At 63.9% G+C, this 55,806-nt stretch carries 50 protein-coding genes, 1 tRNA gene, 1 pseudogene and 2 CRISPR repeat arrays (1 of these 54 only partly in view); of the genes and pseudogenes, 30 read left to right on the top strand and 22 right to left on the bottom strand.

The features are described 5' to 3' along the window. Positions 1–344, bottom strand: the beginning of a protein-coding gene (locus ACFMBG_RS17250) for a trypsin-like peptidase domain-containing protein (RefSeq protein WP_421055938.1). Its footprint begins 1,429 nt before the window's first position; the window shows 344 of its 1,773 coding nt (coding positions 1–344); its start codon is at positions 342–344; its stop codon lies off the left edge, out of view. Positions 345–617: 273 nt separating this feature from the next. Here ACFMBG_RS17250 and ACFMBG_RS17245 point away from each other — a divergent pair, with 273 nt between their 5' ends. The 9 genes from ACFMBG_RS17245 (at position 618) to glmM (ending at position 12,182) form a co-directional block, all read left to right on the top strand. Then, positions 618–1,547: a glycine--tRNA ligase subunit alpha gene (locus ACFMBG_RS17245; protein ID WP_421055937.1), complete on the top strand. Its 930-nt coding sequence runs from the start codon at positions 618–620 to the stop codon at positions 1,545–1,547. Beyond that, entirely contained in the window at positions 1,544–2,248 is a 705-nt protein-coding gene (locus ACFMBG_RS17240) for an FkbM family methyltransferase (protein ID WP_421055936.1), read from the top strand. The genes ACFMBG_RS17245 and ACFMBG_RS17240 overlap by 4 nt, the downstream gene beginning before the upstream one ends. A gap of 3 nt (positions 2,249–2,251) precedes the next feature. Beyond that, the gene (locus tag ACFMBG_RS17235; protein ID WP_421055935.1) at positions 2,252–2,827 is read left to right on the top strand and encodes a DUF6446 family protein; all 576 of its coding nucleotides are present in this window, start codon (positions 2,252–2,254) and stop codon (positions 2,825–2,827) included. Between the two features lie 73 nt (positions 2,828–2,900). Next, entirely contained in the window at positions 2,901–5,138 is a 2,238-nt protein-coding gene (gene glyS, locus ACFMBG_RS17230) for a glycine--tRNA ligase subunit beta (RefSeq protein ID WP_421055934.1), read from the top strand. Between the two features lie 235 nt (positions 5,139–5,373). Beyond that, positions 5,374–7,950 carry a putative PEP-binding protein gene (locus ACFMBG_RS17225; protein WP_421055933.1) on the top strand — a complete coding sequence of 859 codons (2,577 nt, stop codon included), beginning with the start codon at positions 5,374–5,376 and terminating at the stop codon, positions 7,948–7,950. A 170-nt stretch (positions 7,951–8,120) separates the two neighbouring features. Further along, positions 8,121–8,774 (top strand): cell wall hydrolase, encoded by a 654-nt coding sequence (locus ACFMBG_RS17220; RefSeq protein WP_421055932.1) that lies wholly within the window; start codon positions 8,121–8,123, stop codon positions 8,772–8,774. A 128-nt stretch (positions 8,775–8,902) separates the two neighbouring features. Then, the gene (locus ACFMBG_RS17215; RefSeq protein WP_421055931.1) at positions 8,903–9,823 is read left to right on the top strand and encodes a dihydroneopterin aldolase; all 921 of its coding nucleotides are present in this window, start codon (positions 8,903–8,905) and stop codon (positions 9,821–9,823) included. Continuing rightward, a complete protein-coding gene (gene folP / locus ACFMBG_RS17210) occupies positions 9,820–10,815 on the top strand; it encodes a dihydropteroate synthase (protein WP_421055930.1) in 996 nt (331 codons plus the stop codon). Before ACFMBG_RS17215 ends, folP begins: the two co-directional genes overlap by 4 nt. Positions 10,816–10,838: 23 nt before the next feature. After that, entirely contained in the window at positions 10,839–12,182 is a 1,344-nt protein-coding gene (gene glmM / locus ACFMBG_RS17205; RefSeq protein WP_421055929.1) for a phosphoglucosamine mutase, read from the top strand. Positions 12,183–12,200: 18 nt separating this feature from the next. On the opposite strand, the gene ACFMBG_RS17200 is transcribed toward glmM, so the two are convergent. The 3 genes from ACFMBG_RS17200 to ilvC form a co-directional block, all read right to left on the bottom strand. Beyond that, positions 12,201–13,106: a DMT family transporter gene (locus ACFMBG_RS17200; RefSeq protein WP_421055928.1), complete on the bottom strand. Its 906-nt coding sequence runs from the start codon at positions 13,104–13,106 to the stop codon at positions 12,201–12,203. Positions 13,107–13,199: 93 nt separating this feature from the next. Continuing rightward, positions 13,200–14,108 carry a DMT family transporter gene (locus ACFMBG_RS17195; RefSeq protein ID WP_421055927.1) on the bottom strand — a complete coding sequence of 303 codons (909 nt, stop codon included), beginning with the start codon at positions 14,106–14,108 and terminating at the stop codon, positions 13,200–13,202. Between the two features lie 230 nt (positions 14,109–14,338). After that, on the bottom strand, positions 14,339–15,361 hold the full coding sequence (ilvC, locus tag ACFMBG_RS17190; RefSeq protein WP_421055926.1) for a ketol-acid reductoisomerase: 1,023 nt from the start codon (positions 15,359–15,361) through the stop codon (positions 14,339–14,341). Positions 15,362–15,493: 132 nt separating this feature from the next. Here ilvC and ACFMBG_RS17185 point away from each other — a divergent pair, with 132 nt between their 5' ends. The 3 genes from ACFMBG_RS17185 (at position 15,494) to ACFMBG_RS17175 (ending at position 17,727) form a co-directional block, all read left to right on the top strand. Beyond that, a complete protein-coding gene (locus ACFMBG_RS17185; RefSeq protein ID WP_421055925.1) occupies positions 15,494–15,949 on the top strand; it encodes an Lrp/AsnC family transcriptional regulator in 456 nt (151 codons plus the stop codon). Beyond that, entirely contained in the window at positions 15,946–16,404 is a 459-nt protein-coding gene (locus ACFMBG_RS17180) for an Lrp/AsnC family transcriptional regulator (protein WP_421055924.1), read from the top strand. The genes ACFMBG_RS17185 and ACFMBG_RS17180 overlap by 4 nt, the downstream gene beginning before the upstream one ends. 198 nt (positions 16,405–16,602) lie before the next feature. Next, positions 16,603–17,727: an aminotransferase class V-fold PLP-dependent enzyme gene (locus tag ACFMBG_RS17175; RefSeq protein ID WP_421055923.1), complete on the top strand. Its 1,125-nt coding sequence runs from the start codon at positions 16,603–16,605 to the stop codon at positions 17,725–17,727. 75 nt (positions 17,728–17,802) lie between these two features. Here ACFMBG_RS17175 and ACFMBG_RS17170 read toward each other — a convergent pair whose 3' ends face one another. From ACFMBG_RS17170 to ACFMBG_RS17160, 3 genes are all read right to left on the bottom strand, one after another. Further along, positions 17,803–18,999 carry a UbiH/UbiF family hydroxylase gene (locus ACFMBG_RS17170; RefSeq protein ID WP_421055922.1) on the bottom strand — a complete coding sequence of 399 codons (1,197 nt, stop codon included), beginning with the start codon at positions 18,997–18,999 and terminating at the stop codon, positions 17,803–17,805. Positions 19,000–19,078: 79 nt separating this feature from the next. Beyond that, on the bottom strand, positions 19,079–19,327 hold the full coding sequence (locus ACFMBG_RS17165; RefSeq protein ID WP_421055921.1) for a hypothetical protein: 249 nt from the start codon (positions 19,325–19,327) through the stop codon (positions 19,079–19,081). A 162-nt stretch (positions 19,328–19,489) separates the two neighbouring features. Next, complete coding sequence (locus tag ACFMBG_RS17160; RefSeq protein ID WP_421055920.1) at positions 19,490–20,134, bottom strand: pyrimidine 5'-nucleotidase; 645 nt, start codon at positions 20,132–20,134, stop codon at positions 19,490–19,492. 142 nt (positions 20,135–20,276) lie between these two features. On the opposite strand from ACFMBG_RS17160, the gene ACFMBG_RS17155 reads away from it, so the two are divergent. Next, positions 20,277–20,921: a GntR family transcriptional regulator gene (locus ACFMBG_RS17155; RefSeq protein ID WP_421055919.1), complete on the top strand. Its 645-nt coding sequence runs from the start codon at positions 20,277–20,279 to the stop codon at positions 20,919–20,921. Here ACFMBG_RS17155 and ACFMBG_RS17150 read toward each other — a convergent pair. Further along, positions 20,881–22,827, bottom strand: coding sequence for a glycosyltransferase (locus tag ACFMBG_RS17150; protein WP_421055918.1), 1,947 nt, complete (start codon positions 22,825–22,827; stop codon positions 20,881–20,883). The two genes, ACFMBG_RS17155 and ACFMBG_RS17150, sit on opposite strands and share 41 nt — an antisense overlap. A gap of 108 nt (positions 22,828–22,935) precedes the next feature. Then, positions 22,936–24,096 (bottom strand): glutamine-hydrolyzing carbamoyl-phosphate synthase small subunit, encoded by a 1,161-nt coding sequence (gene carA / locus ACFMBG_RS17145; RefSeq protein WP_421055917.1) that lies wholly within the window; start codon positions 24,094–24,096, stop codon positions 22,936–22,938. 182 nt (positions 24,097–24,278) lie between these two features. Here carA and ACFMBG_RS17140 point away from each other — a divergent pair, with 182 nt between their 5' ends. After that, positions 24,279–24,752, top strand: a complete 474-nt coding sequence (locus ACFMBG_RS17140; protein ID WP_421055916.1) for a GatB/YqeY domain-containing protein — start codon at positions 24,279–24,281, stop codon at positions 24,750–24,752. A gap of 96 nt (positions 24,753–24,848) precedes the next feature. Here ACFMBG_RS17140 and ACFMBG_RS17135 read toward each other — a convergent pair whose 3' ends face one another. Together ACFMBG_RS17135 and ctaD are read right to left on the bottom strand one after the other, a co-directional pair. Next, positions 24,849–25,331: a DUF2244 domain-containing protein gene (locus ACFMBG_RS17135; protein ID WP_421055915.1), complete on the bottom strand. Its 483-nt coding sequence runs from the start codon at positions 25,329–25,331 to the stop codon at positions 24,849–24,851. Positions 25,332–25,482: 151 nt separating this feature from the next. Beyond that, a complete protein-coding gene (gene ctaD / locus ACFMBG_RS17130; protein ID WP_421055914.1) occupies positions 25,483–27,156 on the bottom strand; it encodes a cytochrome c oxidase subunit I in 1,674 nt (557 codons plus the stop codon). A gap of 239 nt (positions 27,157–27,395) precedes the next feature. On the opposite strand from ctaD, the gene ACFMBG_RS17125 reads away from it, so the two are divergent. Together ACFMBG_RS17125 and ACFMBG_RS17120 are read left to right on the top strand one after the other, a co-directional pair. Then, the gene (locus ACFMBG_RS17125) at positions 27,396–27,821 is read left to right on the top strand and encodes an HIT family protein (RefSeq protein ID WP_421055913.1); all 426 of its coding nucleotides are present in this window, start codon (positions 27,396–27,398) and stop codon (positions 27,819–27,821) included. A gap of 354 nt (positions 27,822–28,175) precedes the next feature. Beyond that, entirely contained in the window at positions 28,176–29,861 is a 1,686-nt protein-coding gene (locus ACFMBG_RS17120) for an alpha/beta hydrolase (protein WP_421055912.1), read from the top strand. On the opposite strand, the gene lipB is transcribed toward ACFMBG_RS17120, so the two are convergent. Continuing rightward, positions 29,858–30,508 (bottom strand): lipoyl(octanoyl) transferase LipB, encoded by a 651-nt coding sequence (lipB, locus tag ACFMBG_RS17115; protein ID WP_421055911.1) that lies wholly within the window; start codon positions 30,506–30,508, stop codon positions 29,858–29,860. The genes ACFMBG_RS17120 and lipB overlap by 4 nt on opposite strands. 129 nt (positions 30,509–30,637) lie before the next feature. On the opposite strand from lipB, the gene ACFMBG_RS17110 reads away from it, so the two are divergent. From ACFMBG_RS17110 to ACFMBG_RS17100, 3 genes are all read left to right on the top strand, one after another. Then, on the top strand, positions 30,638–32,254 hold the full coding sequence (locus ACFMBG_RS17110) for a peptidoglycan-binding domain-containing protein (RefSeq protein WP_421055910.1): 1,617 nt from the start codon (positions 30,638–30,640) through the stop codon (positions 32,252–32,254). 209 nt (positions 32,255–32,463) lie between these two features. Then, positions 32,464–34,053, top strand: a complete 1,590-nt coding sequence (locus tag ACFMBG_RS17105) for a caspase family protein (RefSeq protein ID WP_421055909.1) — start codon at positions 32,464–32,466, stop codon at positions 34,051–34,053. Positions 34,054–34,223: 170 nt separating this feature from the next. Continuing rightward, positions 34,224–34,310: transfer RNA gene (locus ACFMBG_RS17100), tRNA-Leu, on the top strand. A gap of 54 nt (positions 34,311–34,364) precedes the next feature. On the opposite strand, the gene ACFMBG_RS17095 is transcribed toward ACFMBG_RS17100, so the two are convergent. The 7 genes from ACFMBG_RS17095 to ACFMBG_RS17065 form a co-directional block, all read right to left on the bottom strand. Continuing rightward, positions 34,365–34,568, bottom strand: coding sequence for a hypothetical protein (locus ACFMBG_RS17095; RefSeq protein WP_421055908.1), 204 nt, complete (start codon positions 34,566–34,568; stop codon positions 34,365–34,367). A gap of 203 nt (positions 34,569–34,771) precedes the next feature. Beyond that, a complete protein-coding gene (locus tag ACFMBG_RS17090; RefSeq protein ID WP_421055907.1) occupies positions 34,772–34,984 on the bottom strand; it encodes a hypothetical protein in 213 nt (70 codons plus the stop codon). 412 nt (positions 34,985–35,396) lie between these two features. Continuing rightward, positions 35,397–35,747, bottom strand: coding sequence for a helix-turn-helix domain-containing protein (locus ACFMBG_RS17085; RefSeq protein ID WP_421055906.1), 351 nt, complete (start codon positions 35,745–35,747; stop codon positions 35,397–35,399). 105 nt (positions 35,748–35,852) lie between these two features. Continuing rightward, positions 35,853–36,320: a hypothetical protein gene (locus ACFMBG_RS17080; protein WP_421055905.1), complete on the bottom strand. Its 468-nt coding sequence runs from the start codon at positions 36,318–36,320 to the stop codon at positions 35,853–35,855. Positions 36,321–36,377: 57 nt separating this feature from the next. Next, the gene (locus ACFMBG_RS17075; RefSeq protein WP_421055904.1) at positions 36,378–37,985 is read right to left on the bottom strand and encodes a phage/plasmid primase, P4 family; all 1,608 of its coding nucleotides are present in this window, start codon (positions 37,983–37,985) and stop codon (positions 36,378–36,380) included. Further along, positions 37,982–38,488 carry a bifunctional DNA primase/polymerase gene (locus ACFMBG_RS17070; protein ID WP_421055903.1) on the bottom strand — a complete coding sequence of 169 codons (507 nt, stop codon included), beginning with the start codon at positions 38,486–38,488 and terminating at the stop codon, positions 37,982–37,984. Before ACFMBG_RS17070 ends, ACFMBG_RS17075 begins: the two co-directional genes overlap by 4 nt. Next, entirely contained in the window at positions 38,485–38,697 is a 213-nt protein-coding gene (locus ACFMBG_RS17065) for a helix-turn-helix domain-containing protein (RefSeq protein ID WP_421055902.1), read from the bottom strand. Before ACFMBG_RS17065 ends, ACFMBG_RS17070 begins: the two co-directional genes overlap by 4 nt. A 564-nt stretch (positions 38,698–39,261) precedes the next feature. Here ACFMBG_RS17065 and cas3 point away from each other — a divergent pair. From cas3 to ACFMBG_RS17015, 10 genes are all read left to right on the top strand, one after another. Next, a complete protein-coding gene (gene cas3 / locus ACFMBG_RS17060; RefSeq protein WP_421055901.1) occupies positions 39,262–41,724 on the top strand; it encodes a CRISPR-associated helicase Cas3' in 2,463 nt (820 codons plus the stop codon). Between the two features lie 68 nt (positions 41,725–41,792). Further along, complete coding sequence (gene casA, locus ACFMBG_RS17055) at positions 41,793–43,295, top strand: type I-E CRISPR-associated protein Cse1/CasA (protein WP_421055900.1); 1,503 nt, start codon at positions 41,793–41,795, stop codon at positions 43,293–43,295. Between the two features lie 11 nt (positions 43,296–43,306). Next, complete coding sequence (gene casB, locus ACFMBG_RS17050) at positions 43,307–43,795, top strand: type I-E CRISPR-associated protein Cse2/CasB (protein ID WP_421055899.1); 489 nt, start codon at positions 43,307–43,309, stop codon at positions 43,793–43,795. Further along, complete coding sequence (cas7e, locus tag ACFMBG_RS17045; RefSeq protein ID WP_421055898.1) at positions 43,792–44,853, top strand: type I-E CRISPR-associated protein Cas7/Cse4/CasC; 1,062 nt, start codon at positions 43,792–43,794, stop codon at positions 44,851–44,853. Before casB ends, cas7e begins: the two co-directional genes overlap by 4 nt. After that, positions 44,846–45,544, top strand: coding sequence for a type I-E CRISPR-associated protein Cas5/CasD (gene cas5e, locus ACFMBG_RS17040; RefSeq protein ID WP_421055897.1), 699 nt, complete (start codon positions 44,846–44,848; stop codon positions 45,542–45,544). Before cas7e ends, cas5e begins: the two co-directional genes overlap by 8 nt. Further along, positions 45,544–46,212: a type I-E CRISPR-associated protein Cas6/Cse3/CasE gene (gene cas6e / locus ACFMBG_RS17035; protein WP_421055896.1), complete on the top strand. Its 669-nt coding sequence runs from the start codon at positions 45,544–45,546 to the stop codon at positions 46,210–46,212. Before cas5e ends, cas6e begins: the two co-directional genes overlap by 1 nt. Before the next feature lies 1 nt (position 46,213). Continuing rightward, positions 46,214–47,155: a type I-E CRISPR-associated endonuclease Cas1e gene (gene cas1e, locus ACFMBG_RS17030; protein WP_421055895.1), complete on the top strand. Its 942-nt coding sequence runs from the start codon at positions 46,214–46,216 to the stop codon at positions 47,153–47,155. Beyond that, positions 47,139–47,423 carry a type I-E CRISPR-associated endoribonuclease Cas2e gene (gene cas2e, locus ACFMBG_RS17025; protein ID WP_421055894.1) on the top strand — a complete coding sequence of 95 codons (285 nt, stop codon included), beginning with the start codon at positions 47,139–47,141 and terminating at the stop codon, positions 47,421–47,423. The genes cas1e and cas2e overlap by 17 nt, the downstream gene beginning before the upstream one ends. A 79-nt stretch (positions 47,424–47,502) precedes the next feature. Then, positions 47,503–48,446: a CRISPR direct-repeat array (repeat unit 29 nt; unit sequence CCGTTCCCCGCCTGCGCGGGGATCACCCG). Between the two features lie 92 nt (positions 48,447–48,538). Then, a CRISPR array of direct repeats spans positions 48,539–52,411; the repeat unit is 29 nt; unit sequence CCGTTCCCCGCCTGCGCGGGGATCACCCG. Positions 52,412–52,593: 182 nt separating this feature from the next. Then, on the top strand, positions 52,594–52,722 hold the full coding sequence (locus tag ACFMBG_RS17020; protein WP_421055939.1) for a helix-turn-helix domain-containing protein: 129 nt from the start codon (positions 52,594–52,596) through the stop codon (positions 52,720–52,722). Between the two features lie 24 nt (positions 52,723–52,746). Next, positions 52,747–52,881 carry a hypothetical protein gene (locus ACFMBG_RS17015; RefSeq protein WP_421055893.1) on the top strand — a complete coding sequence of 45 codons (135 nt, stop codon included), beginning with the start codon at positions 52,747–52,749 and terminating at the stop codon, positions 52,879–52,881. A gap of 479 nt (positions 52,882–53,360) precedes the next feature. Here the strand turns inward: ACFMBG_RS17015 and ACFMBG_RS17010 are convergent. The 3 genes and pseudogenes from ACFMBG_RS17010 to ACFMBG_RS17000 form a co-directional block, all read right to left on the bottom strand. After that, a pseudogene (locus ACFMBG_RS17010) lies at positions 53,361–53,613 on the bottom strand (transposase); the annotation flags it as partial. 111 nt (positions 53,614–53,724) lie between these two features. Next, positions 53,725–54,078 (bottom strand): hypothetical protein, encoded by a 354-nt coding sequence (locus tag ACFMBG_RS17005; protein WP_421055892.1) that lies wholly within the window; start codon positions 54,076–54,078, stop codon positions 53,725–53,727. Between the two features lie 5 nt (positions 54,079–54,083). Continuing rightward, positions 54,084–55,313 carry a tyrosine-type recombinase/integrase gene (locus ACFMBG_RS17000; protein ID WP_421055891.1) on the bottom strand — a complete coding sequence of 410 codons (1,230 nt, stop codon included), beginning with the start codon at positions 55,311–55,313 and terminating at the stop codon, positions 54,084–54,086. Between the two features lie 309 nt (positions 55,314–55,622). Here ACFMBG_RS17000 and ACFMBG_RS16995 point away from each other — a divergent pair. Beyond that, on the top strand, positions 55,623–55,806 hold a 184-nt coding region (locus tag ACFMBG_RS16995; protein ID WP_421055890.1), incomplete at its 3' end, for a helix-turn-helix transcriptional regulator.

Below are 55,806 nucleotides of genomic sequence, written 5' to 3'. Positions count from 1 at the left end.
GCCGCCACCGGGTAGAACTGGCTGCGCAGGTTGCGGCGGAAGGCGATGAAGCTGTCGCGCGGGATCTGGCCCTCGGCGCGGTAGACCTGCAGCACCCGTTCGGCGTCCTCGCGGGCATAGGGGCCCAGGACCACGCCGTACCAGCCGCCGCCAAGCGCGTAGCCCGAGACGTCGGGCAGGCGCGCGGCATAGCTGCGCGCCTCGCTTTCGGCCTCGCGCAGGGAGGAGCGGGCGGCGATCTGGATCCAGACCGCATCCCGGCTGCTTTGCGCCGAAACCGGCGCAGAGAACGCAATGGCCAGCGCGATCAGCGGCAGCGCCAGAGCGGCAATCAGTTTATTCATTGTCAGGGCCTCGTATCCCGGAAGTACTCTTATTCTTTGCCGCGGAGGTTAAGCATTTTGAGCGGCCGAAGGGAACTCCTCTTGGCAGGGGGAATTCCCGGCCCGTTGCCGCATTCCCGCACTTTTGTTGCCGATCCGCTGCGTGCGGCGGGCCGCAGCAGCGGGGCAAGCGCCCGCAGGGCGTTGACCCTGCCAAAAGCCTTGCATAGGAAGATCCCCGCAATTGCTGCCCCGGCCGGCCCTGAAGGCCCGCTGCCCCAAAAGGGATGAGAGATGACCCAGACCAACGGCGCGCCGCGCTCCTTCCAAGAGATTATCCTGAGGCTTCAGAGCTACTGGGCCTCCAAAGGCTGCGCGGTGATGCAGCCCTATGACATGGAAGTCGGCGCCGGGACCTTCCACCCGGCGACCACGCTGCGCTCGCTGGGGTCCAAGGCCTGGGCCGCGGCCTATGTGCAGCCTTCGCGCCGCCCGACCGACGGGCGCTATGGCGAGAACCCGAACCGTCTGCAGCACTATTACCAGTACCAGGTGCTGATCAAGCCGAGCCCGCCGGACCTGCAGGAGCTTTACCTGGGCTCGCTGGAGGCGATCGGCATCGACATGGCGCTGCACGACATCCGCTTTGTCGAGGATGACTGGGAAAGCCCGACGCTGGGTGCCTGGGGGCTGGGCTGGGAAGTCTGGTGCGACGGCATGGAAGTCAGCCAGTTCACCTATTTCCAGCAGGTCGGCGGCCATGACTGCCACCCGGTGTCCGGCGAGCTGACCTATGGCCTGGAGCGTCTGGCGATGTATGTGCTGGGTGCCGATCACGTGATGGACATGCCCTTCAACGACCCGGACGCGCCGATTCCGCTGACCTATGGCGATGTGTTCAAGCAGACCGAGGAAGAATACGCGCGCTGGAACTTTGACGTGGCCAACACCGAGGTGCTGCTGCGCCAGTTCGAGGAGGCCGAGGCCGAATGCGCCACGATCCTGGCGCAAGAGCATCAGGACCCCAAGACCGGCAAGCGGATCGTCATGGCGCATCCGGCCTATGACCAGTGCATCAAGGCCTCGCATATCTTCAACCTGCTGGACGCCCGCGGGGTGATTTCGGTCACCGAGCGCCAGGCCTATATCGGCCGCGTCCGTGCGCTGGCCAAGCAATGCGCCGACGCCTTTGTGCAGACCGAAGCGGGAGGGCATGCGGCATGAGTGAGATGAAAACCCCGTCAGCCCTGCAAATGCTGAAGTACGGCATTCTGCAGTATCTGCCCGGCGACAAGGGCTATTACTACGCGCGCAAGTACCGGCGCGGCCGCTGGCAGGAAGTGGACGCCGAATTTGCCCGCGCGCAGGAGGCCGCGCGCGGCAAGGTGGCCATTGACCTGGGCGGCAACGTCGGCACCTTTGCCGAGCGCCTGGCGCAGACCGCCTCGCATGTCTACACCTTCGAGCCTGACCCCTGGACCGCGGAGCAGCTGCGCAAGAACACGGCGCATCTCGGCAACGTCGAGGTGATTGAGGCCGCTGCCGGCGTGTCGGCCGGCACCGCCGCCCTCTACCGCCACGAGGCCTTTGACACCGACCCGGAGAAGATCTCGCAGGTGTCCAGCCTGGTGCCGGATTTCGAGCAGGTCGATGAGGGCCAGGCCGCGGCCGAGGTGGAAGTGATCGACTTCCTCGAGTTCATCCGCAGCCGCAACCTGGATATCGGCATTCTGAAGATCGACATCGAAGGCAGCGAAGTGCCGCTTCTTGAGGCGCTGCTGGAGGATCCGCTGCGCGAGAAGATCGACTATATCTTCTGCGAAACCCATGAATACGACCTGCCGGCGATGCGGGACCGCTACAAGGCGCTGCGCCGGAAGGCGGCGTCCCTGACCCGGCCGTCCGTCAACCTGGAGTGGCTGTAACTCATGGCGGGCAAGCTGATTTCCGTATTCCTGCTGGTCTGCGCGCTGGCCGCGGGCGGGGCGATGTATTACCTGCAGGTCTATGGCTTCTACGACGACGTGGAGCTGCAGCCGGGCCGCGACGTGGTGCTGGTGCCGCTGGACGGCGGCGCGGCGCAGCCGATTGCCTATTCCGACTTCGAGGCGATTGACGCCGGCAGCTCGCCGATCCGCTACCGCGCCTGTTTCAGCACCAATGTGACGCCGGATGAGCTGGCGCAGCTCTTTGCCCTGTCCGACAAGGTCGAGCCGCGCAATGCGCCGGAGTGGTTCGAGTGTTTCGATGCTGCGGCCATCGGCGCCAAGCTGGCGGATGGCTCGGCCAAGTCGTTCCTGTCGGTCAAGAACATCTCCTATGGTGTCGACCGCATTGTCGCCGTCACCGGTGAGGGCCGCGGCTATGTCTGGCATGAGCTGAACGACTGCGGCCAGAAAGCCTATGACGGCACCGTGGTGGGCGAGGAATGCCCGCCGCGGCCCGAGGCAGGCGAGGCGCCCGAAGCCGGGCAGGCACCCGAAGCCGGGCAGGCAGACGAATGACGTTCCACGCTGATCCCGCCATTTTCCAATTTTCCGCTGCGCCCGCTTGCGCAGCCATCCGTGAGGATATCTGATGCCCGATCTGCTGATTGAACTGTTTTCCGAGGAAATCCCGGCCCGCATGCAGGCGCGTGCCGCCGAGGACCTGAAGAACCGCGTGACCGACGGCCTGGTCGAGGCGGGGCTCACCTATGCCGGCGCCGCGGCGCTGTCGACGCCGCGCCGCCTGACCCTGGCGGTTGACGGCCTGCTGGCCGAAAGCCCCACCGTCCGCGAAGAGCGCAAGGGCCCCAAGGTCGGCGCGCCGGACAAGGCCATCGAAGGCTTCCTGCGCGGCGCGGGCCTGACCCGCGGCCGGCTGGAAGAGCGTGAAACCCCCAAGGGCGCGGTCTACTTCGCGATGATCGAGAAGCCGGGCCGCCCGGCGGCGGAGATCATTGCCGAAGTGCTGGAAGACACTATCCGCAACTTCCCCTGGCCCAAGTCGATGCGCTGGGGCGCAGGCTCCTTGCGCTGGGTGCGGCCGCTGCACTCGATCCTGTGCATCCTGTCGGATGAAAACGGCACCTCCGTGGTCGATCTGGATATCGACGGCATCAAGGCTGGCAACACCACCCGCGGCCACCGCTTCATGGCGCCGGACGAGATCACTGTCAGCGGCTTTGACGACTATGCCGCCAAGCTGAAGCGCGCGCATGTGGTGCTGGACGCCCGCGAGCGGGCCGAGGCGATCTGGCAGGAGGCGACCAATCAGGCCTTTGCCAACGGTCTGGACGTCGTCGAGGACAAGGGCCTGCTGGCCGAAGTTGCCGGGCTGGTCGAATGGCCGGTGGTGCTGATGGGCGCCATCGACGAGGAGTTCCTGGAGCTGCCGCCGGAGGTTCTGCAGACCTCGATGAAGGAGCACCAGAAGTTCTTCTCGGTGAAGAACCCCAAGACCGGCCGCATCGAGAAGTTCATCACCGTTGCCAACCGCGAGACCGCGGACAATGGCGCCACCATCCTGGCGGGCAACCAGAAGGTGCTGTCGGCGCGTCTGGCGGACGCCAAGTTCTTCTGGGAGAACGACCTGCGCACGGCGAAGTCCGAGGCGGGCATGAGCGCCTGGGTGGAGAACCTCGGCAACGTGACCTTCCACAACAAGTTGGGCACCCAGGCGGCGCGGATTGACCGCATTGCCGCGCTGGCCCGCGAGATCGCGCCTGTGGTTGGGGCTGATGCCGATCTGTCAGAACAGGCGGCACGGGTGGCCAAGGCCGACCTGTCGTCTGAGATGGTCTATGAATTCCCGGAGCTTCAGGGCCTGATGGGCCGCTACTATGCCGAGGCCGCGGGCCTGCCGCAAGAAGTGGCGAACGCCTGCCAGCAGCATTATTCGCCGCTGGGGCCGTCCGATGATGTGCCGTCGGAGCCGGTGTCGGTCGCGGTGGCGCTGGCCGACAAGCTGGACACGCTGACCGGCTTCTGGGCGATTGACGAAAAGCCCACCGGCTCGAAAGACCCCTTTGCCCTGCGCCGCGCTGCATTGGGGGTGATCCGGCTGGTGCTGGAGAATGATGTGCGGATCCGGCTGGACCGGTTCTTTGATGCACAGCTGCTGCGCCATAATATCTTTATTAACACCGGCAACGCTGGAGACAGTGAACTTTCAGCACTGCGTGTCATTCTCAAGGAAATCGCTCAACACGGTGTGTTTAGTGCGGCAGTGCAAACTGTTCTGGAACAACGGGGAAATCCGGAACTTAGGCTTGTCGAGAAACTGGGTCAGGAGTTGCCGGATACCTCGCTTGACCTGCTCACCTTCTTTCACGACCGTCTCAAGGTCTTCCTGCGCGATCAGGGCATCCGCCACGACGTGATCGACGCCTGCATCGCGATGGCCGGCAACGACGACCTGACCCTGCTAGTTAAACGCGCACGCGCCCTTGAGGACTTCCTGAAGACCGAGGACGGCGAGAACCTGCTGCAGGGCTTCAAGCGCGCCAACAACATCCTCAGCCAGGCGGAGGAAAAGGACGGCGTGGAATACTCGTTCGGCGCCGACCGCAAGTTTGCTGAGGACGAAACCGAAAAGGCGCTGTTCGATGCGCTGGAGGCCGGCGGGGCGGCGATCTCTCCGGCCATTGAGGCCGAGGATTTCGCGGCAGCCATGCGGGGCATGGCCGCCCTGCGCGCACCGGTCGATGCGTTCTTTGAAGCGGTGCAGGTGAACGCGGAGAACGAGGTGCTGCGCCGCAACCGCCTCAACCTGCTGAGCCAGATCCGCCAGGTCTGCGGCCAGGTCGCCGACCTCACCAAGGTCGAGGGCTGAGCGCCACACTCCTACTTCTTCTTTGAAGAAAATACTCCCGCCGGAGGCACCGGTTTCGGGCTCCGCCCGTTCAGGCCTGAAACCGTCCCCCGGACGGTTTCCTGGACGGGCCTCACTCCGCAAGGGAAGGCCGGTTTTCTTTTCAGAACCGCCCTCCGCCGCCGGCAAACTGTTACAAGACTCTTGCGCCATCGCCGCATCCCCTTATGGTGACAGGCAAAGGAGACGCGCTGCAGTGCAGAAAGATTTCGAACAGACCCCGCCGGCCTGCCTCATCACCGCGACCGCGCCGATTGCCACCGCCACCCATGGCGGGCGGGCCAAGTGCCTGCAGCGGCTGGTGCGGCTGGACCTGCCGGTGCCGCGCACGGTGGCGCTGTCCTTTGATGCGGTGCATGCGATTGCCGAAGGGCAGATGCCGGATCTGTCGGTCGTGCTGGGCGAGTTCGACCCGGAGGCGCTGCTGTGCGTGCGGCCCTCGTCCGAGGACCCGGACTGGGGCGGCCCCGGTGCGATCCTGAACATCGGCATGAACGATGCGCGCTATGTCGACCTGTGCGACACCCTGGGACGCGAGGCGGCGGCGGCGCTGTATTTGCGCTTTGTGCAATCCTATGCGGTGCATGTGGCGCGGCTGGACCCGGATGTATTCGACGATGTCGAGGATGGCGGGCCGGATGCGCTGAGCGAGATCCTGCATGCCTATGAGGCGGAAACCGACGAGCCGTTCCCGCAGGACCCGGGCGAGCAGCTGGCGGCAGTGCTGCGCTCGATGGCGCGGGCCTGGGAAGGCACCTCGGCGCGGATCCTGCGCCAGGCCAAGGGCGCGCCGGCCGATGCCGGTCTCGGGCTGGTGGTGCAGGAAATGATCCCCGGTGTGGGGCAGGGCGAGTGCGGCTCCGGCGTGCTGCAGCTGGTGAATTCCACCACCGGCAAACCGCAGCTGACCGGGCGCTACCTGAGCCAGAGCCAGGGCCGTGATGCGCTGGGGGCGGGGGCCGGGGCGCTGTACCTGGCCAAGGACGCCCGCGGGCTGTCGCTGGAGGAGCTGGCGCCGGAGGCCTTTAACGACCTGCAGGCCCATGCCGCGCTGATGCGCCGCAAGCTGCGCGAGGAGATGCAGCTGGAGTTTGTCGTCGACAACGGCCGGGTGCATATCCTGGACGGGGTGCGGGTGGTGCGCTCGGCGCAGGCGGCGGTGCGGATTGCGGTGGCGCTGGCGGAGGATGGCATCATCCCGCAGGAAGAAGCGCTGATGCGGGTTGATGCGCATATCCTGAACGAGCTTTTGCACCGGCAGGTGGCGCCGTATGCCAAGCGCGACGTGATCGGCCGCGGCATTGCCGCCAGCCCGGGTGCGGCCACCGGCAAGCTGGTCTTTACCGCTGCCGGGGCGCAGGCCAGTGCGGCGCGCGGCGAGCCTTGCATCCTGGTGCGGCGGGAAACCTCGCCGGAGGATGTGCGCGGCATGCACGCCGCGGCCGGGGTGCTGACCGAAAAGGGCGGCATGACCAGCCACGCCGCGGTGATTGGCCGCGGTCTGGGGCTGCCCTGTATCGTGGGCGCCTCGAACATGAGGTTCCACACCAAGCGCAAGATGCTGCAGGCGGCGGACGGCCGGATGTTCAAGGCCGGCGACACCATCACCATCGACGGCAGCAGCGGCCAGGTGCTGGCGGGCCAGCCGGAGATGCTGGAAGCGGCCCAGGACGGCGCTCTGCAGACCCTGCTGACCTGGGCGGACGAGGCCCGCGACATCGGCATCCGTGCCAATGCGGACACCCCGGAAGATGCTGAAACAGCACGGAAATTCAACGCTCAGGGTATCGGGCTCTGCCGGACTGAGCACATGTTCTTTGAGCCCGGGCGGCTGACGGTGATGCGCGAGATGATCTTTGCCGATACGCCCTCGGGCCGCGCTGCGGTGCTGGAGCGGCTGCTGCCGATGCAGCGCGACGACTTCCGCGAGCTGTTCCGGATCATGGAGGGGATGCCTGTCTGCATCCGCCTGTTCGACCCGCCGCTGCATGAATTCCTGCCCGCCACCAGGACCGGCCAGCGCGAGCTGTCGGAGGCGCTGGGTATCCCGGTGAGCGATGTCACCCGCCGGGTCGAGGAGATGGGTGAATACAACCCGATGCTGGGCCTGCGCGGCGTGCGGCTGGGGGTTACGGTGCCGGAAATCTACGACATGCAGGCACGGGCGATCTTTGAAGCCACGCTGGAGGCCTCCAAATGGGGCGATCCGGTGGTGCCGGAGATCATGATCCCGCTGGTTTCGGCCAAGCGCGAGGTGGAACTGGTCAAGGCCCGGATTGATGCGGTGGCTGCCGCGGTGAAATCGGAGCGGGGCGAGGATTTCACCTACCGGCTGGGGGTGATGGTGGAAACGCCGCGCGCGGCGCTGCGCGCGGGGGAGATTTCGCCGCATACCGCGTTCCTCAGCTTCGGAACCAACGACCTGACCCAGATGACCTATGGCCTGTCGCGCGACGATGCGGGGCGGTTCATGTCGGATTACGTGAACCAGGGCGTCTTCCCGGAGGACCCGTTCCATGTGCTGGACACCGACGGGGTTGGCGAGCTGCTGAAGCTGGGCGTGCAGCGCGGCCGGGCAGAAAATGGAAATATCACCTTGTCGATCTGCGGCGAGCATGGCGGCAACCCCGAATCGATTGCATTTTGCCGCGATGCGGGCTTTGACTATGTCTCCTGCTCGCCGTTTCGCGTGCCGGTTGCGCGATTGGCCGCAGCCCAATTGGCAATTTCCAGCCAAACCGGACAGGTCGCGCCAACCTACACAAAATATTAAGAAAAAACAGGGCATCCAGCAGCAGCCGGCGTGAGACCGGCGGCTCGTGTGTTTCCCTTGTCCATCGGTAGCCCCCCGGAAGCTGGACGTTTTGGGCCGTTTCCATTAAGGGATGCGACCGCATGTGCCGGGGAGACCGGGCGCAAGCCAAAAGGACGGGGGAACCCTGAATGAAATTGTTGACTATGATTGCCGTGATGGCTGCCACCATCACGATGGGTAAAAGTGTTGCTGCCGAAACCGGTCTGGATTCGCTGATCGAGCGTGAACAGGCCAGTCTCAACGCAGTACCTGCGCGAAAGTTCAGCGGATTGTTTGGATTCCGCGCAAATCCGCTCAAGAGCCGAAAACCCCAGGCGAAAGTCGAATACAGCAAGGCGTGGCTGGACTCGCGGCCAAAGGCGACAGGCGGCGAGCAATTCGCCTGCCTGGCGGAGGCGCTGTACTTCGAGGCCCGGGGCGAGACCGTGAAAGGCCAGTTCGCCGTGGCCGAGGTGATCCTGAACCGGGTCGAAAGCGAACAGTTTCCGGACACGCTGTGCGGGGTGATCAACCAGGGGACCGGGCGCAAGTACCAGTGCCAGTTCACCTACACCTGCGACGGCTACAAGGAAGTGATCAACGAAAAGAAGGCCTATCAGCGGGTGGCCAAGGTGGCGCGGGCGGCGCTGGACGGGCTCAAGACCGAGCTGACCGATGGCGCGACCTACTATCACACCACTGCGGTGCGGCCGCGCTGGAGCCGGGTCTTCACAAACACCACGCGCATCGGCGTGCATGTGTTCTACCGCGACGATCGCTACCGGACCGCGCTGAGCAACTGAGTGCCTGAAGGCGGCATGCCCGTGCCGCTTTCAGCTACTGGCGTGGCGTTTGCGGGACTGTTATGAAGGCGCCGAAAGTCTATTGTTGGGACCCACACCCGACACAGCCAGCCAAAGGCCCATTTCCCATGCCCTCTGAAATCCGCCTTGCCTTTGCGCACCCGTCCGAGCGTTCCATGGCCACTGCCGCACCGGGTCCGCTGGACCGCATTTCCCTGCGCGACCATACCGTCGAGGTGGAGATCGGTGCGTTTCAGGCCGAGCGCGGCACCACCCAGCGGATCTGCTTCAACGTGGTGGTCGAAGTGGCGCCGCTGCCCAAGGATCTGGATGACGACGTCGACCGCATCCTGTCCTACGACAAGGTGACGGAGGCGATCGCGCATGAGCTGGCGGCGGAGCGGCTGAACCTGCTGGAAACCCTGGCCGAGCGCGTGGCCGAGCGGATCCTGCTGGAGCATCAGGCGGTGCGCGCCTTTGTCCGGATCGAGAAGCTGGACCGCGGCCCCGGCGCGCTGGGTGTCGAGGTGGTGCGCTCCAAGGATCAGATCAGCCATCTGGTGAATGAGGAAGAGCGCCCGCATCCGCGGCTGATGTATCTGTCCAACGCTGCCATCGACAGCGAAAACCTGACGGGCTGGATCGACCAGATGGAATGCCGCAAGCGGCCGCTGATCCTGTGTGTCGGCACCCACCCGCTGCAGGTGCCCGCGACGGGCCACAAGTGGACCCAGCGGCGCATCGACCTCCTGGCGATCGAACAGAACGCCTGGCGGCTGGCGGCCAAGGACGACCGCTGCGTGGTGGTTTCCACCCGGACCGAGCTGGACTGGGCAATGAAGAACGGCCAGATCTGCGTCTGGGCCCCCTCCAAGATCGTGCTGGACGCGGTCGAGGGGCCCTCGGCACCGCCCTCGAACTCGGTGGCGCTGGCGGCCTGGTTCGCGGCAACCTTCGAGGCTGGTGAAATGATTGTGCTTGGCGGGGATTTGCCTGATAATCCCGGCGTCCCCTTGCGGGCCGTCAGCGTGGAGCAAGCACAACTGTGACATATTACCGGCCGTTGGTTCGACATGGCGAGGCGCGCCCGGAGGGCGCGGTCCCGCTGGCGGGCAGTGCCCTGTGGTTCACCGAGGTTGAGATCCTGAGCCGCGAGGCGCCGCCGCGGATCGCGCCGGCCGGACTGGTGCCCGAGCTGCAACGCCGCCGCCTGAGCGCGCGGCGCGCCTCGATTGCCGGGCTGGACATGACCCAGCCGCAGATCATGGGCATCCTCAACGTGACCCCGGACAGTTTCTCCGACGGCGGCAAACATGCGGGCGTTGAGGCGGGCAAGGCCGCGGCGCTGCGGATGGTGGCCGAAGGCGCCACGATCATTGATGTGGGCGGCGAGTCCACCCGTCCCGGCGCCGAGGAAGTGACTGAGGACGACGAAATTGCCCGCACCGCACCGGTGATTGCGGCGATCCGGGCCGAAAGCTCCGTGCCAGTCTCTATCGATACCCGCAAGGCCAATGTCGGGATGGAGGCGCTGGAGGCGGGGGCAGACCTGCTGAATGACGTGTCCGGCTTTACTTTTGATCCCGCGCTGGCGCCGCTGGCGGCGCAGGCCAGCGTGCCGGTTTGCGTCATGCATGCCCAGGGCGACCCGGCCACCATGCAGGACGATCCGCAATACGCCAACGTGCTGCTGGACGTCTATGACTTCCTGGAGCAGCAGATCGACCGGCTGGAAGCCACCGGGGTGATCCGCGAGCAGATCGTGATTGACCCCGGCATCGGTTTTGGCAAGACGCTGGAACACAATCTGACGCTTCTGCGCAATCTCAGCCTGTTTCACGGGCTTGGCTGCCCGATCCTGCTGGGGGTGTCCCGCAAGGGGTTCATCGGCAAGATCGGCGAGGAGCCGCGCGCTGAAGCCCGGGCGCCGGGCTCGATTGCCGTGGGGCTTGCGGCCCTGGCGCAAGGCGTGCAATTCCTGCGGGTGCATGACGTGGCTGAGACGGTTCAGGCCCTGCGCCTTTGGCAGGCAGTCCGGTAAGGCCTTTTAGGCAGGAAAGCATAATGCGGAAACTCTTTGGTACCGATGGCGTGCGCGGCACCGCCAACACCCATCCCATGACCGCCGAGATGGCGCTGCGCATCGGCGCCGCCGTCGGGCGCTATTTCCGGCGCGATGGCACCGGGGTGCACCGGGTGGTGATCGGCAAGGATACCCGGCTGTCCGGTTACATGTTCGAGAACGCGCTGACGGCGGGGCTGACCTCGACCGGCATGAACGTGCTGCTGCTGGGGCCGGTGCCGACGCCCGCGGTGGGGCTGATGACGCGCTCGATGCGGGCGGATCTGGGGGTGATGATCTCTGCCAGCCACAACCCGTCCGAGGACAACGGCATCAAGTTCTTTGGCCCTGACGGCTTCAAGCTGTCGGACAGTGCCGAGATCGAAATCGAGGCGCTGGTCGAGGCAGGCGTCGAGCCGGCACAGGCGGCCAACATCGGCCGTGCCAAGCGGATCGACGATGCCCGCTTCCGTTATGGCGAGCGGGTCAAGAGCTCCCTGCCGCGCAATCTGGGTCTGAACGGTCTGAAGGTGGTGATCGACTGCGCCAATGGCGCGGCGCACCGGACCGCTCCTGAGGTTCTGTGGGAACTGGGTGCCGAGGTGATCCCGGTGGGGGTGTCGCCGGACGGTTTGAACATCAACCGCGGCTGCGGTTCCACCCATCCGCAGACGGCGGCCGAAGCGGTGGTGGCGCATGGCGCCCATGTCGGCATCTGCCTGGACGGGGACGCCGACCGGGTGATCCTGATCGACGAGACCGGCACGGTCGCCGATGGTGACCAGCTGATGGCGCTGCTGGCCACCCGCTGGGCCGAGCAGGACCAGCTGGCAGGCGGCGCGCTGGTGGCAACTGTGATGTCGAACCTGGGGCTCGAGCGCTATCTGAACGGCAAGGGCCTGGGGTTGGAGCGCACCGCCGTCGGCGACCGCTATGTGGTGGAGCGGATGCGCGAGGGCGGCTTCAACCTGGGCGGCGAGCAGTCGGGCCACATCGTGATGAGCGATTACGCCACCACCGGCGACGGGCTGATGGCGGGGCTGCATTTTCTGGCCGAGATGGTGCAGACGGGCAAGAAGGCCTCCGAGCTGGCGCATCAGTTCGAAACCGTGCCGCAGCGGCTGCGCAATGTGCGGTTCCAGGCCGGACAGGCGCCGCTGGAACATGAGCACGTGCAGGACGCGATTGCCGCGGCGGAGAAGATGCTGGACGGCCAGGGGCGGCTGCTGATCCGCAAGTCCGGCACAGAGCCGCTGGTGCGTGTAATGGCGGAAAGCGAGGACGCCGAGCTGATGACGCTGGCGGTCGACAGCGTGGTCGCCGCGGTGGAGGCCGCCGTCGCGTAGTGATCCGGCAGGGGGCGCTCAGCGCCCCTTGCTGAACAGGCGGCTGAGCCTGCCGAACTGGCTGAGGCCAAGGCCGCCCAGGATCATCACCATCGCCAGCAGCATCGAGGGCGGCAGCTCCTCGCCCAGGAATACCGCCCCAAGCACCACGGCCCAGACCGGCACCTGGTAGTTGGTGAGGGTCATGAAGGTCGGCCCGGCCTCGCGCACCACGATGACGCGCAGCAGGTTGGCGGCGGCGGTGGGGATCAGGCCGAGGATGGCGGCAATTACCAGAGTGCGGGTGTCCGGCATCACCGGCGGCCCTTCGGCGGCCCAGGCGGCCGGGAAGATGATGAAGCAGCCGATCACCAGCAGGACAGCCGCCAGCCCCACCGGATCCACCGGCGGCAGGCGGCGGGTCAGGATCGAGCTGACCGAATAGCAGGCCGCTGCGGACAGGCAGGCGGCGCGGCCATAGGCCTCCAGCTCGGCGCCGCTGGTCTCAAACGCCTTGCCGCCGATCAGCAGCGCAACACCGGCAAAGCCGATGGCAAAGCCGATCAGGCGGCGCAGGGTCATCTGCTCGCCGGGCACAAAGAAATGCGCCAGCGGCAGCACCATCAGCGGGATCGCCGCCATGCTGACGCCGGTAAAGCCGGAGGAGACATGCTGCTGGCCCCAGGAGATCAGCATGAAGGGCAGGGCGGTGCTGAGGATGCCGATGATCACCAGCGAGGGCCAGTTGGCCTCGCCCCGGAACAGCTTGAACCCGCGCCAGCCCCACACCGCACAGAGCAGCAGCGCGGCAAATCCGATCCGCCCGGCGGCCAGCCAGAACGGGGTGATCCCGTCCAGCGCCAGCTTGATCAGCAGAAAGGTTGCGCCCCAGACAAAGCCTAGGGTGGCAATCATCAGCCAGTAGCGCGGTGCGATATCGGGCATGGGTCCCTCGTGCCGGTTCACCGCGCGACAAGACCCCGCCGGGCAGGCGGGGTCAATGGCAATTGCTTTGTTATCTATCGAACGGTTTGCGCTTCACGCCGCGCGCGGACGGCGGCTGCGGCTGAGGAGCAGCCCACCCAGGATCAGCGCCAGCGCGGCAAACAGCTGCGGTGGCAGGGTTTCGCCAAGCAGTGCTGCGCCGAAGATCACCGACCAGACCGGCACCTGGTAGTTCACGGTGGAGAGGAACGCAGGACCTGCGCTGCGGGCGACCTGGACCAGCAGCACTTGCGCTAGCGCCGTGGGCAGCAGGCCGAGGTAGATGACGGCTCCCAGCGGCAGGGCGGCGGGCAGCTCCGGCACGCCCTCGGCCCAGAGCGCGGCAGGGGTCATCATGGCAGCGCCGCACAGGAGGGCTGCGGCGGAGAGCGACAGCATGTTCACTTGCGGGCAGAGCCGGGTGATGATCGAGCCGATGGCGTAGCACAGCGAGGCGCCGAGACAGGCGAGGCGGGCGAGCGATTCGAAGTCGGTCCCGGCGGAGCGGAAGGCATCGAGCCCGATCAGCACCACCACGCCGGCAAAGCCGATCAGGAAGCTGATGGTGCGGCGCAGGGTCATATGCTCACCCGGGACCAGCACATGCGCCAGCGGCAGCACAAACAGCGGCACCACCGCCATGCAGACCCCGGCAAAACCGCTGGCCACATAAGTCTGCCCCCAGCTGAGCAGGGTGAAGGGCAGGGCGTTGGTGAAGAACCCCATGCCGATGGCACAGGCCCAGATGATGCGGCCGTCACGCGTGCGGAGGGAGGGCAGGCCGATGCCCATCGCGTAGACGGCGGCCAGAAGGCAAACCGCGCCGATCGAGATTCTGAGCGCGGCGATGGTCATCGGCGGGAAGCCCCGCAGCGCGAGCGATACCGCCATAAAGGAGGCGCCCCAGATCACGCCGAGGAACAGGAGCTTTGCCCAATTGGCGGCGCCGGGGGTGTCTGGCATTTCTGCCTCCTTGCTCAAATATCGTGCGTCAGCAGCTTAGGGCAGCGCCTGACCTTGGGTGGGCGCGGAAGCGCCTTCGTCATGTTGAAAGCATGCCTCCGGCATGACGGGAAGGTCAGGCGCTGCCCGGCGTGCCGCCGGGCGGAAGTTGCGTAAATTGAAACGTAAAAGGGCGCTCCAAGATGGAGCGCCCTGCAGAGGTAAGGTCAGCGGAGGGTTCCGCGGGCGCCTTAGTTCTTTTCTTTGTCGACCATCTTGCCGGCCGAGATCCACGGCATCATGCCGCGCAGCTTGGCGCCGGTTTCCTCGATCAGGTGCTCGTCGTTGGCACGGCGCGAGGCTTTCAGGGTCGGCTGGCCAACCTGGTTCTCCAGCATGAAGTCGCGGACGAAACGGCCGGACTGGATGTCCTGCAGGACCTCTTTCATGCGGGCCTTGGTTTCGTCGTACTTCAGGATGCGCGGGCCGGTGACGTACTGGCCGTACTCGGCAGTGTTGGAGATCGAGTAGTCCATGTTGGCGATGCCGCCTTCATAGATCAGGTCAACGATCAGCTTCACTTCGTGCAGGCACTCGAAATAGGCCATTTCCGGGGCATAGCCGGCTTCGACCAGGGTCTCGAAACCGCAGCGGATCAGCTCAACCAGGCCGCCGCAGAGAACCGCCTGCTCGCCGAACAGGTCGGTTTCGCATTCTTCGCGGAAGTTGGTTTCGATGATGCCGGAGCGGCCGCCGCCGATGGCGGAGCAGTAGGACAGGCCGGTTTCCAGCGCTTTGCCGGTGGCGTCGGTGTGAACCGCAACCAGGCAGGGCACGCCGCCGCCCTTGGTGTATTCGCCGCGCACGGTGTGGCCCGGACCCTTGGGCGCCATCATGATGACGTCGACGCCTTCTTTCGGCTCGATCAGGCCGAAGTGCACGTTCAGGCCGTGGGCGAATGCGATGGCTGCGCCCGGCTTGATGTTGTCGTGGACGTATTTCTTGTAGGTCTCTGCCTGCAGTTCGTCGGGCATGGTGAACATGATCACGTCGCACCAGGCGGCCGCTTCTGCGATGCCCATGACCTGCAGGCCTTCGCCTTCGGCTTTCTTGGCCGAGGGGGAGCCTTCGCGCAGGGCAACGACAAGGTTCTTGGCGCCGGAGTCGCGCAGGTTCAGCGCGTGGGCGTGGCCCTGGGAGCCATAGCCCAGGATGGCCACTTTCTTGTCCTTGATCAGGTTCACATCGCAATCGCGGTCGTAATAAACGCGCATGATCCACGTCCTTTCGTTTGGTGTTTGAAGGCATCATAGGCATGTGGAGCGGGAAGGCGATTGCGGTTGCGCATGAATTCCGCAATTTATTTGCGCTAGTCATTCGTTTTTTTGCCTGATAGTGATGAAATCATGCTTGATGATCTCGACCGGCGCATTCTCCGCCACATGCAAAGCGATCCGGAGCAATCGATTCCGGACCTGGCCGACCGGCTGGGCATGACCGCCTCGCGGCTGTCGCGGCGGCTGGAGAAGCTGCGCGACAGCGGCGTGATCCTGGGCCAGCGGGCGGTGATCAACTGGCGCAGCCTGGGTTACGCGGTGGAGGTCTCCCTGCGGGTGACGCTGGACAAGACCAATCCGCGCGCCTTTGACGAGTTCATTGCCGCCGCCCGCGACATCCCGGAAGTGCTGGAGATCCAGACCTTCCTGGGCCAGGTCGACGTGCGGCTTTCGGTAATTGCGCGCGATATGCCGCACTACCAGCAGATCTACCGCACGCGCATCCTGACGCTGCCGCATATCGCCGATATCGAGGCGCTGATGCATGTGGCGCGGATCAAGTCGGATGAGGTGCTGCCGGTATGACCGCGCTGGACGATCTCGATTTTGCCCTGCTGCGGGCCTTGTCGGAGGATGCCACCCAGTCGGCGGGCGCCCTGGGGCGGCAGCTGGGGCTCAGCCAGCCAGCCACCTGGCGGCGGATCAAGCGGTTGCAGGAGGCGGGCATCATCGCGGGCCGCAAGCTGGAGCTCGACAAGGAGAAGCTGGGGTTTGGAGTTACCGTCTTTCTGGGCGTCAAGCTGGCGACCAAGGGCAGGGTCTCCTTGGAGGATTTCGAGCGCGCAGTCTCGGCCATCCCCGAGGTGCAGACGGTGGAACATGTGCTGGGCATGTATGACTACCGCCTGCGGGTGACGGCGCGGGACATCTCCGATTTTGAGCGCGTGCTGCGCCGCCGGGTGATGACCCTGCCGGGCGTCGGCAATGTGGAGGCGAATGTGCTCTTGAGCGAGGAGCGCAGGCCGGGGCCGCTGGGCTGAAGCTGCCCTTTTGTTGCCGATCAGAAACCGGCTTGGCGCAAATGCGGGGGATTTCTGTCGTGACTGGGCTGTCTTTTTGCCGGGCTGGCGTCAATATCACCCTTCGGAGAACGGCCGCTCCGGTGTATGCCAAGTCAGGGTTTGCCAAAGCCCGCAGCACCGGCTAGCCGTTTCAGGAGACATTTCAGGGAGGCCGCAATGGCATTGCTCGATACCGTCGACCCGCAGGGTCTGGATGAATTCTCGGTGGTGTTCACCGACCGTTCGCTCAATCACATGTCCAAGGCCTTCCAGGCCGTGATGCTGGACATCAACGCGATGCTCAAGGAGGTCTATAACGCCGAGGCCGTGGCCCTGGTGCCCGGCGGCGGCACCTATGCGATGGAGGCGGTGGCGCGCCAGTTCGCCCGCGGCGCCAGCGCGCTGGTGGTCAGGAATGGCTGGTTCTCCTACCGCTGGAGCCAGATTTTCGAGGCGGGCGGCTTTACCGCGTCCTCGACTGTGATGAAGGCGCGCCGCACCGGCAATGAATCGGCCTCGCCTTTTGAGCCCGCGCCGATTGGTGAGGTGGTTGCTGCGATCAAGGAGCAGAAGCCGGACATCGTCTTTGCCCCGCATGTGGAAACCGCCGCCGGGGTGATCCTGCCGGATGATTATGTGACCGCCATGGCCGCCGCCGCGCATGAGGTCGGTGCGCTGATGGTGCTGGACTGCATCGCGTCGGGCTGCGCCTGGGTGGACATGAAGGCCACCGGCGTCGATGTGCTGATCTCCGCCCCGCAGAAGGGCTGGAGCGCCTCGCCCTCGGCCGGTCTGGTGATGTTCTCGGAGAAGGCGCTGGCGCGTCTGGAGGAAACCACGTCGGACAGCTTTGCCATCAACCTGAAACAGTGGCGCACCATCATGAAGGCCTATGAGGACGGCGGCCACGCCTATCACGCCACCATGCCGACGGATGCGCTGCGCGCCTTCCGCGACACCATGCTGGAGACCAAGGAATACGGCTTTGAGCGCCTGCGCGAAGCGCAGTGGAAGCTGGGCAACGGCGTGCGCGCGATGCTGAAGGAAAAGGGCATCACCTCGGTTGCCGCGGACGGCTTTGGCGCGCCGGGCGTGGTGGTGAGCTACACCAGCGATCCGGAGGTGCAGAACGGCAAGAAGTTCCTGGCGCTGGGCACCCAGATCGCGGCAGGCGTGCCGCTGCAGTGCGACGAACCCGCCGATTTCCGCACCTTCCGCCTGGGCCTGTTCGGCCTCGACAAGCTGTATGATGTGGATGCCACCCTGGCGCGGCTGAAAACCGTGGTGGATCAGGTGCTGTAAACGCACCGGCGTTTCATCTTTCCGGAAATACTCCCGCCGGAGGCAGCGGCTTTCCATCAGGAAAGCCGCTTTTCTTTACTTAACCCCCAGCCCCATCTGCATCAGCGTCTTGCGCACCGGCGCCAGCGAATAGAGCGCGTTGAGGCCAAAAGCGCGCAGGTCGCGCAGCGGGCGCGGGGCCAGCATTGAGGTGCGGTTCAAGAGGTCGATGCCCTTCACCCGCAGCAGGATCTCATTGTGGCGGGCCTTGTGGTAGGCCGCCAGCATTGCTGCGTCGCCCAGGCCCTCGGGGCGGGCTTGGGCCAGCTCCAAGAGGCTGCGCAGGTCGCCCAAGGACATGTTGAGGCCCTGGGCGCCGATCGGCGGCACCACATGGGCGGCTTCGGCCATCAGTGCCAGCCGTTCGCCGTTCAGCCGCTCCGCCGACTGGCTGATGATCGGCCAGATGGTGCGGCGCGACGCCAGTTTCAGATCGCCGAACAGCCCGCAGCTGCGCTTCGTCATGGCGGCCTCAAAGGCGGCCGGCTCCAGGTTCAAGAGTTCCTGCGCGCGCGGGCCGCGCTCCATCCAGACAATGGCCGAGGACGGCTGGCCCTGGTAGTCGGGCAGCGGCACCAGGGTGAAAGGGCCGCCGGAGCGGTGGATCTCGGTCGAGACGTTCTCATGCGGCACCGGGTGGGTCACCGCAAAGGCCAGCGCCTTTTGCCCGTAGCGGGTGGTTTTCACCGGAATACCCGCCGCCTCGCGCATCGGCGAGTTGCGGCCGTCGCAGGCGACCACCAGCTTAGCTGTCACCTGGCTGCCGTCGCTGAGGCTGACGCGCGCCTCGTCGGTGCGGGTGAACAGGGCCGTGGTGCCGGTGCCAAAGCGCAGGTCCACGCTGGGCAGCTCCGCCAGCCGGGCGATCATCTCGCGCCGCAGCAGCCAGTTGGGCAGGTTCCACCCAAAGGGCTGGTCGGAGATATCGGCGGCGTTGAAATCCTTGACCACCCGCGGTTCGGGCCGGGCGCCGCCGGCATCGACGATACGCATGATCTGCAACGGCGCGGCGTGCTCTTCCAGCCGTGCCCAGATGCCGCAGCGTGCCAGCAGCCCTTGTGCGGGCTGCAAAAACGCGGTGGTGCGCAGGTCGGAGCCTTCGGCGTCGCGTTCTGTCACCGGCGGTGCCGGGTCGGCGCAGATCACGCTGAAGCCGCTGGACGCAAAAGCGGCGGCTGCGGTCAATCCCGCAATGCCGCCGCCGGAAATCAGGATATCGCAGGTATCGGCCATCTCGTCAGCCCTCCGTTCTGGGGCCAGAGATAGGCCCGGACGGCAGGGAATGACAAGCCGGTACCGGCAGATAGGGCGCTTAGCCGCGGGTGATGGTGATCAGCAGGGTGAACATCACCGGCACCATGCACAGCGCCGGGATGTAGAGGCCCGGAATGCCGAACAGCATGATCGAGCAGCCCCACAGGCTGACGAAGGTGGCGATGGCGTAATAGAGGTTCTCTTCCGGGCCATAGGCGACCTCCTTGATCATCCGCCCCAGCAGCGGCACGGCAAACAGGATTCGCTGCCACAGGGTCAGTTGTGCGGGAAGGGCATATGCGCTCATCGGTCGGGCTCCTACGTTACGTTTCGCGGCGCATATAAGGAGGAAAACATGCGGCAAACAGGTATATTTTGCCGCAGGTGCGAAGATTTGCCGGTATGCGATTGTGCACTTGCAGAAATGCGGCAATTGGGTCCCGAACGCGCCGCCGGCAGCGAAGCGAAATCAGATCAGCTTTGCCAGAAAACCGGCCAGGTTGTCCGAATGATGGTGAATATGCGTGGCGGCCACGGGCTTGGGCGCCACATGCACCGTGCGCATGCCCATCTCATGCGGAGCGGCGAGATTGCGTTCGTCATCCTCGAACATCGCGGCTTGCTGCGGGGCCACGCCCGCGCGGGCAAAGACGCGGTCAAAGGCGCGGCGTTCCGGTTTCGGATGGTAGTCGGCGTGCTCGACGCCAAAGATCCCGTCGAACAGCCCCGACAGCCCCCGCGCTGCCAGCACCCGTTCGGCATAGGGGGCAGAGCCGTTGGTGTAGACGATCTTCTTGCCCGGCAGGTTGCGGATGCCCGCCGCCAGCGCGGCGTCCTCTTCCAGGTGGTCCATCGAGATGTCATGCACCGCCACCAGATAGGGCTCCGGGTCCAGATCGTGCTCTCGCATGAGGCCTGCCAGGGTGGTGCCGTGCTCGCGCCAGTAGTGGCTGCGCAAGCGGTCGGCCTCGGCCCGGTCTACCTTGAGGACCTCCATCACATAGGCGGTCATCTTCACCTCGATCTGGTCGAACAGCCGCGCGGACGGGTGGTACAGGGTGTTGTCGAGGTCGAAGACCCACTGGGAGACGTGCGAAAAGGACTGTTTGGGCATGCCGCCGGATTAGGGCGGTATTGCCGCGATTGCAATCAAAAGCGCATTTTACCTGCGGGTTTTCAGCACATTGGCGCCATCAGGGTTGATTGCTGCCCCCCGGGCTGTAGAGATTGTCGGGCCGGAAAAGACAGGAAAGACAATGAGCCAGAGCCGCAGCAACCAGAAAGATGCCTATGCGCTGATCCTCGAGGCGATCGACTCGGGGATCTACAAACCGGGCGACCGGCTGGTGGAGAGCGACCTGGCCGACCGGTTCGGCGTGTCGCGCACCCCGATCCGCGAGGCGCTGCAGCGGCTGGAGACGCAATCGCTGCTGGAGCGCGACGGGCGGTCGCTGATAGTGGCCTCGCTGGATCACAACCAGATGGCGGAGCTGTATGTGGTGCGGCGCGAGCTGGAGGGGCTGGCGGCGCGGCTGGCGGCGCGCCATGCCACCGAGGAAGAGATCAAGGTGCTGAAGGAGATGGTTGAGGCGGACGACGCGCTGATCGGCAATCCGGCGGAGCTATCCAAGGCCAACCGCCGTTTCCATGAGCAGATCCACCTGGCCTCGCACAACCGGTACCTGGTGCAGCAGCTGGATCTGGTGCACCGGACCATGGCGCTGATGGCGACCACCTCGCTGGCGGCGGAGGGGCGCAGCGAGATCGCCCAGTCCGAGCACAAGGGGATTGTCGACGCGATCAGCCGCCGTGACGAGGAGGCTGCGGGCCAGGCGCTGAAGGATCACATCTCGATTGCCTTCATGACGCGGCTGAAGCAGGACGCCAGCGGGCGGGGATGAACCGCCTGAACTGGCGTCCGCGCCGGGCGGCGGCGGGTTTGACGCCATGCGCCGTCTTGTCCCAGAAAAAGGGGCGGGCCAGCAGCTCATAAGCCGCCTTGGCGGCGGCGAGGGCGCCCATCGGGAAGTAGAAGATCATCGCAGGCGCCCAGACGGCCAGCCAGGGGTGTCCCATGACCCGGGCGGCGGTGATGCTGATGAGGAGGCCCAGGAGTTCGAAGAACACCAGCGCTGCCGCCGCCAGCGTCAGCAGCAGCGGCGGTACCGCGCCTTCGCTGGGATGCGGCAGGCCCAGGGCGATGAGCCAGAAGGACCACAGGACCGGCGCTAACAGGAACTGCCCAAGGGTGCCCAGGAAGAACGCCTGAAACCCCAGGAAGCGTTTCCAGCCGAGGTCGCCCAGCAGCCGCAGCGGCTGGCGCATGTGCACCAGGTAGGTCACCATGAACCCCTTCAGCCAGCGCGAGCGCTGCTTGACCCAGGGCCAGGGGCGCCAGTTCGCCTCCTCGTAGGTGGTGCTGGGCAGCATCTCGGTGCGGTAGCCGGCGCGGTACAGGCGGACTCCCAGGTCGGCATCCTCGGTCACGTTGTGGGCGTCCCAGCCGCCCAGCTCCTCCAGCACCCGGCGGCGGACAAACATGGTGGTCCCGCCCAGCGGCACCACCAGGCCCAGCCGGGCAATGCCTTGCAGAACGATGCGGAACCAGCTGCCGTATTCCAGCGTGAAGCAGCGCGAGATCCAGTTGGTGTGCGGGTTGTAATAGTCGAGAACACCCTGGTAGCAGGCGGTCTTGCTGTCCGCCCGGGCAAAGGCCCGCGCCACTTTATCAAGCTGGTCAGCCTCGGGCGCATCTTCGGCGTCCCAGACGCCGATGACCGATCCGCGGCAGTAGTTCAGCGCATAGTTCATCGCCCGCGGCTTGGTGGTCAGCCCGCCGAAGGCCGGTACCTCTACCACCCGGATCCAGGGCGGCAGGCGGGTGTTGTTCAGCGCGCCCCGGGTGACGCTGTCGTGCTCCTCAAGCACCAGGATCACATCGGTCAAGGCCCGGGGGTAGCTGAGCTTGCGGATGCGGGTGAGCAGGGCGCGGCTGATCTCGGCCTCCTTGTAGAGCGGGACCATGACCGAAATGACTGGCCGTTCAGGCTCGCCTGCCCGGCGGGCGGCAGGTTGCGGCGGCTGGGCCGCGCGGCGCCTGCGGGCGCGGGCGGACCAGCAGGCGGCCAGCCCGCAGAGCTTCAGAGCAGAAAACAGCAGCACCGACAGGAGCGCCAGCAGGCTGAGGACGGCAAAGACCGCCGTCGGCGCGGTGCAGGACAGATACAGCGCGGGCAGGGCGCAGGCGGTTGCAACGGCGCGGCCCCTGGCGGGCTGCAGGGTGCGGCAGCTGAGCCGCGGCACCACGCTGCTGCTGGCCTGGCGCACCAGGGCCGGGCTGAAATGGGCGGTGAGCAGGGCGGTTATCTGCGCCTCACTGGCCAGCACCGGGGTGATGCCGGGGAAAGTGCCCTGCAATTCGCGCTGCAACGCCTCGAACCGGTCGGGGTGGGCGATGGCAACGGTGACGGTCTGGCCCAGCTGCAGCCAGGGCAGGGCGCAATGGCGCAGCCAGAATTGAGCGGGCTTGCGGGCCAGCAGCCGGGCGTTGGTAACCTGGCCGGTCAGATCGGCGCGCTGCATCCGGTACTGGCGGGCCAGCATGTCCTGCACCTGGTCCTCGCTGGCCAGCCCTTCGGCCACCAGCACCCGCCCCAGCGCCGCCTTCTGGTGCTGGCGCAGCGCCAGCGCCTTCATCATGCTGCGGCTGTCCAGCGGCGGCGGCACAGCTGCTGCCAGGCCCTGCTGCGGGGGCTTTCGGTGCTGCGGCGGCCGAAGCTGCCGCAGCGGCTGTGACACTATACCCATCGCCTGTCCGCACCTTGAAACCAGAGGGGTTCAGGCTGGCGGCGAGGGGTTAAGAGTTGGTAAATGAGGCGTTAACCATGCCGCCGGGCAGCATGGTTAACAGATTTTTTACGCAGATTTGCGCTCGGCCATCGCCTCGGCAAAGCGCTCGAACAGGTAGAAGCTGTCCTGCGGGCCTGGGCTGGCCTCGGGGTGGTGCTGCACCGAATAGACCGGACGGCCGGAGATCCGGATGCCGCAGTTGGAGCCGTCGAACAGCGACACATGGGTCTCCTCGACGCCCTCGGGCAGGGTCTGCGCGTCCACCGCAAAGCCGTGGTTCATCGAGGTGATCTCCACCTTGCCGGTGGAATGCTCCTTGACCGGGTGGTTGGCGCCGTGGTGGCCGTGGTTCATCTTGACGGTCTTGGCCCCCAGCGCCAGCGCCAGCATCTGGTGGCCGAGGCAGATGCCGAACACCGGCAAGTCGGCTTTCAGCACTTCCTGGATCATCGGCACCGCGTATTCGCCGGTGGCCGCCGGATCGCCCGGGCCGTTGGACAGGAACACGCCGTCCGGATTGTGCGCCAGCACCTCTTCCGCCGTTGCGGTCGCGGGCAGCACGGTGACGTCGCAGCCAGCCGAGGCCAGGCAGCGCAGGATGTTGCGCTTGGCGCCATAGTCGACAGCGACAACCTTGTGCTTGGGGGCTTCCTGGCGGCTGTAGCCGTCCGGCCAGGCCCAGCGCATCTCGTCCCAGCGGTAGCTTTGGGCGCAGGTCACGTCCTTGGCCAGGTCGAGGCCGACCAGGCCGGACCATTCCCGTGCCTTGGCGACCAGCGCCTCGATGTCGAAGTTGCCCTCCGGGTCATGCGCCAGCGCGACGTGCGGCGCGCCCTGCTGGCGGATCGCCCGGGTCAGGCGGCGGGTGTCGACGCCGCCGATGGCGATGCGGCCGGTGCGGGTGAGCCAGTCCTTCAGTTCTTCCGTCGCGCGCCAGTTCGACGCCAGCGTCGGATCCCATTTCACCACCATGCCGGCGGCGACGGGATCGGCGGTCTCGTCATCCTCCGGCGTGACGCCGGTGTTGCCGATGTGGGGGAAGGTGAAGGTGACGATCTGCCCGGCGTAGGAGGGATCGGTCATGATCTCCTGGTAGCCGGTCATCGCGGTGTTGAAGCAGAGCTCGGCCACGGTTTCGCCGGTGGCGCCGAAACCGGTGCCGTAAAAGACGGTGCCATCAGCGAGCGCCAGGCATGCGGTGGGCTTGGTCGGGGCGGAAGCGGCCATTGCGCGAGTCTCCATGCGGGTGAAATTCATGGGCTTGTAAGGGGGGCGCGGCAGCGGGTCAAGCCTGCAAGGGGCGGGCAGGCTGACGCGGGGTCCGGCAGTGAAAATTTACTGTAAACTTGCACAGCGGCACCAGAATGGATAACCATCGGTGTCCGGCAACCATGGGGATGCTTTTGAATATGGATACGCACACCCGGGTCAATCAGGCCCTGAAGCAAGCGATGAAAGACAAGGCGGCGGAGCGGCTGTGTACGCTGCGGCTGATCAATGCTGCGATCAAGGACCGGGAAATCGCCGCCCGCGCCGACGGCGAGGAGGGCGGCATCGGAGAAGAGGAAATCCTGGCCATTCTGGGCAAGATGACCAAGCAGCGCAAGGAAAGCGCCCGCGCCTATGAGGAAGGCGGGCGGCTGGATCTGGCGGAGCGGGAGCTGGGCGAGATCGCCATCATCGAGGAATTCCTGCCGCAGCAGCTGAGCGACGAGGAGGCCGCCGACGCGATCACCGCCGCGGTGGCTGAGACCGGCGCCGAATCGATTCGCGACATGGGCAAGGTGATGGCCGCGCTGAAGGCCAAATACACCGGCCAGATGGATTTCGGCAAAGCCGGGCCGATGGTCAAGGACCAGCTCTGCAGCAAGGGTGATTGCTGACGGTAAAGCGCGCTGGCGCGCGCTGCCTGCGGCGCGGGTATTTAAGACCAGAAAGAAGCGAAAGGGTCCGGTCTTCCGGGCCCCTTTTCGTTTGGGCTACCGCGAAAAGGCGGACCTGAGGTCGCCATAGAGAGCGACCCGCTCCTCCTCTGACAGGAAGGCGCCGATCTCCACCTCGCGGCCGCAGCCGTGCAGGGTGACGTAATGCGGCACCGGGCCGTCATGGTCGTGCATCTCGACGCGGGCCCAGTAGCGGTTGCAGTGCCAGCTTTGCCGCCTGCCATCCGGGTTGATCCGCTCGAGGTGGGCGTCCTGCGGGCCGATGGTGAGCACCTCCAGGATCTGGTGGTCGCGGCGGCTGCGGTCCAGCGCCCATTTCATGCCGAATAATGTGAGCAGCAGGAACGGCAGCAGCCCCCACAGCAGGACCGAGCCCAGCACCGGGATCAGCGGCACGCAGATCAGCACCGCGGTCAGTCCCAGGAACCGCGCGTAGCCGCGGGGCGGCAGCGATTGATGCGGCCAGAGGTGCAGCTCGCGCTCAGCGCCGGTTTGCGGTCGGGTCCAATTGTAGGGCATCGGATTGCGCCTGCTGAGGAAGATGAGTCTCTTTTAAAGATGTGCCGGAAAGGCAGAAATTCCACTGCGGGTTTTTACCGCGGGCAGGCGTCGGAAAAAAGGCCCCGGAGCATCAGCTCCGGGGCCTTTCGAATGTCAGTGTCTCAGCCGCTTAGTGCGAATGCGAGCGGTCCCACTCTTCCTGCTTGGGCAGGATTTCGAAGGTGTGCTCCGGCGGCGGAGAGGGCAGGGTCCACTCCAGGGTGTCCGCGTATTCGTTCCAGTAGTTGTTCTGGGTGACGCGGGCGCCGCGCAGCAGCGAATAGATCACCACGCCGAAGAACAGCAGGAACGAGGCAAAGGAGATGAACGCGCCGTAGGACGAGATCTTGTTCCAGTAGGCGAAACCTTCCGGGTAGTCGATGTACCGGCGCGGCATGCCCTGACGGCCCAGGAAGTGCTGCGGGAAGAAGGTCAGGTTGGCGCCGATGAAGAACAGCCAGAAGTGGATCTGGGCGCCCAGCTCGTTGTACTGGCGGCCGGTCATCTTGCCGAAGTAGAAGTAGACGCCTGCGAAGATCGCAAACACCGCACCCAGCGACATCACGTAGTGGAAGTGCGCAACCACGTAGTAGGTATCGTGATAGGCACGGTCCACGGAAGCCTGCGACAGCACCACGCCGGTCACACCGCCGACGGTGAACAGGAACAGGAAGCCGAAGGCGAACATCATCGGAGCCTTGAATTCGATGGAGCCGCCCCACATGGTGGCGATCCAGGAGAACACCTTCACGCCGGTCGGAACCGCGATCACCATGGTGGCGAGCATGAAGTAGGCCTGCTGGTTCAGCGACATGCCGACGGTGTACATGTGGTGCGCCCACACGACGAAGCCGAGCACGCCGATCGCGATGATCGCCCAGACCATCGGCAGGTAGCCGAAGACCGGCTTGCGCGCGAAGGTGGCGATGACGTGGGAGATGATGCCGAAGCCCGGCAGGATCACGATGTACACTTCCGGGTGGCCGAAGAACCACAGGATGTGCTGGTACAGGATCGGGTCGCCGCCGCCGGCTGCATCAAAGAAGGTGAAGCCGAAGTTGCGGTCCATCAGCAGCATGGTGATGGCGCCGGCCAGAACCGGCAGCGACAGCAGGATCAGCCAGGAGGTGACGAAGATCGACCAGGAGAACAGCGGCACCTTGAACAGGGTCATGCCCGGGGCGCGCATGTTCAGGAAGGTGGTGATCATGTTGATCGCACCAAGGATGGACGACGCGCCGGAGACGTGCACGGCAAAGATTGCCAGGTCCATCGAGTAGCCGCCTTCGTTCACGGACAGCGGCGGGTACAGAACCCAGCCCACGCCGGAGCCCAGCTGGTCATTGCCGCCCGGGGAGACAACCGAGAGAACCGCCAGCGAGGTGCCTGCGACATACATCCAGAACGACAGGTTGTTCATGCGCGGGAAGGCCATGTCCGGCGCGCCGATCTGCAGCGGCATGAAATAGTTGCCGAAACCGCCGAACAGCGCCGGGATCACCACGAAGAACATCATCAGGATGCCGTGGGCGGTGATCATCACGTTCCAGAGGTGGCCGTTCGGAGTACATTCCGCGGAGGCGTCTGCGAACATGCGCGCACCCTCCAAGCACATGTACTGAACGCCGGGGTCCATCAGCTCGAGCCGCATGTAGACGGTGAAGATGACGGAGATGAGACCTGCGATCGCCGAGACGATCAGGTAGAGAATGCCGATATCCTTATGGTTCGTGCTCATGAACCAGCGGGTGAAAAAGCCCCGCTCGTCCTCGTGGCCGTGACCATGAATGGCTGCGTCTGCCATTTAAGGTGCCTCCTGTTGCATAACGAAAGGCCCCCGGAGACGGACTCCGGGCGGCCTGGATTCCTTGGGAGTATTAGAATGGCCCGCCGGGGCCTTCAATGGCGGAGTTTGATCTGGATCAAGATTTATTGCCGCAGGGCCTTGAAACCGCAGGCTGTGCTTCGGTCCAACGGCGCTTGACCCGGGGTCCGGGCACGCGCACAACCGGAGCGAAGCCATTCATTAAGGAGGACAGGCGCATGCCCGCATATGATCCCGACAACATCTTTGCCAAGCTCCTGCGCGGCGAGATCCCCTCGACCCGTGTTTACGAGGACGATGAGACGCTGGCCTTCATGGATATCATGCCGCGTTCGGACGGGCATCTGCTGGTGATTCCGAAAACGCCTTGCCGCAACCTGCTGGATGCCAGCCCGGCGCAGATGGCGGCGGTGATGCAGACGGTGCAGAAGCTGTCCCAAGCGGTGATCAAGGCGCTGGGCGCGGATGGCGTCACTGTGCAGCAGTTCAACGAGGCGGCCGGCGGGCAGGAGGTCTTTCACCTGCACATGCATGTGCTGCCGCGCAAGGAGGGCGACCGGCTGCGGCCGCCGGGGCAGATGGGCGATATGGAGCAGATCCAGGCGCTGGCAGAAAAGATCCGCGCGGCGCTGGCAGACGGCTGACCGCCGCCGCCCGCTCCTGATCCGGGGACGCCGCCAGTGCAGCGGCGTCTTCCCGCTGAACTTTCCCTGTGAATATGTGCATTTGAATTAAATGTTGAATTTCGGTTGAATTTGATCATAGCTGTTTCTCAGATTGGTTGTAAGTCAGAGAGGGCGCACGCGCCCAAGCGTATGGGCCCCCAAGAATTGGGGTGGTCCGGCACCGATTGCCCGCTCTGTTGGGGGCGGCAAATGCCGGGTTTTTTCTTTTGACAGGCTGATGGCCTGAGGAATGCTGGCCGCTGCGCCGGCACAAGGCCGTATGCTTGCGGGGCGCGCAGTCTCTTTGGCCCAAAGCAGTATTGGAGGGGCGCAGTGACGCTCTTGTACCGCGCGCAGGCCTTGTCGCAGGATCAGGCCGTAGCCGCAATTTACGAGACGATGATCCGGCCGGAGCAATTTGACCGGTTTTTCTCCGGATCGCATGGGGCGGAGGAGCCGCTTGCGGGCGAGGGGGCACTGCCGCGCCTGCGCAGGGCGCCGGTGCTGCAGGCGCATTTTGCCCGCGCGGCGCAAATCCAGGAACAGCAATGGGAGCAGGCCGGGCGGCCGCACCCCAGCAAATATTCAGGGGCCTGCAACCGGTTCTGGCTGCTGGCCGGGACCGGGTCCGGCAGCAGGCTGCTCAATGCCTCGCAGCGGGCGGCGCGGCAATTGATGGGCTGCAGTGATCTTCCAGCGGCCATGGGGCTGACCCCGGCGGCTGCGGACCGGTGGCACAACTTCCTGGAACAGGTACGCCAGGGGGCGTTCTCGTGGCAGGATGTGCTGGTGCTGGGCACCTGCCGCCCCGGCGAGCGGTTCCTGTGCCGTCCGGTCCGGCAGGGCAATGCCGGTGGCGCCCCTGCAGCGGTGATGGCAGAGCTTCTGGACTGGGAGTGGAACGCTGAGGCCGCGGGGCCGGTTGCCGCGGCCCTTGGCCTGCACGGATCCGGTCTTGAACCGCTGAAGGCGGTGATGAGCGGCCCAGGCGGCAGGGTGGCGGAGGCGCTGCGGCAGATGGCGGCCCGGGCGGGGGCGCCGGGCACGGCGGAGCTGATCCGGCTGGCGGCCTTCCTGATGAATGAGCACGCCCGGGATCTGAAAATCGCCCGCGGCGAACTGCTGCCGCCCGCTGAGGAGTTCCAGGACAGCAGCGGGCAGCGCTGCCAGTACTTCCGCCTCGGCGCCGAGACCGGCAAGCCGGTGATCTATGTGCATGGGGTGCTGGACGGCATCGCGCCGCTGCAGCGGCTGCAGCCGCAGCTGCGCACGCTTGGGTTCCGGGTCTATGCGCCGATGCGGGCCGGCTATGGCGGCTCGGCTCCGCTGCCGCACGGCGAGGATCCGGCGGACGCCTTTGTGCGGCAGCTGGAGGCGCTGATCATCCGCGAGAACCTGCAGCGCCCGGTGCTGCTCAGCCACCGCGGCGGCGCGCTGTACGGCTGCCGCGCCGCCAACCGCCTTCACAACCGGATCAGCGGCCTGGTGGCGGTGGCATCGAACTGCGCGCTCACGCCGCCGCGGCAATTCTCCAGCCTCAGCGGTTATGCCTGGCTGGTTGCTTTCTGCTCTGCGCGGGCCAGCTGGCTGCTGCCGCTGCTGATGAAGGGCTGGCCCGGCGCCCTGCATTGGTACGGCCACAAGGCCCTGCTGCGGATCCAGACCGCCCGCGGCAGCCGGGAGCGGGCCAAGCTGGCGCAGATGGAGCTGCTGCCTCTGTTGCAGCAAAGCCAGGCGCTGTTCCTGCAGCAGGGCGGTGCCGGGTTCCTGACGGATGTGCGGATGATGCGGCAGGGCGTCAAAAACCTGCCTCTGACCCGCGATACGCGTGCGGTCTTCCTGCACGGTGGCGAGGACAACGTTGCGCCGCTGCAGACGGTGCGGGAAGCCCTGAACGGGCTTGGCGGTGCCCGGCTGTGCGTCAGCCAGGAGGCGGGGGCATTGCTGTTTTACACCTTTCCCGAGCTGGTCCTGACCGCGCTGCAGGATTTTGCCGCAGACGCAAGGGGCGGGTCCTAGTCTCCGAACACCTGCCCGAAGCTGCGTTTGAGGGCGACATCCACATCCGCCAGGGTGACCGGCAGCCCCAGGTCGACCAGGCTGGTAACCCCGTATTCGGTGATGCCGCAGGGCACGATGCCGGTGAAATGCTCCAGCTCCGGCTCGACGTTGATCGAGATGCCGTGGAAGCTCACCCATTTGCGCAGGCGGATGCCGATCGCCGCGATCTTGTCCTCTGCCATGCCGCCAGAGACAGTGCGCGGCTTGTCCGGGCGCTCGACCCAGACGCCGACCCGGCCTTCGCGGATGTGGCCCTTGATGTTGAACTCGTCGAGCGCAGCGATCACCCAGCTTTCCAGCTGCTGCACGAAACGGCGCACATCGTGGCCGCGCTGGCCCACGTTCAGCATTACATAGACCACGCGCTGGCCCGGCCCGTGATAGGTGTACTGGCCGCCGCGCTTGCTCTCATAGACCGGGAAACGGTCCGGATCGGTCAGGTCCTCGCGCCTGGCCGAGGTGCCGGCCGTGTACAGCGGCGGATGTTCGACCAGCCAGATGCATTCTTCCGCCAACCCCGCAGCAATTGCCGCGGCGCGCGCCTCCATGAAGGCAACCGCTTGATCATATTCAACAAGACCGTCTGCTGTGATCCATTCAACCATGGCCGAAGCTGTCCTTTTTCATCCTTGCGCAGGGGGTGAGCCGGTTAAGCGGCCGGAAAACCCCTAGGTGCAGGCGCTGCCTGTGGAGTATCCTGATTCCGTAACGAGTATCCATAGGGGGCGAGTATCATGTTTACCAAGCCGCTCAAGCCGGCCTTGGCCGCCGCATTCCTGGCAACCTCGGCCACAGGCCCTGCAATCGCGGACGAATTGGGCGCCGCAATTGTCGGGGGCGTCATTGGCGGCGTTATCGTCAATGAAATTCACAAGAACAAGCAGCGCCAGCGCAGCACGGCCCAGACCTACCACCGGGCGCCAACCTATTCCGCCGCCCGGGCTGAAAACCGGGAAACCCAGGTGGCGCTCAATTATTTCGGCTTCCATGCCGGTGCCGCGGACGGGGTGCTGGGCCGGCGGTCGCGCGCGGCCATTACCCAGTACCAGGCCCACATGGGATATCCCGCTACAGGCTACCTGGCGCCTTACGAGCGCAACTTCCTGGTCAGCTCCTACAACCGGGCGCAGATCGGCGGCCCGCAGGTGATCAAGGCGATGCAGGGTCCGCACGGCGTGCGCGGCCTGCTGCATACCTGGCGCGATGAGGCGGCAGGCCTGCGCACTGCCGGCAGCAGCTATGGCGGCAACACCTACGGCGGGCTGCCGCCGGAAGTCAGCCATGCAGTGGATGAAGTCGCCGCCAGCTCCGAGCCTTCGGGCGAACAGCTGCTGCAGCGCACTGGTTTCATGCAGCTGGCGGACCTGAACGGGGACGGCCGCAATGACTATGTGCTGGACACCTCGGTTTCCGGCAGCTCCTTCTGGTGCGGCGCCGCGAATTGCTCGGTGATGGTCTTTGCCTCTACCCCGCAGGGGTATCAGCGCAACGACTTCCTGGCCCGCGGCGTGACGCCGGCCAGCTTTGCCTGCCATCAGGGCGTCTGCCGCATGGTGGATGCCGGCACCGAAGCCCCGGTGCAGGCCGCGCAGCAGACCCGCAGCACGGTGACGGCTTTTGCCGGTCAGGAGAGCACGGCGCTGGGCGGCATCACCCTGTTTGACCAGCCGCAGGAGAGCGCTTCGCTCACCAGCTACTGCAGCAAGGTGAGTCTGCTGACCAGCTCCAACGGCGGTTTCATGACAGCGGATAACATGACCGACCCGGAACTGGCGCTGGGCGAGCAGTTCTGCCTGGCCCGCACCTATGCCATCAACGAGGGCGAGACCCGGGCCGGCAAGGTCAAGGGCGTGACGCAAGCGCAGATCGACAGCCAGTGCGATGCCTTCGGCCCTGCCGTGCAGCCGTTCCTGGCCAAGCTCGGCACCGCTGGCAGCGGCGAGGTGATGGGCGATGTGCAGAAATTCGTGCTGCAATCCGGCATGTCGCTGGAGCAGCTGGCCAATACCGCCGGGATCTGCCTGTTCTCCGGCTACCGCCGCGATGACATGGATGTGGCCCTGGGCGCCGCACTGATCCTGACCGGCATCGGCAAGCGCCCCTATGCGGAGCTGATCGGCCACCACCTGGCGCTGGGCTTCGGTGCCCCGAACGCTGCCGATAAAGCGCAGGACTGGTACGGCATGGCGGTGATCTCGCTGGAAAGCGGCACCGAGCCGGTCTTTGCCCCCGGCCAGCCGGGACGGGCTGAGCTGATCAAGGCGGCCTCTGCCAAGCTTGCGGGCGGACGTGTGCAGCCGGTGCAGGCCTCCGGCGGCGCGGCGGCGCTGCCCTCTTTCTCGTCTGATTGAGGCGCCGCTATTCCCCGCCTTTGTAACGGAGAGGCCGGCAGCACTGCCGGCCTTTTCATTTGCCGGGGGCGAAAATGCTTAAAATTGCCGGGCACCGCGGCTGCTTTGGCTGATTATTTACGTTTTGGTGATGGAATGCGGTATTCACCGGGTCGCGCGTCCCGGCACATTAAATGCAACCAAAAAGTGTATTCGCTTAGGGGGTATTCATGCGGTTCAATCTGCTTTCCACATTCGCCATCAGCCTGTCGCTGGCCTTGACGCCAGCCGCTCGCGTGTCTGCCGACGCGGGCGACTTTGCCGCCGGGGCCATCATCGGCGGCATCATCGGCGGCGCTTTGACCAAGAACCAGCAGCGCCGCTCCAGCAGCACGGCTCCGCGGCGGTCCCGGCTGCCCTCCACGCAGGAGGGGCGCCAGATCCAGGAGTCGCTGAACTACTTCGGCTTCCCGGCGGGTGCCGTCGACGGCCAGCTGGGCCGCAAATCGCGGGAGGCGATCTCCACCTATCAGGCGTACATGGGATATCCGGTGACCGGTCAGCTCAATGATTTTGAGAAGGACCTGCTGATCACCTCGTTCCAGCGGGCCCAGGCCAGCGGCTATATCGCGACCCAGCAGGCGATGGCGCATCCGGACGGGCCGCGCGGCCTGCTGAAGATCTACCTGGCGGAGCGGATGGCGCCGCAGCCCCAGCCCCAGCAGCCTTATGGTCTGCCCCAGACCACGATGGCCGGCAGCAGCGCGGGCGCCTATGGCGTGCCGCAGCAATACGGGCAGGCGGTGCGGCAGCCACAGTACGGCCAGCAGCAGATGGGCTTTGCCGCCGCGCCGCAGACCTATGGCGGCGCACAGCAGCCGCAATACCAGGGGCAGTTCCTGCCGCAGGGACAGGTAACGCCGCAAGGGCAGGCGCGGCAGCCGGGACAGTTCGCCCCGCAAGGTCAGGTGATGGCCGCCGCACAGGGGCAGGCCGTGTTGCAGAACGGCACGGTTATTCAGGGCACTGGCGCTGCGGCAACCCCCGTCGCGCTGCCGCAGAATGACATTGCCGCGCCGCTGATCCGCCGCCGCGCGCTGGTGATCGGCGTTGACGGCTACCAGAATCTGGCCGCGCTGCAAAAGGCGCGCAACGATGCCCAGGCCGTGAGCAACACGCTGGCGGCGCTCGGCTTTGACGTCACCACGCTCTATGACGCCAGCCGCCGCGACATCAACAGCGCGGTTTCCACCTTTGCCAATCAGATCAAGCCCGGTGACGAGGTATTGTTCTTTTTCGCAGGCCACGGGGTGGAGGTCGAGGGGCGCAACTACCTGCTGCCCTCGGACGTGCCGATGGTGAACCTCGGCGACGAAAGCTTCCTGACCGGCGAAAGCATTGCCGCTGACCGGGTGCTTGGCACCTTCCAGCGCAAGGGCGCGCGCTCGACCATCATGATCCTGGACGCCTGCCGCAACAACCCGTTCCCGCAGGACGGCCAGCGCTCGGTCGGCGGCAGCCGCGGCCTGGTGCGGATGGAGCCGCCGGAGGGGGCATTCATCCTCTATTCCGCCGGAGCGGGCCAGACCGCATTGGACCGGCTGTCGGATAGTGACGCCAATCCGAACTCGGTCTTCACCCGCGCGCTGCTGTCGCGCCTGAACGAGCCGGGCATGACCCTGCACCAGCTGGCCAAACAGGTGCGCCGCGACGTGCAGGAGCTGGCGGCAACGGTGAACCATGACCAGTTTCCGGCCTACTATGACCAGATGTCCGGCGAGATGGTGCTGCGCCGCCAGATGGCCGCGCAAGGCAACTGAGCCGGCAGCACGGTCTGAACAAACAGTGAGGCAGCCGGATTATCCGGCTGTTTTCCAGCGCTTAGGCGGAGCTGGCGGCAGCGGTGAACATTCTGCCGAAAAAAGGCGATTTTCGTCTTCACATCGCATCCGCGCTGGTCTATACGCCCCTACACCAAGCCTAAGACAGTGCGGTCGTGGCGGAATTGGTAGACGCGCAGCGTTGAGGTCGCTGTTCCTTAACCGGAGTGGAAGTTCGAGTCTTCTCGACCGCACCATCTTTGAGCAAAAAGCCCCATGTTTTCATGGGGCTTTTGCTTTTCTCCACACAGTTACCCCACAGTTTGCCCCACAGCCTGAGTGGGTAAACCCTCGATCACATTTGCGAGATCTTCTGTTCGGACGAAGGACATCCGTCCCCGTTTGAAGATTGTGATGAGGTTCTTGCGCGCCCAGATGCGGACTTGGTCGTCAGAGACACCAAAGATTTCCTGGACCTTGTTCATCCGGACGAAGAGGGGGCGGGTGAGGCTCATGCGTGGTCCCCAAAGTTGTTGCTGGCGTTTGGTGAGGGCTCTTGAGTATTGGGTCCGGCGCCGGGTGGTGTGATGGGCAGGTGTGGCTTGCTGTTTAACATGGTGGCTGGTCGTCCTCTGAAGTTAGGCTCCGATGGAGCTAGTTCAGGTATGGATACTGGCCTGGACCAAATACATCGCAGAGGGTGCTAGGTCTGTAGGAACTAGTTCAGCTTTTTCGAGCTGATGTTCAGCACATGGTCGACTACCTCAGGAACAGAAACGCCAGCGTGCCGGAGAAAGGATCTGGCCTCGCCCAGTAAGCACAGTTCCTCCGAAAACTTGTCGCGGGAGAGAGCATCATAGTTCAGGTCGAGCTGTAATGCGAAATGGCGGGCAAGTGAGGAAACCAGGTCAATAGTGGTCTTGGGAGCCATTCTAGATCTTCCTTCATGTTGAGTGTAGCTGGGATGGACGAGGGGCTAGGCCTTCGACTGTCACGACTGAGAGCTGACTGGCTGAAAGGAGATCAGTGGGTTTTTACCCGAAGTGATTCGAAAAGTGAATCCCTGTTTTGCATGGACTTGGAGATTTTCTGGTCGCCGGGAGGCCTCGCTCCACTTTATTTCCAAAAGGGATTCTGAGCCTGTCTTCTTGCCGGAGGCCCACTGGTATAATTGAAAAGAGGGTAGGGGCTAGGTCCTTTGAGCTTTCTACGCGTGACGAGGTGGACCAGCACGAGGTCCTGGAAGGTGTGCACCATTTTTTTACCGCTATTCAGAGGGTTGGTGCCAAACCGGGTAATGCAAATTCTATTTGGTAAATTTGTTTTCGCCTATTTCATCGAAATTACGCGATGATGTTCACCACCCAATCGACGTCTTCCTCGCCGCAGTCCCCTGGAGCAAGGCCCCGCGTGGCCAGCCAGGAGCGGGCGAACACCCAGGCCGGGCGGCCGGTCAACCAAGCCAGAACCTCGTCCATACGGTACAGACGGCGGTTTCCTTTCCCCCGCGGGGCAGGGCGTGAGGGCGGCCCCTGATCGCGAACTCGCCAGTTGGCAAGGACCTGAACTGATATGCCCAGCGCCTTGGAGAGTTCTCGGGAGGTAAGCGGGCGCCAGATGGGGATGCTGCTGGAAATAGCCGCGGCTTCCAACTGGCTGGCGCGGGTCTCCAGGTTTTGACGCAAGTGTCGCATAGAGAGGTCCTTTCATGGAAGTTCGGGGCAGGGCGGTGCCGCCGTCTCTACTACAGATGACTTAGCCGCAGCCTCGGCGGGGCTGCGGCTGTTGAAGCGAGGGGCTTATCCATCTGCATGCGGGCGTATGAAGACAATGGTCAGCCGGGTTTGCTGGGGGTACCACCAGCTTAGGTCATCATAGCTAGCCCACATGGCCAGGTCGGTTTGGCCAGCATCCTTGAAATCAGGCGCATGCGAGTAGGGCATGGTAACTATCCCGATGACATCGCGGCCTTTGCGGATCAGGTAGGTGTGGTCCAATTTGAGCCCCGGAAGCACTTCAAGCTGCTTCGCGAGGGCCTTAGTTCTCGGATCCGAGCAGAAGTGGGGGGCCACGGGGGCGACCTGCTCCTGGTCAATTTTTGCCCCTCCAAGGATGTCTGCCTCTATGGCTTCGCGGACCGATGAGCGGTGGCGCAGCAGGCGGGATCGGTAGTCTGCCCACTGAGTAGGGCTGCTCCCTGATGTGGGCGGGTGCGACAGCAGGTGCTCAATGGCGGAGAGGCTGTCGTGCAGATATTCGGATTTCATATAGAGTTTAGCCTTCTGGTTGCGCGCTGAGTGGCGCCATCGTGAGAGTTGAGGAAGTCAGATCACCGAGCCTTTTAGGGCGAGCCCGACCCAGAGAATTCCGGCTTTTGTCCGTTTGTTTATCAGCCCCGGACGCTTCTCCAGAGCGGCTTTGAACTGAGGACCGGACAGCCCCTTGAGGCCGTTTTGCATTGCCCAGGAGCGGTATTCTGAGAGGAGGTCGCCCGCGCCAACCGTGGCTTTGGGATCAGCTGTGGTGCACTCTCCAAGGAACTGGCCAATCATGTCGCTGTTCTCGCCGTACTGACTGGTGGCGAGAGTGATCGACGCAGGCGGGCGGATTCCTTTCATCCGGATGTAGTCAACCATGCCTTCGAGGAGGCGGTTGAAGATGCCGGAGCGTTCTGCGCGCAGCTTGCCGGGTAGGGAAGGGTCGCGCTTCTCGGGGGGGATGATGTTCTTGAAACCAAGAACTACGATGCGGCGCGTCATCGCCGGGTCACCGCCGTCGATCACTGGTAGGGCGTTGGTGACAAACAGGGGGACGGCAGTTGGGGTGAATTCGAAGTTCTCCTTGTAAAGGTAGCGAGCTGTAATCTTGTCGCCGCCGGTCAGCTTCTTCATAAGGGAGCTGTCGAGAATTTCACCCATTCCGAGCTCGCTGGATACCGCAAGTCGTGCACCATTGAGGCGGGAAAGGTCGTTGCGAACACCGGAAAACTTTTGAACCGTGAAGGTCGATGTTTCGACGTTGACTGCATAGTCTCCTAGGCAGGCTTGGATCTCGTTGACGAGAGTAGACTTTCCGTTGGCTCCGGCACCGTAGAATATGCCGAGGATTTGCTGGTCAAAAAGCCCGCTGACTGAATACCCCAGGAACCGCAAAAAGAAGGCCGCTTCTTCCTCATCGGGAAGTGCGTCAGATAAAACCTTGTCGAATGTTGGGCACCGTGCGTTTAGGTCAAAATCTACATCCGCCATCTTGGTCAGAAGGTCTTCGGCCCGGTGCTCGCGGAATGTGAAACCATCCTCATTTATCTCGATTGTGCCATTGCGGACATTCAGGAGGTCGCGGCGGGCATCGAAATCACTGCCGTCCCGCAGTATTACCGGGTCGCTGCGCATGAGTTCCATCAGCGCCTTGACCTTTGTGCGCGTCTGGATTTTCTTTACTGACTTATGCTCGTCGCCACGCGAAGGGTCTGTGTTGGCGCGAACTCCCTGAACGATGTTTTCTAGGAAACGTTTTACCGCTTCCTGAACAATGGCTTCGCCATTCTGGCACTGCCACCGGTCAACCAAGGTATAAAGCCAGCCGTGGGTAGTGGTATAGCTGACGCGGCCTGAGAGTAGGCGAGCGAGCTCGCGAGAAAGATTTATTTCGTCAAGTTCCGTGGTCGCGCCGCGTGGATACCGCGATATGCTGCGAACGATGCCAATTACTTCCTGCTCTGGCAGGGGGTGTGGCAACTCTTTGTTTAATGCCAACACCATGGTCAGGATGTGAGACTCGGAATGCCCTTTGCGGACCAGCCAGCCTATGGTCGAGGCAAAGTCGTTACTCCGGTGGCCCTCTTCATATCGGGCCAAGGGAGTAAGTTCTGGCTGGATCGGGGCGGCAGCTAAATTGAGGAGCCAATCCTCATTGTCCTCGTGTGCGGTCATTCAGTTATCCACATATACTGGTTTCCGGAGATGTGCAGGGATGGCGGCGCAATCACGTACCCGGCCTCGCCACGCACATCGATGTTTGGGCCGATCTTGCTTGCACTGCTGGGGACGGCACGGCCTTGCGTCGGGCGGTAGATGTGCAAACCGCCACTGCCGGTCTGAACCAGCATTTCCTTGTTCGCCGGGCCGTATTTTGCTTCTAGTTCTCGGAAGGCCGTCAGCCCGTTCTTTTTCGGGCCAACGTCGATGTCGATGACGAAGATGCCAGAGAGGGCGCCTGTGGCGATCCCTATGTTGACCGGTTTCTGCTGATTGAAGAGAAACTTGATTTGGACCGGGTCGGTGGTTGCGTTCTTGAAGCCGCCCGCGTGGATGGGATGTTTACCTGGGGCGGAGCAGTCTGTCTTTCCGCAGGTACAATGGCCGTTCATGATGGAGTGGGTCGGAAAGACCGCCCACCCCTTCGACGCGTAGCGCAAGGCCCATTCCAGCATCATTGCTGACCGTCCTTTAAGCCTGCGGCGCTGTTCTTTGCTTCGTGCTCTTCCAGCCACTTAATCAGCGCATCGATGCGGTAGCGCACGGTGCGGCCGACCAGCAGGCGCGGCGGGCCGATGAGGTCCTTGGTCCAGCGGACCAAGGTGCGGAGCGAAATGCCAAGGAATTCGGCGGTATCGCGGGGGGTCATCAGGGGGGATTTAGACATCTGTTCCATTTTCTGTTGGAGAGCGATGTCAAGGAGATGGTGGCGCGAACTGGCGTTGCAATTCTTTGACATTCACCGGAATGGTTCATTTTGGCGCGCAACATCTTTTCGTGTTTTCAGGGGGATAAGCAGAGGCCGCGGGGGGGCATGAGGCGGAAAACGCTGAAAGCGGAGCTGGTGTAGGCGGTGCAGGTAAATTCCAAACCTTTTCTAGAACGCTCGAAAAAGTAATCGATACAAACTTTATGCCTACACTACCTACACCGCCGCTGCCCCGTGGCCGATAGATGCTCGGGGGCACGAAGAGGTTCCTGGCGCAGTTAAGCGAGTCCTCAAACTGAACACACTCCAGAAGGCCTGCGGTCCAGTTTTCAGAGGGCAGAGCATCTGGCAGATGCAAGTGATTGTTAGGCCACTAAATTCCGCTGAAACTTCAGTGGCTGGACCGCGGTTCCACTGACGGGTGTGTAAGACGGTAGAGTGTGTTGCCGTGTTTTTGTTTGACACAGAGGCGATTTTGCCAAATTTTTTAAGGCATTGTTAAAAAGAGAATTGAAGCGAAAGATGGATTATCTGACGTGGCCTGGGAAGTCTTCCCGTGAGGGCGCAATAGAGCACCCAGCGTTTTATCACATGATCGATGTAGGCGCGGTCGCAGAGTGCCTGCTTACCCAAACTGGAACCCCAGCTCCAGAGCGGGCGGTGTACACGCTTTGTGCGGCCTTGCATGATCTTGGAAAGATAAGCAACAGCTTCCGCGACATGCTGCGGGAGGGCCAACCCCAGACTTTTGGCCGTCATTGGGAGGTGACAGAGGCTTGGTTGCGGCACTTCGATGCCCGGTTGGCTCCGCTTGCCGATGACGTATATGACCGGTTCGATCTGTACGCTGCTATTGCCGGGCACCACGGGCGGCCTCCCACTAGCGAAAACTTTGACCGGATGATCGCGGCCGCAGGGGAAGAAGCTGAACGGGATGCGGCCGCTGCGCTTGAGGTGCTCATGCATCTCTGGCCCGGGGCCAGGCTGGATTTACCGTATGAAGAACTCGTCGCACAGACATGGTGGCTCCCCGGCCTGATTGCGGTTGCGGATTGGATTGGCTCAAACCAGGCGTTTTTTCCGCCGGTCACGCCTGGACCGTCTGCTGAGGAATATCTTGCCGGGGCGCGCGAAAGGGCGCGTTTCGCAATCCACCAGGCCGGTTTGGATTTTCCGGAATTATCGAAGAAGCGGGTCGTTCCGGAAAGCTGGGAACTGCGCCCGATGCAGCTGGCCGCTCAGGATATTGCTCTGCCGCCCGGTCAGGTTTTGGCCCTGATCGAGGATGAGACAGGGTCCGGCAAGACTGAGGCTGCGTTGATCTTGGCGCAACGGATGATGAGGGCGGGCAAGGGCAGGGGGTTGTTCTTTGCCTTGCCGACGATGGCGACGGCGAACGCCATGTTCAGCCGGGCCGCCGAGCTTGTAGAACGGTTCTTTGAAACCGCGCCGAGCCTGTCCCTAGCGCACGGACGCGCGGGCTTGTCTAAGGACTTCCGAACCCTGATCGGCCCGGAGCGCAACCCGGCTTCGCCGTCTTGCACTGAGTGGCTGGCCGACGACAGGCGCCGCGCATTGCTGGCTAATGTTGGCGTCGGGACAATCGACCAGGCGCTTTTGTCGGCTCTGCCTGTACGACACGCGATGCTGCGGCACTACGCTTTAAGTCAAAAGATTCTGGTCGTGGATGAGGTCCACGAAATGGGCGATCCATACATGGCGGAGGAAGTCTGTCGCCTCCTAGAGTTGCACCGGCGCGCAGGCGGTTCCGCCATTCTGATGACCGCCACGATGCCGGTTGAGCTGCGCACGCGCCTTTGCCGGGCCTACGGTCAAGAGGCGCCAATGGACACTGCTTATCCCGCGCTGACCATAGCAGGACACGGCCAAATTACCGGCATTTGTGCTGTCAGCCAGCGCGGGCCTGTCCGAGTCCGGCGGGTACCGAAGGCCAATGCGGCAGCGGAACTGCTTGCGGAAGCAGTCGAGTTTGGCGCTGCCGCACTATGGGTGCGCAACGCTGTAGATGATGCAATAAGTGCAGTTGAGCAGCTGCGGGCGCAGGGCATTCCAGCGGATCTTCTGCATGCTCGCTTTGCCCTGCATGACCGGATGCGGCATGAACAGGTGGCCCTGCAAACTTTTGGCAAGGCGCGGGATGCGCGACCGGGTCGGGTTCTAGTGGCGACGCAGGTTGTTGAAAGCTCTCTGGATCTCGACTTTGACGTCATGGTCTCCGACCTTGCTCCAATCCCCGCTTTGGTGCAGCGGGCGGGGCGTTTGTGGCGGCACATGGACAAGCGCCCCGTGGCGACTAGGCCGTGCGCGGCACCGGTTCTGCACGTTTTGTCTCCAGATCCGGATCAGGCTGTGGATGCGCGATGGCTAAGCCGGATCCTGGAGCGCGGCGCCTTTACCTATCCAGTCGATCTCCAGTGGCGTGCAGCGAAGGCACTATTTGACGCCGGGCAGATCGACGCGCCGAGAGGTCTACGACAGCTGATCGAGGAGGGTCTTTCAGGCGGCATGCTGCCTGAACAGCTAGTGCAGGCGGAACAGGAGCGCCTAGCGCAGGGCTACGCCCAGACCGATCTCGCGCGTCAAAACCTCATTGCGCTGGACAAACCGTACAGGGATATCAAAGGGTTCTCCGAAGATGCTGATTTTCCGACCCGGCTGGGCCAGCCGCAACGGGCGCTAGTGCTGGCGCGGCAGGTGGGGCAGGCGCTTGTGCCCTTGGCTGGCGAAAGCTGGAATGCAACCACCCGCCAAATGTCCGAAGTTACAGCGTCAGCGCGCAGACTCAACCGGTTACCGTTGCCGGATCAGTCCCTTCCTGCGATCGCAGCGGTCAAACAAGAGTGGCCAGAGTGGCTGCAGGCGCAGCTTACAGTCTGCCCGTTGGCGGGCAGTGGCGAGATTTGCGAGGGCTTGTCCTATGATCCTGCCAAGGGCCTAATCTTCGTCGGAGCAAACGGAAGTTGAACACGCTTGGCTGCATGACTTGACGCAAGTATGGGCTGAGAATAGCGTCAATAGCGCAACTTAAACTTATGGTGATTATTACCTCTATGCCCCTCAATCTCATCTCAGACGCGTGGATTCCCGTCCGACTGAACGACGGACGCCGTCGGACAATTGCGCCTTACCAGATGGCAGACCCATTGATCGCCGCGCCGGATTGGCCGCGGGCGGACCTGAACCTCGCCTGCTATGAGTTGCTGATTGGCCTAGTATACATGGCTTCACCGCCGACCAACGTCCGGGATTGGGCGCGTACGCCCCCTGATGCTCCAAAGCTGAAGGCACGGTTGGGCACTTTTGCCGAAGCTTTCAACCTGCTCGGCGAAGGCCCGAGCTTCTTGCAAGACCTGCAAGAGCTGCCGGGCACGCCCTCCAGCCCAGACCTTCTATTCATCGACTCCGCTGGCGGCAATACCGCCCGTAACAACGCCGATCTGATGGTACACCGCGACCGCTATGCGGTTTTGGATCTGCCGATGGCAGCCATGGCGCTCTACGCCTTCCAACAGTTTGCGCCCTCCGGCGGAGCTGGCAACCGAACCTCGATGCGGGGCGGCGGTCCGATGGTGACACTGGCCGATCCAGGCACCGGGCTCTGGGATTTGGTTTGGGCGAATGTACCCTACGGTCAGCCCGCCAATGTGGGCAATCTGCCCTGGATGCGAGCGACCCGCACGTCGGAGAAGGGTCAGTCGGTGGGCGCCTCGCAGGCACATCCGGTAGAAGCGTTTTTCGGCATGCCCCGCCGCTTGCAGCTGGTAGGGGAGGAGATGGTCACGGGGGTCATCCAGCGCCCCTATGGTACAAACTACGGCCTCTGGCAGCACCCGCTCTCCCCCTACTACTGTATGAAGGAAGGAGCTGAGCTTTTGCCGCGGCACCCCTCTAGTGGTCGGTTGCCTTATCGAAATTGGGTAGGAATCGTGCTGTCCGACCCGCGTGCGGAGGACGGGCTGCGGCAGCGGGCCGAGTGCATCCAGACCTTTTTCGGGCGTTATCAGAGGCAGGCCAAGCGGATGATCGCGGGCGGTTGGGCGATGGACAACATGAAGCCCAAGGATTTTCTCTGGGCGGAACTACCCCTGCTGGCCTTCGATACGCGCGCCCAGTCTACGGCCGAACAGCTGATTGAAGGTGCAAATCTGGTAGCGGGTGGTATGCGGCAGGCTTTGCTGGTGGTGCTGGCCGAAGGCAGCGCTCGCGAAGCGCAGCTGGATCACTTCTGGGCGGCTACCGAAGGCGATTTCGCCGCGGCGCTGGCGGAGCTGGCGGAAGAAGATTTCGATGCCGAGACAGTCGCAAAGCAGTTTCTCTCCGCCATCGGCCGTCAGGCGCTTGTGCAGTTTCAGGAACTGGCGGTGCCGGGGATGGCTGATTGCCGGATTGAACAGGCAGGCCGAATCGTGGCGGCACACCGCAATCTGACCGCGCTGGTCCACGGCCGCAGCACGCAAGGGAAGAAGCTATGGAATACGCTGAGTCTGACCCAACCCGTTTCGAAAACCGTCGAGAAGCAGAAAGCGGACGCATGAGTGGCCCTGATATGGAGAAACGCCCCGGCCAGCTGATTCTTAGCTGGTGGTCCGCCGCTTTGGGCGACCGCAAGACAGGTAGTCAAAAAGCGCTGTCCGCCCGCTTGCGCCGCGGCGATGACGTAAGCGTGCTGTGCGAGCCAGCAGTCCATGGACTGGCCCAGAGTCTGAAACTCCGGGATGGGCTCCGGGTTGCCCGGCTGGCACGAGTACTGGCGCACGTCCCCCACTACACAGCCGATTGCCTTCCCCGCCGCCTGGGGCAGGGTGATCCGCCCGCCCTTTCGCCGATGCGCTTTGAACGCCTCATCCAGTCTGATGGAGCCGACCTGGAAACGGCGATCCGGCGTGCTTTGCCCTTGGCGCAGCATGCGGCCAACCCCGCTCACCTAGGCGAGGCCCTTATCAACTGGAACGACACCACGCGAATCCGCTGGTGCTTCGACTACTACGGTGGCGAAACGTCCCAGAACGAAATTTCCGAGGATCTTCCCAAATGACTACCTTTGTTCAATTCCACCTGCTCACCACATACCCGCTTTCAAACCCGAACCGGGATGACCAGGGGCGGCCAAAACAGGCTATGATCGGGGGAAGCCCGCGGTTGCGGATTTCTTCTCAGTCGCTTAAGCGCGCGGTGCGGGAAAGCAGCTATTTCGCCCAAGACCTAGCGGGTCACACCGGCACCCGCACCCGACGCCTTGCCACGGAGCTGAAGACTGAGCTGATTGGGCAGGGCATAGCAGAAGCGCACGCGGAGGAGGTCGCCGCTGGGATTGGAAAGGCCTTTTCCAAGCTCGAAAAGGGGTCTACCAATGCCACCACGCTGGCATTCATTTCGCCCGAGGAATGGACGCTGGCCCGGGAGCTGGCGGCAAAGGCTGTGGCCGGAGAAGCTCTGCCCACAGACAAGGATCTGAAGAAGGCGGTCCTGCGTCGTGCCGACGGGGCAGTCGATATCGCGATGTTCGGGCGCATGCTGGCCGACAGCCCTGACTACAACCGCGATGCCGCTGTGCAGGTGGCACATGCCTTCACCACTCACCGGTCGCAGGCGCAGGACGACTGGTTCTCTGCCGTCGACGATCTGAAGACCCGCGAGGAAGACGCGGGCGCGGGCCACATCGGGGAGCATGGCTTCGGGTCCGGCGTCTATTACCTCTATGCCTGCGTGAACGTGGATCTTCTTGTCGAAAACTTGGCTGGGGACCGGGCGTTGGCCGCAAAGGGGCTGGAGTCACTGGCCCAGGCATTGGCCACAGCTACTCCGAAGGGCAAACAGAACAGCCACGCGCATCATCCCCGGGCGGGCTTCATCCGGGTTGAGCGCGGTCAGCAGCAGCCGCGTGACCTCTCGGGCGCCTTCCACAAGCCCGCCGCCGCCGATGAAAGGGCCAGCATTGAGGCGCTAACGGCGATGGCCGCGAAGATCGACCGCGCTTATGGTGCCTGTTTCGACCAGATGGCGGTGATGGATGTTGCGGAAGGCACAGGCAGCTTGGCGGAAATCGCTGCCTTCGCTGCAGCCTCGGTTCAGGGCGAAGCAACTGATGCCTGAGTATCTGATCTTCCAGCTTGTGGCTTCCTTCGGAGCCATGGGCGAGTTCGGCGGCCATGACCGGCGCGGATCCCTCACCTTGCCGGGACGCTCCACCGTACTTGGCACGCTGGGCGCTGCGCTGGGGCTTCGGAGGGATGCAGATTTTTCCGCCCTCGATGCGCTGGGTGTCGCTGTCGCGAGCTTTGGTAGGTCCGCGCTTTTGCGTGACTATCACACGGTTCAGACAGTGCCATCGGCAGCGGTTAAACGGCCGCAATCCCGCCCGCAGGCGCTGCGCGATGCGGGGCAGAAGGTGAACACCACATTGACCAGCCGCGACTACCGGACCGATTGTGTCTTCGGCGTATCGGTCTGGGGGGAAGGGTTGCAGGAGCTGGCTAGTGCGCTTGCGGCGCCGGTGTTCCAGACCTTCCTGGGCCGTAAGGCTTGTCCTCTCTCGGCCCCCTTCGATCCGCAGATTGTAGAGGCTTCCACCCCCTCTGCTGCCTTGTCCCATCTGCGGCTGCCTCCGTGGATTGGCACACGTGAAATGGACATGATCATAGCTGACGAAGGCACTGATCTGGGCGCTCCTGCGAGGCTGGAGACGCGCCACGATCGCGCCCTAGACCGGACACTCTGGCATTTCGGCCAGGGGCGTTACGCGGTGGCCCATCCTCGTATCAGTGCTGATGAGGTGAAAACGTGATGTATCTTTCGCGCCTGACCCTGACGCGCGATCCCAAGGTCGCTGCTGTGAATGCGTTGCTAGACCCGAAGCAGGCGAGCGCACGCGCTGATGTCAACCACCGACTTCTCTGGTCCGCCTTCGCAGGTGCCCCCGGTGCTACCCGCGATTTTCTCTGGCGCGAGGAGGGGCGTGGCAGTTTTCTGGTTCAATCGCCAAATCCGCCCCTAGACAGCCCGTTCTTCGAGCCCCCGGAGGTGCGCGCGCTGGCACCTGACTTGCGCGTGGGCGACCGGCTCTCGTTCCTGCTTCGGGCGAATGCAACCAAGGACCTGCGCGGCGAAAAGCGTAAACGCGTCGATGTAGTGATGAACCTCCTGCACGGTGTTCCGAAGGGGGAGCGCAGCGCCACGCGCATGGTGCTTGCGCAAGAGGCGGCGCAGGACTGGATGGAAGGGCAGGCGGTGAGGGCGGGCTTTGCCGCCGATAATGTCGAAGTGCAGGACTACACCACCCTGAACTTGCCCGGCCACCGCGGCAGGCGGCTAGGGGCCCCACGGTTTGGTATCCTCGACCTTACCGGCCACATCACGGTTACTGACCCCCAGGCCTTCATCACCAAGCTGGCACAGGGGTTCGGGCGGGCCAAGGGTTTTGGTTGCGGACTCATGCTGATCCGGCGCACCTGACATGGCGGTTTCCCCCGGCCTGCCGCCGCCGCGCCCGATCCCGCTTAAGGACCGGGCGCAACTGGTATTTGTGGGGCGCGCCCAGCTTGATGTGCGAGACGGAGCATTCTGTGCCGTCAACTCTGATGGTACCGTCACCCAGATTCCGGTCGGCGGCCTGGCGGGGTTGATGCTGGAGCCGGGCGCCCGAATCAGCCATGCCGCTGTCGCCCTGGCTGCTCGCACTGGTACCTTGCTAACTTGGGTTGGCGAGGGAGGGGTTCGGCTTTATTCGGCTGGACAGCCCGGCGGGGCGCGCTCGGACAAGCTCTTGTGGCAAGCAAGGCTGGCTCTAGATGAAGCTGCCCGCCTGCGTATCGTTCGCCGAATGTACGAAATCCGCTTCGGCGAGACTGCGCCGGAACGCCGTTCAATTGATCAGCTGCGCGGCATCGAGGGCGTCCGCGTACGGGAAAGCTATGTTCTTCTGGCTCAGAAATACGGCGTTGTCTGGAAGCGCCGGAAATATGATCCGAAAGACTGGGAGGCCGGGGACGTACCCAACCGCTGCCTTTCGGCTGCCACCGCGTGCCTGCATGGTCTAACCGAAGCTGCAGTGCTGGCCGCCGGGTACGCTCCGGCGATCGGCTTTCTGCACACCGGAAAACCGCTGAGCTTTGTCTACGACATCGCCGACCTGTGGAAGCTGCAGACCGTGGTTCCGGAGGCCTTCCGTGTCGCAGCGCAGGCGGCGAAAGGCAAGCTCGATATGGCACCGGACCGTGCCGTCAGGCTGGCCTGCCGCGATGCTTTCCGTCGGTCCGGGCTGCTGGCAAAGATCATTCCCCAAATCGAGGAGGTTCTTTCCGTTGGCGCGCTGCCCAAGCCGGAGGCGTCGCCGGATGCCATTGGGCCCGCTTTCAAGGATGAGGAAGGAAGCGGTGATGATGGTCATCGTGGTTAGCCGCGCCCCGCCAAGGCTGCGTGGACGGCTTGCTGCCTGGCTGCTGGAAATCCGCGCCGGGGTCTATGTCGGCGACTACTCGGCCCGAACCCGCGAGCGGATCTGGGACCAGGTTCTCGGCGGTCTTGAGGAGGGCGACGCGGTCATGGTCTGGCGCACGCCGGATGACCAGGGTTTCGATTTCGCCACCGCAGGCTGGAACCGCCGCATGCCGGAGGATTTCGACGGATTGAAACTGGTCCGGTTTCTGCCGCAAAGCACGAAGTAAATTGCCCTGAAACGGTAAAAAATCCGGTACGCTCTTTGACAATTGAAAAACACCTTTAGATTAATGGTTTCCGCGAAGACCGTTCCCCGCCTGCGCGGGGATCACCCGCGTGGTTCCAAAGTCAGCAGACGCAGACGCCCCCGTTCCCCGCCTGCGCGGGGATCACCCGAGGTGGCTGTAGGGAACGTCTCCAGCCCGCCACCGTTCCCCGCCTGCGCGGGGATCACCCGAAAGGAATGCGATCTCTGATGATTTGAAGAAACCGTTCCCCGCCTGCGCGGGGATCACCCGTTCATCGTCAACGACAAGGTGAAGAACCTCAGCCGTTCCCCGCCTGCGCGGGGATCACCCGGTATGCAAGCGCCGCCGATCGGCAATGGTGGACCGTTCCCCGCCTGCGCGGGGATCACCCGGGCGGCGGGAACAAGACCAGCAGCGGCATTTCCCGTTCCCCGCCTGCGCGGGGATCACCCGGTATGCAAGCGCCGCCGATCGGCAATGGTGGACCGTTCCCCGCCTGCGCGGGGATCACCCGTTGACTGTTAGCAATGACAGCCCCGCAATCTCCCGTTCCCCGCCTGCGCGGGGATCACCCGGTATGCAAGCGCCGCCGATCGGCAATGGTGGACCGTTCCCCGCCTGCGCGGGGATCACCCGACCTCACCCGCCTGCAGGGGCACATCAAGACGCCGTTCCCCGCCTGCGCGGGGATCACCCGGTGACTGTTAGCAATGACAGCCCCGCAATCTCCCGTTCCCCGCCTGCGCGGGGATCACCCGTCAGCAAGCGCCCATTCGGCAATTTTTCCTTCCCGTTCCCCGCCTGCGCGGGGATCACCCGGTGAATGTATACGCATTCGCAAGCGTGATATCCCGTTCCCCGCCTGCGCGGGGATCACCCGAAATCACGCCTGGAGGTGTCATGACTGCAGGGCCGTTCCCCGCCTGCGCGGGGATCACCCGACCTCACACGCCTGCAGGGGCACATCGAGGCGCCGTTCCCCGCCTGCGCGGGGATCACCCGGTGGGGGACGACGGTCTTGTCAACTATCTGGACCGTTCACAGCCTGTGCGGGGATTGCATGACTTTACTCGTCTGCATGGGCACAGACCTCCGCCGTTCCCCGCCTGCGCGGGGATCACCCGCGCTCAGGCGAGTTTCCCGCTGATTGACCCGACCGTTCCCCGCCTGCGCGGGGATCACCCGATGGTTGCGCGTGTTTTAGTCATTGGCTTGCCCCGTTCCCCGCCTGCGCGGGGATCACCCGGTCGCACATTTGAACCCCTTTCGCCTGGGCGACCGTTCCCCGCCTGCGCGGGGATCACCCGCGAAGAACAGGCCGCAGAAGAAGCTGAGCGACCCGTTCCCCGCCTGCGCGGGGATCACCCGGATCCGGAGAGGTTTCCGTCCGTGTCGCGCTCCCGTTCCCCGCCTGCGCGGGGATCACCCGCCGGATGCAGTACCCGCGTCGGTGATGGTGTTCCGTTCCCCGCCTGCGCGGGGATCACCCGGTATGCTCCAGCCCCCACATGTTACCGGCCTCCCGTTCCCCGCCTGCGCGGGGATCACCCGGTATTGATGGATTGCAGGCAGAAGCCCTTCGGCCGTTCCCCGCCTGCGCGGGGATCACCCGACGCTGACCGGAGGTGATATCACGCTTGCGAACCGTTCCCCGCCTGCGCGGGGATCACCCGGTTCTGCTGGCCCGCCTCTGCGGCGCTGACGGCCGTTCCCCGCCTGCGCGGGGATCACCCGGTTGGTCAGATACATCAAGCATTCACGGTCCCCCGTTCCCCGCCTGCGCGGGGATCACCCGTCGTATCTGACGCAGTTGCAACCGCGCAGACCCCGTTCCCCGCCTGCGCGGGGATCACCCGATCAACCAGGACGTCGGCCGGCCGATGGCGGCCCGTTCCCCGCCTGCGCGGGGATCACCCGTGAGCGCCGCAACCGTTGGGGCAGCAGGGGCCCCGTTCCCCGCCTGCGCGGGGATCACCCGAGCGGCCGACTCCTTGTGGTAGCCGTAGCCGCCCGTTCCCCGCCTGCGCGGGGATCACCCGCTGTTCGGGCTGTCCGACCAGTAGCCCTGGAACCGTTCCCCGCCTGCGCGGGGATCACCCGGCCGTGAGCGACAAGCTGGCCGTTGCGCAGCGCCGTTCCCCGCCTGCGCGGGGATCACCCGCCGGATGGCACTGGCAAGGCTGAAATGGCAGCCCGTTCCCCGCCTGCGCGGGGATCACCCGACCGCCTGCACCCTCTTTGCCCTGCGCACGGACCGTTCCCCGCCTGCGCGGGGATCACCCGAGCAGGGGTTGCTGATGAGCGGCACCTATGGCCCGTTCCCCGCCTGCGCGGGGATCACCCGGCGAAAGAAAAACAGCGCCTCGAACTTGAGGCCCGGTCCCCGCCTGCGCGGGGATCACCCGATCATGGGTTGCGAATGGGCGGCGCCTCGGAGCCGTTCCCCGCCTGCGCGGGGATCATCCGGCGAAAGAAAAACAGCGCCTCGAACTTGAGGCCCGGTCCCCGCCTGCGCGGGGATCACCCGATCATGGGTTGCGAATGGGCGGCGCCTCGGAGCCGTTCCCCGCCTGCGCGGGGATCATCCGGCGAAAGAAAAACAGCGCCTCGAACTTGAGGCCCGGTCCCCGCCTGCGCGGGGATCACCCGTCGTTCGACAGCGTGTAGGTAATGGCGTGTTCCCGTTCCCCGCCTGCGCGGGGATCACCCGGCGTGGAAGGACGGCACCGAGATCCCCGAGACCCGTTCCCCGCCTGCGCGGGGATCACCCGGGGCGCGGATGTGAGCGGCATCGCCCAGGGCGCCGTTCCCCGCCTGCGCGGGGATCACCCGTCGCTTGGCGATGGCGTCCGTAAAACGGCCCCCCGTTCCCCGCCTGCGCGGGGATCACCCGAATGAAAGGGGCAGGTGATGCCAGGTGACAGCCCGTTCCCCGCCTGCGCGGGGATCACCCGGGCAAATACCTGCGGGATGATTTCGGGGCCTACCGTTCCCCGCCTGCGCGGGGATCACCCGATCACACGGTTTCTCTTGGCTAGGGCTCTCTCCCGTTCCCCGCCTGCGCGGGGATCACCCGTTGAGATCCGGGGCGACGGGAATGCGACTATCCCGTTCCCCGCCTGCGCGGGGATCACCCGCCATCGAGGTCATCCGGAAGTACTACGACGGACCGTTCCCCGCCTGCGCGGGGATCACCCGCCGCCCGGCGCAACGGCTGGTTGGAAGAAGCCCCGTTCCCCGCCTGCGCGGGGATCACCCGCCGTCCCCCGGTTCTGGTGCGTCCCTGCTGGTCCGTTCCCCGCCTGCGCGGGGATCACCCGCTGATACTCTCCCTCAGCCATTACTTACCTTCCCGTTCCCCGCCTGCGCGGGGATCACCCGGTGCAGGGGATCGAGGATCCAGATGTGCGCGTCCGTTCCCCGCCTGCGCGGGGATCACCCGTGGACAGAAGTTCCATCACAACTTCGCTCATCCCGTTCCCCGCCTGCGCGGGGATCACCCGACGAGGCAATCCCGGAAATCGTGGAGATTGCCCCGTTCCCCGCCTGCGCGGGGATCACCCGCTGGACGTGCTGGGCCTGGACCCTGAAAAAATCCGTTCCCCGCCTGCGCGGGGATCACCCGTTGAGACCCTACTCCGACCGGTCCTGATGGGCCCGTTCCCCGCCTGCGCGGGGATCACCCGCTGGACGTGCTGGGCCTGGACCCTGAAAAAATCCGTTCCCCGCCTGCGCGGGGATCACCCGGTGAAATCCTACGCCTATCTGTTTTGCGGGACCCGTTCCCCGCCTGCGCGGGGATCACCCGCGCATTGGCGAATTCCAGATCTTCAGGGTTGACCGTTCCCCGCCTGCGCGGGGATCACCCGGCACCACACAGCGTCCAAAGCATAGAGATAGCCCGTTCCCCGCCTGCGCGGGGATCACCCGTCATTTCGAACAGGGGTCCATCTCTGGTTGCCCCGTTCCCCGCCTGCGCGGGGATCACCCGCCGGTTGTGGCCTTTGCCGTGGATGCCTCGGCCCGTTCCCCGCCTGCGCGGGGATCACCCGTGATTTGCCGTGTCTTGAATTCGATCATGATGCCGTTCCCCGCCTGCGCGGGGATCACCCGATCGGCGGGATGCTGATCATTTTCGGGCTTGGCCGTTCCCCGCCTGCGCGGGGATCACCCGACCGCCGAGACGATCCGGCCTTTTGCATGGGTCCGTTCCCCGCCTGCGCGGGGATCACCCGGCCAACAGCGTGATCGGCAAGGCGCTGATGGACCGTTCCCCGCCTGCGCGGGGATCACCCGCGCTGCAGTAACCTGAGTGGGGGTCATCTCCTCCGTTCCCCGCCTGCGCGGGGATCACCCGCGCGGCGATAGGGTGGGTCTTGTTTGGGTCGGCCGTTCCCCGCCTGCGCGGGGATCACCCGCGCGGCGATAGGGTGGGTCTTGTTTGGGTCGGCCGTTCCCCGCCTGCGCGGGGATCACCCGGCATTGCGAAGAGGGTAACATCTACAGGTGACCCGTTCCCCGCCTGCGCGGGGATCACCCGTGACACGGCCTTACACCAACCTGGCGCACCTCCCGTTCCCCGCCTGCGCGGGGATCACCCGACGTTCCGCGAAACCCCGGTGAGGGACTGGGCCCGTTCCCCGCCTGCGCGGGGATCACCCGAACCCGGACAGGCCCAGCGGGTCGGGCTTCATCCGTTCCCCGCCTGCGCGGGGATCACCCGTCGCAAGGCGGTGTTTTGCCTTCTTGGCACGCCCGTTCCCCGCCTGCGCGGGGATCACCCGCGTGGAACATCAGGTTTCCGGCTGGATTGGACCCGTTCCCCGCCTGCGCGGGGATCACCCGGATCTGATCGGCATGACGGTGCTGCGCGATGACCGTTCCCCGCCTGCGCGGGTATCACCCGTCGTTGTTGTAGGTCTTGCCAGCGGTGTCCGCCCGTTCCCCGCACACGCGGGGATCACCTGGGAGTAAACCGCAAGGTTTAGTGGGGGTGAAGCTAATCCCTGGCTGTGCGGGGATTACCTGCCTTGTCAGGGTTCCGCCTCCCGCCCACGCTTGGGTCTCCCGCAACACATAAGTTATCTATAAAGGAATTTCGAGGCGGGAATTACTCCGCTATACGGATACCATGCCGACAAACTAAAAAATAATAAGACTGGCGAGGGGGCTCACACAGCAGGATGTGTACGAACCCGCAGGTATCGCCAAATCATATTGCTCCGCGCTCGAAAACAGGAAACGGGGCCTAAATGAGCGTTTGATATTAAGGCTTTGAAATGCTCTCGTCATGGAGCATTACATGCTGATAATTGACACCAACGCCTCAAGCGACTTGCAGTTCATCGAGGATTTCTTACAGCTATCTGCTGATCAGAGGGATTTGGTGCGCAAGATGGTTACCGATCTAGCAGAAGCGAAGATGCAAAAACCATGATAGCCCGCTTTATCGCTATTGAGAGTGGCGAGTGGTCCGCCCAAAGTTCACAATCATGCAGTCTGCCTCATCAGGTCCGGCCCCCGTCCACGCAGGGATAACAACCAATGCAACTGGCCAACCCCGATGCCCGGATGTAGGGTTTCCTGCTCACCTTGGGAAACCCCGAGGCAGATCACTTTGAATATTCAGCCCGACCCGACGTTCCTTCAGCGCGTGCCCTGGGCTCCAGGCTCATTGAATTTCAGAGCTAAAAGTTGACGGTGGTGTCGAGTGCTATGGCCGTTAAGAACACATTCAGGAAACTGTCATAACGTGTAGAACACGCGACTTGATCTGATATTTCTGTTTTTCTGGAGCGCAAGCATGGAGTGTCGATCAATGACGAGTATTAAGGAGAAGATCATCAAGCCGAAGCTGGGGCTGCTGGAACTTGCCAGGCAGCTCGGCAGCGTTTCGCAGGCCTGCAAGGTGATAGGATAGGCCGCTTCAATTTTGATCGGCTTGCGATCCGAGTGCTCGGCGGCCAGTTCCCTCATGGTTCGGGCAAAGATGCCCTTTACCTTCCATCGCTTCCACCGATTGGAAGGGGCTTGGGAGGTCCTTGCTCCTTTGGGGATCGGACCAGCGCGACCCACTTCGATTGCCAAAGATAATCCCGCTGAGGACGCGTCTGTCATCGACGCTCGGCTTGCCATTGCTCGTGGGAAAGCAAAGCCTCAACCGCGCCATCTACTCCTGGGTCAACCATAGTAAATAGAATTTGCTCATTACACCTCCTGAAGTTCAGGCGCTTGAGGCAGTACTTCGCGGTGACTGCAAGTAAATCAATGGATCCAGAGCTTAGTCGTCGGCGTCTGGCCCCAAGCGGTTCTCTCGCCAGTTTTCGGGCCAAAGCTGGGTAACTTCCATAACCTCTTCATTTGATAGAATTTTGGACGAGACGCTGGTTTCCTCGACCTCGATCGCCTCTGTTAGGCTAGGCATATCGGCGATCGCAGCGGCAGGATCCGGACGTCCGTTTGGCATCAGGTAGTCGTTTCCCTGAATTTCAAACTGTGTCCCGTCAGGATCGCTCGAATAGTGAATTTCCTCTGCGCTTAGGGCGCGTGCCACGCGAACCGCCTTTTTGGCTTGCTGAGCAGTGAGCAAGTAGGTCCGGGTGACTTGCACGAATACGTACCCTTCCTCTTGCATCCGCATCATCCTTTTTGATCTTCAGTGGTATGTCCGCCGGTAACGTAAGCGGCCCATGCCTCCATCACGGGGCGGCGGCGCTCCAAAAGATCAGACCGGGCGTAGCTACGTTCCACTGTACTCCCTATTTTGTGGTCGAGTACGGTTTCCGCCACTTCCCAAGCGCAAGCATCAGTGTCTCTCACCCAGTCCCGGAAGCTTGACCGGAAACCGTGAGGCCTTCCTGCCTCATTCAGGGCGTCCAGGCTCTTCTCTAGTGCACGGCTGGTGATTGTCTTGCCCCGGAGGCCTGGGAAAAGGAAATCATCAAAGTACTCTGCTTGGTCGGCCACCAGGGCCACCGCAGCGCGGGACAAGGGGACACGAAAGTCCCGGACTTTTCCCTCAGCGCCTTTGATGCGGTACTTGGGGACGGTCCAGAGATCATCATTGAACTCGTCGAAGCGGGCGCCGGAGCAGCCATCCAAGCGCACGAGGGTCAATATCATGAAGCGCAGGCACTGGCCTGCGTTTGTGTCCGGCAGCCGGGCGTACAAGCTGGGGATGTCCTGCCATGGGGTGGAGGGAATGTGCTCGGTGATGTGAACGACCTCCCCGAGCATTCGAGAGGCTTGGTCTACGATAATGGGATCGACGGGATAGCCCATGAACTTTCCCTCTCTTAGGATCAGGCGCGAACGCTGTGCAGCTTTTTCTGCGGTGGGATGTTTTGTGCCCCAGATTGGGCGCAGCGCGTCTGCCATGTCCTGGGCTGTAAGTTCTGATCCTCGTTTCTTGCCAATCACGGGGAATAGGTGCGTGGCCAGAGGCGACATCCAGCGCCCACGGGTCCCTTCACCGCGGAGGCGGGCTTTCCGGGCCTCCAGCACCTTCTCGGCCAGCTTTTGGAAGGTCGGGTCATCTCGCTCCCGCTCTGCTGCCTTCGCGGCTTCTTGGGCCCTTCGGACGTCGATGGGGTCCTCCCCTGCGGCCAGGATGGTTTTCCAGCGGTCCCGCAGTTGGCGGGCATCCGCAAGTGTTACGGTCGGGTACGACCCCAGCCCCATATCGCGGCGGCGGCCCGCAAAGCTGTAGCGGTAGGTCCACCGGCCTCCGTTTTCCGTCCGGGCAATCATCAGGCCATTGCCGTCCTGATATATTCCAGGTTTCGCCGTCTTAAGTTTGGCTGCCGTGAGCGCCATATCTACCCCACAGTTTGCCCCACAGACGAGGGCTCGTTTTGCATCGTCACCCATCGGTTCGTCTCGGCATTGAGACGCGTAGGGCGTTAAAATACTTGGGTTAATCTCGGTTCTTATCAAGCCCCGTCGTGGTGGATTCGGTGCATCTCGACCGCACCAATCACCACTATAAGTGATTAGCAATTAAGGAATCTTCGGGATGACCCATTCAGGGTCCACCGAATGGTCCACCCTTGAAACTACGTTGCGGGTAGTGCTGCCAAGACATCTGGCCAAGTGTCTCGAGCTCTCCTATCCTGATTTCGCCTAGGTATCGTCGTAACCTGGGGCATCGCGATGCTCTTCAGTCATGGAGACATCGTGATGAGGATTCTTTCAAAGCGCCAACTCAAGGAGTTGGTTCTCTACTCGCCGCAACACGTCGCGCGGCTGGAGAAGGCCGGTCAATTCCCCAAGCGGGTACAACTGGGCCCTGACGTGCTCCCCGCAGAGTCCGCGGTTATTAGTTCGCCCTGTTCAGGGTTTGGTCCTCTACTGACCGTTGGTG

The organism is Leisingera coralii (genome assembly GCF_049056525.1).
In the GTDB taxonomy this organism is placed as follows: Bacteria; Pseudomonadota; Alphaproteobacteria; order Rhodobacterales; family Rhodobacteraceae; genus Leisingera; species Leisingera coralii.
The sequence above is the reverse complement of the archived record's forward strand: the minus strand, read 5'-3'. Positions and strand labels throughout refer to the sequence as shown.

What these genes read in the sequence shown, in the direction of transcription:
- ACFMBG_RS17245 (WP_421055937.1), top strand. Translation starts at nt 618, where the DNA reads ATGACCCAGACCAACGGCGCGCCGCGCTCCTTCCAAGAGATTATCCTG.
- ACFMBG_RS17240 (WP_421055936.1), top strand. Translation starts at nt 1,544, where the DNA reads ATGAGTGAGATGAAAACCCCGTCAGCCCTGCAAATGCTGAAGTACGGC.
- ACFMBG_RS17235 (WP_421055935.1), top strand. Translation starts at nt 2,252, where the DNA reads ATGGCGGGCAAGCTGATTTCCGTATTCCTGCTGGTCTGCGCGCTGGCC.
- glyS (WP_421055934.1), top strand. Translation starts at nt 2,901, where the DNA reads ATGCCCGATCTGCTGATTGAACTGTTTTCCGAGGAAATCCCGGCCCGC.
- ACFMBG_RS17220 (WP_421055932.1), top strand. Translation starts at nt 8,121, where the DNA reads ATGAAATTGTTGACTATGATTGCCGTGATGGCTGCCACCATCACGATG.
- ACFMBG_RS17215 (WP_421055931.1), top strand. Translation starts at nt 8,903, where the DNA reads ATGCCCTCTGAAATCCGCCTTGCCTTTGCGCACCCGTCCGAGCGTTCC.
- glmM (WP_421055929.1), top strand. Translation starts at nt 10,839, where the DNA reads ATGCGGAAACTCTTTGGTACCGATGGCGTGCGCGGCACCGCCAACACC.
- ACFMBG_RS17200 (WP_421055928.1), bottom strand. Translation starts at nt 13,106, where the DNA reads ATGCCCGATATCGCACCGCGCTACTGGCTGATGATTGCCACCCTAGGC.
- ACFMBG_RS17195 (WP_421055927.1), bottom strand. Translation starts at nt 14,108, where the DNA reads ATGCCAGACACCCCCGGCGCCGCCAATTGGGCAAAGCTCCTGTTCCTC.
- ilvC (WP_421055926.1), bottom strand. Translation starts at nt 15,361, where the DNA reads ATGCGCGTTTATTACGACCGCGATTGCGATGTGAACCTGATCAAGGAC.
- ACFMBG_RS17185 (WP_421055925.1), top strand. Translation starts at nt 15,494, where the DNA reads ATGCTTGATGATCTCGACCGGCGCATTCTCCGCCACATGCAAAGCGAT.
- ACFMBG_RS17180 (WP_421055924.1), top strand. Translation starts at nt 15,946, where the DNA reads ATGACCGCGCTGGACGATCTCGATTTTGCCCTGCTGCGGGCCTTGTCG.
- ACFMBG_RS17175 (WP_421055923.1), top strand. Translation starts at nt 16,603, where the DNA reads ATGGCATTGCTCGATACCGTCGACCCGCAGGGTCTGGATGAATTCTCG.
- ACFMBG_RS17170 (WP_421055922.1), bottom strand. Translation starts at nt 18,999, where the DNA reads ATGGCCGATACCTGCGATATCCTGATTTCCGGCGGCGGCATTGCGGGA.
- ACFMBG_RS17165 (WP_421055921.1), bottom strand. Translation starts at nt 19,327, where the DNA reads ATGAGCGCATATGCCCTTCCCGCACAACTGACCCTGTGGCAGCGAATC.
- ACFMBG_RS17160 (WP_421055920.1), bottom strand. Translation starts at nt 20,134, where the DNA reads ATGCCCAAACAGTCCTTTTCGCACGTCTCCCAGTGGGTCTTCGACCTC.
- ACFMBG_RS17155 (WP_421055919.1), top strand. Translation starts at nt 20,277, where the DNA reads ATGAGCCAGAGCCGCAGCAACCAGAAAGATGCCTATGCGCTGATCCTC.
- ACFMBG_RS17150 (WP_421055918.1), bottom strand. Translation starts at nt 22,827, where the DNA reads ATGGGTATAGTGTCACAGCCGCTGCGGCAGCTTCGGCCGCCGCAGCAC.
- carA (WP_421055917.1), bottom strand. Translation starts at nt 24,096, where the DNA reads ATGGCCGCTTCCGCCCCGACCAAGCCCACCGCATGCCTGGCGCTCGCT.
- ACFMBG_RS17140 (WP_421055916.1), top strand. Translation starts at nt 24,279, where the DNA reads ATGGATACGCACACCCGGGTCAATCAGGCCCTGAAGCAAGCGATGAAA.
- ACFMBG_RS17135 (WP_421055915.1), bottom strand. Translation starts at nt 25,331, where the DNA reads ATGCCCTACAATTGGACCCGACCGCAAACCGGCGCTGAGCGCGAGCTG.
- ctaD (WP_421055914.1), bottom strand. Translation starts at nt 27,156, where the DNA reads ATGGCAGACGCAGCCATTCATGGTCACGGCCACGAGGACGAGCGGGGC.
- ACFMBG_RS17125 (WP_421055913.1), top strand. Translation starts at nt 27,396, where the DNA reads ATGCCCGCATATGATCCCGACAACATCTTTGCCAAGCTCCTGCGCGGC.
- lipB (WP_421055911.1), bottom strand. Translation starts at nt 30,508, where the DNA reads ATGGTTGAATGGATCACAGCAGACGGTCTTGTTGAATATGATCAAGCG.
- ACFMBG_RS17110 (WP_421055910.1), top strand. Translation starts at nt 30,638, where the DNA reads ATGTTTACCAAGCCGCTCAAGCCGGCCTTGGCCGCCGCATTCCTGGCA.
- ACFMBG_RS17105 (WP_421055909.1), top strand. Translation starts at nt 32,464, where the DNA reads ATGCGGTTCAATCTGCTTTCCACATTCGCCATCAGCCTGTCGCTGGCC.
- ACFMBG_RS17095 (WP_421055908.1), bottom strand. Translation starts at nt 34,568, where the DNA reads ATGAGCCTCACCCGCCCCCTCTTCGTCCGGATGAACAAGGTCCAGGAA.
- ACFMBG_RS17090 (WP_421055907.1), bottom strand. Translation starts at nt 34,984, where the DNA reads ATGGCTCCCAAGACCACTATTGACCTGGTTTCCTCACTTGCCCGCCAT.
- ACFMBG_RS17085 (WP_421055906.1), bottom strand. Translation starts at nt 35,747, where the DNA reads ATGCGACACTTGCGTCAAAACCTGGAGACCCGCGCCAGCCAGTTGGAA.
- ACFMBG_RS17080 (WP_421055905.1), bottom strand. Translation starts at nt 36,320, where the DNA reads ATGAAATCCGAATATCTGCACGACAGCCTCTCCGCCATTGAGCACCTG.
- ACFMBG_RS17075 (WP_421055904.1), bottom strand. Translation starts at nt 37,985, where the DNA reads ATGACCGCACACGAGGACAATGAGGATTGGCTCCTCAATTTAGCTGCC.
- ACFMBG_RS17070 (WP_421055903.1), bottom strand. Translation starts at nt 38,488, where the DNA reads ATGATGCTGGAATGGGCCTTGCGCTACGCGTCGAAGGGGTGGGCGGTC.
- ACFMBG_RS17065 (WP_421055902.1), bottom strand. Translation starts at nt 38,697, where the DNA reads ATGTCTAAATCCCCCCTGATGACCCCCCGCGATACCGCCGAATTCCTT.
- cas3 (WP_421055901.1), top strand. Translation starts at nt 39,262, where the DNA reads ATGGATTATCTGACGTGGCCTGGGAAGTCTTCCCGTGAGGGCGCAATA.
- casA (WP_421055900.1), top strand. Translation starts at nt 41,793, where the DNA reads ATGGTGATTATTACCTCTATGCCCCTCAATCTCATCTCAGACGCGTGG.
- casB (WP_421055899.1), top strand. Translation starts at nt 43,307, where the DNA reads ATGGAGAAACGCCCCGGCCAGCTGATTCTTAGCTGGTGGTCCGCCGCT.
- cas7e (WP_421055898.1), top strand. Translation starts at nt 43,792, where the DNA reads ATGACTACCTTTGTTCAATTCCACCTGCTCACCACATACCCGCTTTCA.
- cas5e (WP_421055897.1), top strand. Translation starts at nt 44,846, where the DNA reads ATGCCTGAGTATCTGATCTTCCAGCTTGTGGCTTCCTTCGGAGCCATG.
- cas6e (WP_421055896.1), top strand. Translation starts at nt 45,544, where the DNA reads ATGTATCTTTCGCGCCTGACCCTGACGCGCGATCCCAAGGTCGCTGCT.
- cas1e (WP_421055895.1), top strand. Translation starts at nt 46,214, where the DNA reads ATGGCGGTTTCCCCCGGCCTGCCGCCGCCGCGCCCGATCCCGCTTAAG.
- cas2e (WP_421055894.1), top strand. Translation starts at nt 47,139, where the DNA reads ATGGTCATCGTGGTTAGCCGCGCCCCGCCAAGGCTGCGTGGACGGCTT.
- ACFMBG_RS17015 (WP_421055893.1), top strand. Translation starts at nt 52,747, where the DNA reads ATGCTGATAATTGACACCAACGCCTCAAGCGACTTGCAGTTCATCGAG.
- ACFMBG_RS17005 (WP_421055892.1), bottom strand. Translation starts at nt 54,078, where the DNA reads ATGCAAGAGGAAGGGTACGTATTCGTGCAAGTCACCCGGACCTACTTG.
- ACFMBG_RS17000 (WP_421055891.1), bottom strand. Translation starts at nt 55,313, where the DNA reads ATGGGTGACGATGCAAAACGAGCCCTCGTCTGTGGGGCAAACTGTGGG.